General features: G+C 63.8%; 56 protein-coding genes (2 of these 56 cut by a window edge). 22 read left to right on the top strand and 34 right to left on the bottom strand.

Annotated elements, in window-relative coordinates:
- The 5 genes from DEM25_RS17360 to DEM25_RS17340 form a co-directional block, all read right to left on the bottom strand.
- On the bottom strand, positions 1-1,060 hold the 5' portion of the coding sequence (locus DEM25_RS17360) for a histone deacetylase family protein (protein ID WP_109767596.1). The gene continues 2 nt to the left of window position 1, outside the view; 1,060 of the gene's 1,062 nt are visible here — the first part of the coding sequence; its start codon is at positions 1,058-1,060; its stop codon straddles the left edge of the window (only 1 of its three bases is visible, at position 1).
- Between the two features lie 6 nt (positions 1,061-1,066).
- Complete coding sequence (locus DEM25_RS17355) at positions 1,067-2,497, bottom strand: NAD-dependent succinate-semialdehyde dehydrogenase (protein WP_109767597.1); 1,431 nt, start codon at positions 2,495-2,497, stop codon at positions 1,067-1,069.
- A 10-nt stretch (positions 2,498-2,507) separates the two neighbouring features.
- Positions 2,508-3,896: a sulfatase family protein gene (locus DEM25_RS17350; protein ID WP_109767598.1), complete on the bottom strand. Its 1,389-nt coding sequence runs from the start codon at positions 3,894-3,896 to the stop codon at positions 2,508-2,510.
- Positions 3,897-3,900: 4 nt separating this feature from the next.
- Positions 3,901-5,295, bottom strand: coding sequence for an aminotransferase (locus DEM25_RS17345; RefSeq protein WP_109767599.1), 1,395 nt, complete (start codon positions 5,293-5,295; stop codon positions 3,901-3,903).
- A gap of 270 nt (positions 5,296-5,565) precedes the next feature.
- The gene (locus tag DEM25_RS17340; protein ID WP_109767600.1) at positions 5,566-6,333 is read right to left on the bottom strand and encodes a GntR family transcriptional regulator; all 768 of its coding nucleotides are present in this window, start codon (positions 6,331-6,333) and stop codon (positions 5,566-5,568) included.
- 319 nt (positions 6,334-6,652) lie between these two features.
- On the opposite strand from DEM25_RS17340, the gene DEM25_RS18000 reads away from it, so the two are divergent.
- A complete protein-coding gene (locus DEM25_RS18000) occupies positions 6,653-6,796 on the top strand; it encodes a hypothetical protein (protein WP_196780436.1) in 144 nt (47 codons plus the stop codon).
- Positions 6,797-6,951: 155 nt separating this feature from the next.
- On the opposite strand, the gene DEM25_RS17335 is transcribed toward DEM25_RS18000, so the two are convergent.
- The 11 genes from DEM25_RS17335 to DEM25_RS17285 form a co-directional block, all read right to left on the bottom strand.
- Positions 6,952-8,217: an NAD(P)/FAD-dependent oxidoreductase gene (locus DEM25_RS17335; protein ID WP_196780435.1), complete on the bottom strand. Its 1,266-nt coding sequence runs from the start codon at positions 8,215-8,217 to the stop codon at positions 6,952-6,954.
- Positions 8,218-8,545: 328 nt separating this feature from the next.
- Positions 8,546-8,779: a type 2 periplasmic-binding domain-containing protein gene (locus DEM25_RS17995; protein WP_196780447.1), complete on the bottom strand. Its 234-nt coding sequence runs from the start codon at positions 8,777-8,779 to the stop codon at positions 8,546-8,548.
- On the bottom strand, positions 8,704-9,105 hold the full coding sequence (locus DEM25_RS17325; RefSeq protein WP_196780446.1) for a LysR family transcriptional regulator: 402 nt from the start codon (positions 9,103-9,105) through the stop codon (positions 8,704-8,706). The genes DEM25_RS17995 and DEM25_RS17325 overlap by 76 nt, the downstream gene beginning before the upstream one ends.
- Positions 9,106-9,260: 155 nt before the next feature.
- A complete protein-coding gene (gene deoC / locus DEM25_RS17320; RefSeq protein ID WP_196780434.1) occupies positions 9,261-9,935 on the bottom strand; it encodes a deoxyribose-phosphate aldolase in 675 nt (224 codons plus the stop codon).
- Between the two features lie 74 nt (positions 9,936-10,009).
- Positions 10,010-10,831, bottom strand: coding sequence for a 3-methyl-2-oxobutanoate hydroxymethyltransferase (locus DEM25_RS17315; RefSeq protein ID WP_109767603.1), 822 nt, complete (start codon positions 10,829-10,831; stop codon positions 10,010-10,012).
- Positions 10,832-10,835: 4 nt separating this feature from the next.
- Positions 10,836-11,297, bottom strand: a complete 462-nt coding sequence (gene rbsD, locus DEM25_RS17310; RefSeq protein WP_109767604.1) for a D-ribose pyranase — start codon at positions 11,295-11,297, stop codon at positions 10,836-10,838.
- 22 nt (positions 11,298-11,319) lie between these two features.
- Positions 11,320-12,234 carry a ribokinase gene (locus DEM25_RS17305; protein ID WP_109767605.1) on the bottom strand — a complete coding sequence of 305 codons (915 nt, stop codon included), beginning with the start codon at positions 12,232-12,234 and terminating at the stop codon, positions 11,320-11,322.
- Between the two features lie 28 nt (positions 12,235-12,262).
- Positions 12,263-13,792, bottom strand: coding sequence for a sugar ABC transporter ATP-binding protein (locus DEM25_RS17300; protein WP_109767606.1), 1,530 nt, complete (start codon positions 13,790-13,792; stop codon positions 12,263-12,265).
- 60 nt (positions 13,793-13,852) lie between these two features.
- Complete coding sequence (locus DEM25_RS17295) at positions 13,853-14,827, bottom strand: sugar ABC transporter substrate-binding protein (protein WP_109767607.1); 975 nt, start codon at positions 14,825-14,827, stop codon at positions 13,853-13,855.
- A gap of 39 nt (positions 14,828-14,866) precedes the next feature.
- Positions 14,867-15,910 carry an ABC transporter permease gene (locus tag DEM25_RS17290; protein ID WP_245412965.1) on the bottom strand — a complete coding sequence of 348 codons (1,044 nt, stop codon included), beginning with the start codon at positions 15,908-15,910 and terminating at the stop codon, positions 14,867-14,869.
- Positions 15,907-16,671, bottom strand: a complete 765-nt coding sequence (locus DEM25_RS17285; protein WP_109767608.1) for a phytanoyl-CoA dioxygenase family protein — start codon at positions 16,669-16,671, stop codon at positions 15,907-15,909. Before DEM25_RS17285 ends, DEM25_RS17290 begins: the two co-directional genes overlap by 4 nt.
- A gap of 139 nt (positions 16,672-16,810) precedes the next feature.
- Between DEM25_RS17285 and DEM25_RS17280 the strand changes: the two genes are divergently transcribed.
- The gene (locus DEM25_RS17280; protein WP_158585297.1) at positions 16,811-17,662 is read left to right on the top strand and encodes an AraC family transcriptional regulator; all 852 of its coding nucleotides are present in this window, start codon (positions 16,811-16,813) and stop codon (positions 17,660-17,662) included.
- A 99-nt stretch (positions 17,663-17,761) separates the two neighbouring features.
- Here DEM25_RS17280 and DEM25_RS17275 read toward each other — a convergent pair whose 3' ends face one another.
- The 4 genes from DEM25_RS17275 to DEM25_RS17260 all read right to left on the bottom strand — a co-directional run bounded on the left by DEM25_RS17275 (position 17,762) and on the right by DEM25_RS17260 (position 22,104).
- Positions 17,762-18,898 carry a Gfo/Idh/MocA family protein gene (locus tag DEM25_RS17275; protein ID WP_109767610.1) on the bottom strand — a complete coding sequence of 379 codons (1,137 nt, stop codon included), beginning with the start codon at positions 18,896-18,898 and terminating at the stop codon, positions 17,762-17,764.
- A 25-nt stretch (positions 18,899-18,923) separates the two neighbouring features.
- On the bottom strand, positions 18,924-19,679 hold the full coding sequence (locus DEM25_RS17270; protein ID WP_109767611.1) for a sugar phosphate isomerase/epimerase family protein: 756 nt from the start codon (positions 19,677-19,679) through the stop codon (positions 18,924-18,926).
- A gap of 277 nt (positions 19,680-19,956) precedes the next feature.
- The gene (locus DEM25_RS17265) at positions 19,957-20,961 is read right to left on the bottom strand and encodes a SagB/ThcOx family dehydrogenase (RefSeq protein WP_245412964.1); all 1,005 of its coding nucleotides are present in this window, start codon (positions 20,959-20,961) and stop codon (positions 19,957-19,959) included.
- 372 nt (positions 20,962-21,333) lie between these two features.
- The gene (locus tag DEM25_RS17260) at positions 21,334-22,104 is read right to left on the bottom strand and encodes a hypothetical protein (RefSeq protein WP_109767614.1); all 771 of its coding nucleotides are present in this window, start codon (positions 22,102-22,104) and stop codon (positions 21,334-21,336) included.
- Between the two features lie 583 nt (positions 22,105-22,687).
- Here DEM25_RS17260 and DEM25_RS17255 point away from each other — a divergent pair.
- The 8 genes from DEM25_RS17255 (at position 22,688) to DEM25_RS17220 (ending at position 32,812) form a co-directional block, all read left to right on the top strand.
- A complete protein-coding gene (locus DEM25_RS17255; RefSeq protein ID WP_109767615.1) occupies positions 22,688-23,137 on the top strand; it encodes a Ros/MucR family transcriptional regulator in 450 nt (149 codons plus the stop codon).
- A gap of 486 nt (positions 23,138-23,623) precedes the next feature.
- Positions 23,624-25,081, top strand: a complete 1,458-nt coding sequence (gene xdhA, locus DEM25_RS17250; RefSeq protein ID WP_109767617.1) for a xanthine dehydrogenase small subunit — start codon at positions 23,624-23,626, stop codon at positions 25,079-25,081.
- Between the two features lie 16 nt (positions 25,082-25,097).
- Complete coding sequence (xdhB, locus tag DEM25_RS17245) at positions 25,098-27,500, top strand: xanthine dehydrogenase molybdopterin binding subunit (protein WP_109767618.1); 2,403 nt, start codon at positions 25,098-25,100, stop codon at positions 27,498-27,500.
- 4 nt (positions 27,501-27,504) lie between these two features.
- The gene (gene xdhC, locus DEM25_RS17240; RefSeq protein WP_109767619.1) at positions 27,505-28,335 is read left to right on the top strand and encodes a xanthine dehydrogenase accessory protein XdhC; all 831 of its coding nucleotides are present in this window, start codon (positions 27,505-27,507) and stop codon (positions 28,333-28,335) included.
- Between the two features lie 82 nt (positions 28,336-28,417).
- On the top strand, positions 28,418-30,019 hold the full coding sequence (locus DEM25_RS17235; protein WP_109767620.1) for a xanthine/uracil/vitamin C permease: 1,602 nt from the start codon (positions 28,418-28,420) through the stop codon (positions 30,017-30,019).
- A 63-nt stretch (positions 30,020-30,082) separates the two neighbouring features.
- Positions 30,083-31,384, top strand: a complete 1,302-nt coding sequence (gene guaD, locus DEM25_RS17230; RefSeq protein ID WP_109767715.1) for a guanine deaminase — start codon at positions 30,083-30,085, stop codon at positions 31,382-31,384.
- Complete coding sequence (locus DEM25_RS17225) at positions 31,384-31,821, top strand: GlcG/HbpS family heme-binding protein (protein WP_342633492.1); 438 nt, start codon at positions 31,384-31,386, stop codon at positions 31,819-31,821. The genes guaD and DEM25_RS17225 overlap by 1 nt, the downstream gene beginning before the upstream one ends.
- A 118-nt stretch (positions 31,822-31,939) precedes the next feature.
- Positions 31,940-32,812, top strand: coding sequence for a bifunctional allantoicase/(S)-ureidoglycine aminohydrolase (locus tag DEM25_RS17220; RefSeq protein ID WP_109767622.1), 873 nt, complete (start codon positions 31,940-31,942; stop codon positions 32,810-32,812).
- On the opposite strand, the gene bhcR is transcribed toward DEM25_RS17220, so the two are convergent.
- Positions 32,793-33,617, bottom strand: a complete 825-nt coding sequence (gene bhcR, locus DEM25_RS17215) for an HTH-type transcriptional regulator BhcR (protein ID WP_196780433.1) — start codon at positions 33,615-33,617, stop codon at positions 32,793-32,795. The genes DEM25_RS17220 and bhcR overlap by 20 nt on opposite strands.
- A gap of 187 nt (positions 33,618-33,804) precedes the next feature.
- Here bhcR and bhcA point away from each other — a divergent pair, with 187 nt between their 5' ends.
- The 4 genes from bhcA (at position 33,805) to bhcD (ending at position 38,215) form a co-directional block, all read left to right on the top strand.
- On the top strand, positions 33,805-34,995 hold the full coding sequence (bhcA, locus tag DEM25_RS17210) for an L-aspartate--glyoxylate aminotransferase BhcA (RefSeq protein WP_109767624.1): 1,191 nt from the start codon (positions 33,805-33,807) through the stop codon (positions 34,993-34,995).
- Between the two features lie 14 nt (positions 34,996-35,009).
- Positions 35,010-35,960 (top strand): beta-hydroxyaspartate dehydratase BhcB, encoded by a 951-nt coding sequence (gene bhcB, locus DEM25_RS17205; protein WP_196780445.1) that lies wholly within the window; start codon positions 35,010-35,012, stop codon positions 35,958-35,960.
- Between the two features lie 14 nt (positions 35,961-35,974).
- Positions 35,975-37,138: a 3-hydroxy-D-aspartate aldolase BhcC gene (gene bhcC / locus DEM25_RS17200; protein WP_109767626.1), complete on the top strand. Its 1,164-nt coding sequence runs from the start codon at positions 35,975-35,977 to the stop codon at positions 37,136-37,138.
- A 111-nt stretch (positions 37,139-37,249) separates the two neighbouring features.
- Positions 37,250-38,215, top strand: a complete 966-nt coding sequence (gene bhcD / locus DEM25_RS17195) for an iminosuccinate reductase BhcD (RefSeq protein ID WP_109767716.1) — start codon at positions 37,250-37,252, stop codon at positions 38,213-38,215.
- 134 nt (positions 38,216-38,349) lie between these two features.
- On the opposite strand, the gene DEM25_RS17190 is transcribed toward bhcD, so the two are convergent.
- The 3 genes from DEM25_RS17190 to puuE are packed head-to-tail and all read right to left on the bottom strand — an operon-like array spanning position 38,350 to position 41,732.
- A complete protein-coding gene (locus tag DEM25_RS17190; protein ID WP_109767627.1) occupies positions 38,350-39,786 on the bottom strand; it encodes a uracil-xanthine permease family protein in 1,437 nt (478 codons plus the stop codon).
- Between the two features lie 48 nt (positions 39,787-39,834).
- A complete protein-coding gene (locus DEM25_RS17185) occupies positions 39,835-40,323 on the bottom strand; it encodes an ureidoglycolate lyase (RefSeq protein ID WP_109767628.1) in 489 nt (162 codons plus the stop codon).
- Complete coding sequence (puuE, locus tag DEM25_RS17180; RefSeq protein WP_109767629.1) at positions 40,320-41,732, bottom strand: allantoinase PuuE; 1,413 nt, start codon at positions 41,730-41,732, stop codon at positions 40,320-40,322. Before puuE ends, DEM25_RS17185 begins: the two co-directional genes overlap by 4 nt.
- A 145-nt stretch (positions 41,733-41,877) precedes the next feature.
- Between puuE and uraH the strand changes: the two genes are divergently transcribed.
- Positions 41,878-42,231, top strand: a complete 354-nt coding sequence (uraH, locus tag DEM25_RS17175; RefSeq protein WP_109767630.1) for a hydroxyisourate hydrolase — start codon at positions 41,878-41,880, stop codon at positions 42,229-42,231.
- Position 42,232: 1 nt separating this feature from the next.
- On the opposite strand, the gene DEM25_RS17170 is transcribed toward uraH, so the two are convergent.
- Positions 42,233-43,135, bottom strand: coding sequence for a LysR family transcriptional regulator (locus DEM25_RS17170; protein WP_109767631.1), 903 nt, complete (start codon positions 43,133-43,135; stop codon positions 42,233-42,235).
- A 100-nt stretch (positions 43,136-43,235) separates the two neighbouring features.
- Between DEM25_RS17170 and DEM25_RS17165 the strand changes: the two genes are divergently transcribed.
- From DEM25_RS17165 to DEM25_RS17140, 6 genes are all read left to right on the top strand, one after another.
- Positions 43,236-44,477, top strand: a complete 1,242-nt coding sequence (locus DEM25_RS17165) for a urate hydroxylase PuuD (RefSeq protein WP_109767632.1) — start codon at positions 43,236-43,238, stop codon at positions 44,475-44,477.
- Between the two features lie 88 nt (positions 44,478-44,565).
- Positions 44,566-45,108 carry a sigma-70 family RNA polymerase sigma factor gene (locus DEM25_RS17160; protein WP_109767633.1) on the top strand — a complete coding sequence of 181 codons (543 nt, stop codon included), beginning with the start codon at positions 44,566-44,568 and terminating at the stop codon, positions 45,106-45,108.
- Positions 45,105-45,800, top strand: a complete 696-nt coding sequence (locus DEM25_RS17155) for an anti-sigma factor (RefSeq protein ID WP_109767634.1) — start codon at positions 45,105-45,107, stop codon at positions 45,798-45,800. Before DEM25_RS17160 ends, DEM25_RS17155 begins: the two co-directional genes overlap by 4 nt.
- A 112-nt stretch (positions 45,801-45,912) precedes the next feature.
- Complete coding sequence (locus DEM25_RS17150; protein ID WP_109767635.1) at positions 45,913-46,473, top strand: fasciclin domain-containing protein; 561 nt, start codon at positions 45,913-45,915, stop codon at positions 46,471-46,473.
- A 59-nt stretch (positions 46,474-46,532) separates the two neighbouring features.
- Positions 46,533-47,057, top strand: a complete 525-nt coding sequence (gene msrB / locus DEM25_RS17145) for a peptide-methionine (R)-S-oxide reductase MsrB (RefSeq protein WP_109767636.1) — start codon at positions 46,533-46,535, stop codon at positions 47,055-47,057.
- Complete coding sequence (locus tag DEM25_RS17140; protein ID WP_109767717.1) at positions 47,050-47,445, top strand: DUF4345 domain-containing protein; 396 nt, start codon at positions 47,050-47,052, stop codon at positions 47,443-47,445. The genes msrB and DEM25_RS17140 overlap by 8 nt, the downstream gene beginning before the upstream one ends.
- 25 nt (positions 47,446-47,470) lie before the next feature.
- Here the strand turns inward: DEM25_RS17140 and ispD are convergent, their stop codons facing one another.
- The 9 genes from ispD to DEM25_RS18255 all read right to left on the bottom strand — a co-directional run bounded on the left by ispD (position 47,471) and on the right by DEM25_RS18255 (position 55,020).
- Positions 47,471-48,223, bottom strand: a complete 753-nt coding sequence (gene ispD, locus DEM25_RS17135; protein WP_109767637.1) for a 2-C-methyl-D-erythritol 4-phosphate cytidylyltransferase — start codon at positions 48,221-48,223, stop codon at positions 47,471-47,473.
- A 60-nt stretch (positions 48,224-48,283) separates the two neighbouring features.
- Positions 48,284-48,898: a hypothetical protein gene (locus DEM25_RS17130; RefSeq protein ID WP_109767638.1), complete on the bottom strand. Its 615-nt coding sequence runs from the start codon at positions 48,896-48,898 to the stop codon at positions 48,284-48,286.
- Between the two features lie 11 nt (positions 48,899-48,909).
- On the bottom strand, positions 48,910-49,608 hold the full coding sequence (locus DEM25_RS17125) for a hypothetical protein (RefSeq protein WP_109767639.1): 699 nt from the start codon (positions 49,606-49,608) through the stop codon (positions 48,910-48,912).
- Complete coding sequence (locus DEM25_RS17120) at positions 49,601-50,494, bottom strand: carbohydrate kinase family protein (protein ID WP_439650709.1); 894 nt, start codon at positions 50,492-50,494, stop codon at positions 49,601-49,603. The genes DEM25_RS17125 and DEM25_RS17120 overlap by 8 nt, the downstream gene beginning before the upstream one ends.
- A gap of 23 nt (positions 50,495-50,517) precedes the next feature.
- Complete coding sequence (locus tag DEM25_RS17115) at positions 50,518-51,573, bottom strand: ABC transporter ATP-binding protein (protein ID WP_109767640.1); 1,056 nt, start codon at positions 51,571-51,573, stop codon at positions 50,518-50,520.
- 50 nt (positions 51,574-51,623) lie between these two features.
- On the bottom strand, positions 51,624-52,469 hold the full coding sequence (locus DEM25_RS17110; protein ID WP_109767641.1) for a carbohydrate ABC transporter permease: 846 nt from the start codon (positions 52,467-52,469) through the stop codon (positions 51,624-51,626).
- 3 nt (positions 52,470-52,472) lie between these two features.
- On the bottom strand, positions 52,473-53,420 hold the full coding sequence (locus DEM25_RS17105; RefSeq protein ID WP_109767642.1) for a carbohydrate ABC transporter permease: 948 nt from the start codon (positions 53,418-53,420) through the stop codon (positions 52,473-52,475).
- 39 nt (positions 53,421-53,459) lie between these two features.
- Positions 53,460-53,990 carry a type 2 periplasmic-binding domain-containing protein gene (locus DEM25_RS18260; RefSeq protein WP_245412963.1) on the bottom strand — a complete coding sequence of 177 codons (531 nt, stop codon included), beginning with the start codon at positions 53,988-53,990 and terminating at the stop codon, positions 53,460-53,462.
- 97 nt (positions 53,991-54,087) lie between these two features.
- Positions 54,088-55,020, bottom strand: coding sequence for an ABC transporter substrate-binding protein (locus DEM25_RS18255; protein WP_245412962.1), 933 nt, complete (start codon positions 55,018-55,020; stop codon positions 54,088-54,090).
- 264 nt (positions 55,021-55,284) lie between these two features.
- On the opposite strand from DEM25_RS18255, the gene DEM25_RS17095 reads away from it, so the two are divergent.
- Positions 55,285-56,579 carry the 5' portion of an NAD(P)H-dependent oxidoreductase gene (locus DEM25_RS17095; protein ID WP_109767644.1) on the top strand. The gene runs 37 nt beyond the window's last position, so the window shows 1,295 of its 1,332 coding nt (coding positions 1-1,295); the start codon lies at positions 55,285-55,287; its stop codon lies beyond the right edge, outside the window.

The following is a 56,579-nucleotide window of genomic DNA, read 5'->3' as shown; positions in this document are numbered from 1 at the left end:
AGTGCTGGGCAGTCGATATGCGCGCTTCTCCCGAAACGTTCGTTGTTGCGAAGGGCCTCAGGAAAGACCTGAGATTTTCGCCGAGATGAGGTCCGTCGTACCCGCCCTCCTGCACCAGCAGCACCGGCATTTCGCAATGCTGAAATGCACGCGCCATGTCCTCGAAGGCGGGCGTGGTGACGCGGAACTTGCCCATTGGGTCCAATTCGAAGGCGTCCAGACCCAGGGCGACGACGATCACCTGGCAGTCCAGCTCTCGGGCGCGGGCGCACAAACGCTGCACCGCGCCTACGACCTTCTCGTCGCCGGAGCCGTGCGGCAGCGGCAGGTTCATGTTCCAGCCGAACCCCTCGCCCTCTCCCTCCTCATCGGCGTAACCCTGATAGAAAGGATAAAAGTCGCTCGGGTCGGCGTGGACGGAACCGCAAAAGACATCGTCTCTGGAGTAAAATATCTCCTGCGTTCCGTTGCCGTGGTGCACATCGACATCGATGATCGCAACGCGCTCGTAGCGGTCGAGCAGCCGTTGCGCGGCGATGGCGGCGTTGTTGAGAAAGCAGAAGCCGCCTGCCAGATCGCTGTGCGCATGGTGCCCGGGAGGACGGCAGAGCGCATAACAAAGCGCTTCTCCGGCGATGATCTGATCAGCACCGGCGAGTGCGGCTTGCGCGCTCCAGTAGGCGGCTTCAACCGTGTGAGGACCGATAGGGCAATTGGTGCCGTTCATGTAGTAACCGGCAAGCCCGAGAATTCCCCTGGGCCGTGTTCTGCCATAGCGAACAGGATGAATATGGGGAACGCACTCCGGCCCGGCATCGTCCAGTTTGCTCCAAAGCAAGGACGCTGCTTTGAGAAAGGCGATGTAGCCGGCATCGTGGATTTTCAAGATCGGATCCCAGCCGAGGTCCGCCGGCTGGGCTTGAACGAAGCCGCTTTCGAGCGCGGCGTTCAGCAATCTTCGTGTGCGCGAAGGATGCTCCGGCGCCAACTGCAGCTTGCCGGCAAAAAACTGAATTTGCGGATCGTGTAGTCGCTGCCTCTCGTCGTAAAACACCTTCATCGCGGTTCACCAAGCCAACTGAGAAACGAGCTTCGGGGTGAGATAGGCCTCCAGACCCTCGATGCCCCCCTCACTTCCATAACCGCTTTCCTTCACCCCGCCGAACGGGGTTTCTGGAGTGAAAACAACGGTATGATTGATGCCGAGCATTCCCGTCTCGATGCGCGACGAAATCTCGGCGGCTGTCTTTTGCGATGACGTATAGGCGTAGGCGGCCAATCCGTATGGCAATGCGTTTGCCTTCTCGATCACCCCGTCCAGCGTATCGAACCGTTGTATGGGAACGACCGGACCGAATATCTCCTCGGTCATCGCGCTGGCCGTATCGGGAACGTCGCTCAGAACCGTGGGAGGAAAGAAAAAGCCCAGATTGCCGAGGCGGCGTCCGCCGCATTCGATAGTCGCACCCTTGGACGTCGCATCCTCGACAAACGCTTCCATGGCATCGAGACGGCGCTTGTTCGCCAATGCGCCGATGTCGCTGTCTTCGTCGATCCCGGGCTTGACCTGCAGAGCCGCCGAAATTTCGGTGAAATGCCGGACGAAACTGTCATGCACCCGGTCGTGCACGAAGAACCGGCTCGGAGAGATGCAGATTTGGCCGGCGTTGCGATATTTGTTCGTTGCAACCGATTTCGCCGCTTTTTCCACGTCAGCGTCTTCCGCGACAATGACAGGCGCGTGACCGCCCAATTCCAGCGTTATCCGCAACACCCGATCGGCGGCGAGACGTGCGAGGTGTTTGCCCACCTCGGTAGACCCGGTGAACGACACCTTCCTGATCTCCGCGGTGGCGATTAGCTGGCTCGAAATCTCGGCAGGAACGCCAAATACGATGTTCAGAACACCTGCCGGCAAACCGGCGTCTTCAAAAGCCTTGGCGATCGCCAGTGCGGTGGCTGGCGTTTCCTCGGATGGTTTCAAGACCAGAGTACAGCCGGCGGCAAGCGCGCCGCCAATCTTGCGACATGGCGTTGTGGCGGGCACATTCCATGCCGCGAAGGAAGCGCAGGGGCCAACCGGCTCCTTCAAGACGACCTGCATGGCGCCGGGCAGTCGGGACGGGATTTGCCGCCCGTAAGCCCGCTTGCCCTCCTCCGCATACCAATCGAGTATATCGGCGGCGAACATTACCTCGGTGCGGGCTTCGCGGATGGGTTTGCCCGATTCCAGCGTCAGGTTCCAGGCGATTGCGTCAAGGCGTGCGCGCATGAGAGCCGCCGCGCCGCTGATGATCCGGGCACGTTCGAGCGCCGATACATTCTTCCAGGTCAGGAATGCCCGGTGAGCTGCCTTCGCCGCGCGATCGAGATCCTCGGCGGTCGCGTGAGGAACCTGCCCGAGAACTGCCTCGGTCGCCGGATCGATCAGGTCCTCCGTGCGGCGACCTTCCTTGATCCACTCACCATCGATAAAAAGGGACAGGTTGTCGAACATCAACGGGTCCTCACGCAAACGCCGGATAGGGGTTCACGACCAGATTGCGGAGTACGCCGCGCTCGTCCACCTGAACGCCAAAACGCCTGTAGTATTCTTCCTTGGGCAGAAACTCGTCGCCAATCGCCTTCATGTGCGCGCGCGTGGCCGCTGCCAGGCTCTTGCGGACGGCATTATGATCCGGATCGTCGATCAGGTTGGTCAGTTGGTACGGGTCGACCAGGTTGTCATAAAGCAGCCACGGCCCGTCGATCGTCTCGATGTAGGTATGCCGCATTGTCCGCACCCCGCGATATTCCATGCGCCGCCCCCGGAACGTGGGAAGCATGTCTTCGCCCCTGGAATCGAGCACTGTGGTCGGGCATGGATTGGTTATGAATGCCGATTGCGGACCGAACGCCGCCGTGCCCACAAGCGCGCCGGAGCAGTCGACGCCCTGGACCTCTTTGGGAATGCCGATGCCGCAAAACCCCAGCAGCGTGGGCATGATATCGACGGTGCTGATTGTAAATCCCGCAGCGCTGCCAGCGACGAGTCTGCCCGGTAAGCGCATGATCATGGGCACGCGGATGGATTCGTCCCACGGCCAGCCTTTCTTGTAGACGCCCTGGGATCCGTGCATGTCGCCATGATCGGATGTGAAAACCAAAAGCGTGTCCTGTTCCAGGCCAAGCCTGGAAAGTTCATCGAGAAGCCGCCCGAACTGCTCATCAAGAAAGGTGATCTGGGCGTAGTATCCCCATAGGTCGTCGCGCGGTATTTCGCTGCAGTTGGGACGCGCTTTGATCGAGACCGGGTCGTACATGTCCAGATAGCGCTGCGGGACCATCTTGTAGGGATTGTGCGGAGGCCCCCAGGAAAGGACAGCGATGAAGGGCTTCTCTTTCGGGCGGCCTTCCAGATAGTCCAGAAGCTCGTCCATCTGCGCTTCGGCGTCATAGCCTTTCCAGACGAGCTGTTCGGATTCCGAGCGATGGAATTTGGATTCAAGATAGTTGTGCTCGAAATTGGCGGCTGCCCAATGCCTGAACCCGCGACGGCGTTCGTTCGGAACAGGTGCCTTGCGGTCGGGGCCGTCCAGGTGCCACTTGCCGATGTACGCCGTGTCGTATCCCGCGTCGTGAAAGCATTCACCCAACGTCTTGTGAGACACCTCCAGGGCGACATCGTTGGCGATCACGCCGTTCGATAGCGGATTCTGACCGCTGATCAGGCATCCGCGATAGGGGCCGCAAACGGACGGAGACGCGACGCAGACGGGGAAGATCACACCTTCACGTGAGAACGCGTCAATTCGCGGTGTTATGACGTCTTCTTCTCCGTAACATCCCACCGACGAGGCGCGGAGTTGGTCGGCAAAGATGAAGATGACATTCGTATGGTTCGTACGCCGCTGCATCCGTTCAGCGCCCTGCCCGTGATGCGAACTCGGTCACGGCCTCGAGCGTGTCCGCGAATTTGTCGACGATTTCGTCCAGTTCGCTCTTCGTGCAGAACAGTGGAGGACAAAGACCAAGCGAATCGCTTGCAGGCAGCGCCCGGGTAATCAGGCCCCTTTCATAGGCAAGCTTCGCGAACCGTCCATTGACCTTGCCGAACGGATCGAACAGCTTCTTCGACCGTTTGTCCGCAACCAGTTCGACTGCCGCAATAAGTCCGACACCGCGAACCTCTCCAACCAGCGGGTGGCTTTCGAACTCGCGCAGCCGCTGCTGAAAATACGCGCCCGATTGTGCAACATGGCCCACAACATCGCGCTCCTGATATATTGTGAGCGCTTCCAGGGCGACAGCGCAGGCGACCGGATGGCCGCTATAGGTGTAACCGTGACCGAACACACCTCTCGTATTGCTGGCCGACGCAATCTTCTCGTACAGCTCTTCGGTCACGGTCACGGCACCGATCGGCATGTAAGCCGATGACAATTGCTTGGCGAAGGTCATGATGTCGGGACGAATGCCGAATGTCTCGCTCCCGAACATCTTTCCGGTGCGCCCGAAGCCGCATATCACCTCGTCCGAGATGAACAGGATGCCATAACGGTCCAGCACAGCCTGGATTTTCTCGAAATAGCCTTCGGGCGGAACGATCACCCCCCCGGCGCCCATGACGGGTTCCGCGATGAAGGCCGCAATCGTCGTCGGCCCGGCTTCGAGGATGAGCTTCTCGAGTTCGTCGGCCTTGCGCTGCGAGAATTCCTCTTCCGTCTCGCCTTTCTCTCCATAGCGCCAAAAATGCGGACACTCCGCATGCAAGATCTGGCTGAAAGGCAGATTGAACCCCCCATGCATGACGGTAAGGCCTGTCGCGCTTCCGGAAGCAACGTTCGAACCGTGATAGGCACGCTTGCGCGATATGATCTTGACACGCTCCGGCTCGCCTGCGGCGTTCCAGTAGTACCAGGCGAGCTTGATCGCGGTATCGACCGCCTCAGAGCCCGAATTGGTGTAGATCACCTTGGACATCTCGACAGGCAGCATGGAAAGGAGAGCCTTCCCGAGCTTGATCGCTGCCGGGTTCGATTTATGTGCAAATGTATGATAATATGGAAGTTTCTTGAGCTGCTCGGTAGCGGCGTTGATCAAGCGCTCTTCCGAATAGCCGAGCCCGATCGCCCACAGCCCCGACATGGCGTCGATGTATTCGCGACCCGCGTCGTCATAGATCCGCGCGCCCTCACCTCGCACGACGACATCCGGTCCAATCTGGCCATGGGCCACCGCATTCGTGAAAGGATGAAGCAAGGAGGATACATCGTCTTCCCTCAGTGCGTCCAAATTCGAGTGAGCGTCGGCCATGAAAGCCCTCTTCGTTCTGGGTTGCGGAGACAGCAAACGGGATGGGTTTGCGTATCCTCCTATTGATCCTATTTATTAGGACCTTTAGTCACACAATCGCTCCTGATCGAGTGAGAGTCAAGCGTGTGATTTCGGAAGTTGCGACCTGCGTGCGCCGCTACGGTTTTTTGGGTGCGCGTGACTGACATCGCATGATGCGACGTCAGTGCCGTCCGGACACCTGAAGAGAATGGCTGGTGAGACGAAGGATTGGGCTGGCAGCGAGTTGCGCTACTTTTTCAGGTCCATCTCAAGCCTGAAGCTGTCGGCCCTGTAGGTCAAATGCCCAAAATAGATGACATCTTCATTCTTGGCTTGGATCGATCGCACGACTTCAACCGTGGCGGCGCCGACATCGATGTTGAGGTACCGGGATATCTCAGGATCCGCGACGGACACCGTTAGCGTCTGGTGAGCCTTGCCGATCTCGATTCCGTTCAACCGGCTCATAACCGGAATGATCGGCAGGGAGTCGAACTCCTCTTCGGCCATCTCATATACGCCCTTGTCGAGAAATATCTCCAAGACGAGATGAGGCGCGCCCTCATAGCTGTGAAGCTTTCTCAAGAAACGGTAGCTTCCGGTCGACCTGCCTTCTCCACCGGCCAAAGGAGGCATATTGGCACTGTCCCTGCTCTCCAGGAGTTTGGATTCTGTTCCTTCGATTAGACGGACCAATTCCTTCCAGTCGGTAGCGACGGTAAGCCAGTGCCGACTGCGAGCATGCGCCGTAACGAAGGTGCCTTTTCCCTGTCGCCGCCATATCAATCGCTCGGCTTCGAGCAAATCCATGGCCTGGCGGATCGTTACCCTGGCGACGTTCAGCTGCTGTGCCAGTTGCTCCAACGTTGGCAGTTGCATTCCGACAGGCCATTCGCCCGAACGCATTTTCCGTCTGAACACGCTGGCGATTTGGACGTATAGGGGGGCGCCACCGTCTTCCAGCACCGCAAAATGGTGTGTGACCTTTGTATTTTCAGGGCTGACCTTATTCTTCACGTCAAGCTTTGCCTCTGTTTCAATTTGCTTTCCCGATCTCGGGAGAACCGGCCTTCAAGTGCGTCGACGCCGCGTCCGGGTTGACCATTTGATACAATTTAAAAAACCAGATCAATCGTAACTATTGCCTTTGATCGGAAAACGCCAGACCGCCAGGTTTGCCCACCGCCACCTTGTTTCGGGTGTCTTCCCCGTAAAAAGGCCGAGAAAGCCAGCGCCGCATAAGCCCCGGGCACAAGCCGCGACATCGGTACCCGGTCCTGCGTCGGTCGAGGACACGGTGAACCGCGCCGGATTTGCCGGAGGGTCCAACTCAACAGTGGGAAGGACGATCCTGCGCAAGACCACGAACAACTTCTCCCCCGAAGTGTGCGAGCGTGCCGTCCGGCTTGTGATGGATCATGAACATGAACAGGCCTCGCGCCGCTCGGCCCGCGGGATCGAGGCGGCGCTGGAGCGCTAGGCCGGATGGCGCGCCTGCCGATCGAACCGCAAGGGGCGCCGCAACCGGAAAACGGCGGTTGAACCGTTCGATGGACCCAAAACCATCTCAACGGGCCGCCATGATGGCGCTCGACAAGGCCCATCCGGCGAGCATTTGTCGTCAGACAAAAGACTTCAGGATCCGCCGAGCCGCGCGCCGACCAAATGGGCGGCAAGACTGCCAAGGTCATAACAGGCTGCCTTCACCGGCGCCATAATGTCCGACCGGGTCCGTGAAAGGGGCAGCGGAAACGATTCGGGCGCGCCCGTCATGGCCCATTGTGCCGCGCATTTGCCGAACACCGTGCCCGGCCCGATGCCGCGGCCGCTATAGCCGAAGATCGAGATGCCGTCCTCGCCGAGCGCAACGATGCGCGGCAGATGATCGTCGGTCATGGCGATGCGGCCTCTCCAGCCGAACTCCAGATCGAGATCGGCGAGCGCCGGATAGATCGACCGGACCTTGCGTCGTGCCCAATGACGATGCGTGCTCGAGCGCCAGCCAGCCGGATTGCCCACGCCGCCGATGACCAGCCTTCCGGTGCGATCGAACCGGAACGACGACATCACCGTCGCCGTATCCCAGCAACCCTCCCCTCGCGGCAGCAAGCGCCCGCGCTGCGCTTCCGGGACAGGACTGGTAGCGAACTGGAGATAGAAGACCGGAGTGAAGGCCCGCGCCTGCGGCAGCACAGTGTCGTAGGCGTTGGTGGCGTGGATCAGCCGCTTTGCGCGCAGGCTGCCGGCCGGTGTCTCGATGCGCCATCCGCCAGCGTCGCGTGACCATCCGAGCGCCGGTGTGTGGGTGTGAAGGCGCGCGCCCGAATCGGCAGCCGCGCGGGCAAGCCCATGGACGTAGGCAAGCGGCTGAATGGTACCGGCGCGTGCGTCGTGTAACGCGCCGTGAAAGGCCTCAGAGCCGGTACGCTCGGCGCTTTGCGCAAGACCAAGCAGCGTCACCGGCGCGCCGCGCTGGATCTGCTGGCGGTGCCGGTTGCGCAGGTCGCCGAACCCCCTTGCCGAATGCGCCAGATGCAGCGTTCCGTTGCGCGTCGCCTCGCATGCGATGTGGAACCGCTCGATCAGCGAGAACACCAGATCCGGGCCCACGGCCAGCGCATCGTTGAGCCGCGTTCCAGCTTCGGCGCCAAGCATCGTCTCGATCTCGGCTGGCGGCGTCCAAAGCCCGGCATTGACGAGCCCGACATTCCGGCCCGAGCCGCCATGTCCGAAGCTCCTTGCCTCGATCAGCCTGATGTCTGCGCCTTCAAGCGCGAGATGCAGCGCGGCGCTGAGCCCGGTGAAGCCGCCGCCGATCACCGCGACATCGGCCGTTGCGTCGCCCTCTAGCGGCGGCGCCTGGATAGAAGGTGGCGCCGTAGCGCTCCAAAGATTTAGCATGGCGTCATTTTCTGTCATGATGCGGATATGGGCGGCATCCTTGGCCCACACTTCCCGTCATCGCCCGTGTCGTTTCCGACATCCAGTTCTTAAATTGCCGCACGGCCTTCCGCCGCACAAACACGGGGTGGACCCAAAAGCCACAATTCCGGTCGGTGCGCGCGGTGCACCGAATCCGGTGCGCAGGCGTCCGTCATCGATGAGATCACGCTGGACGCGCGATGGCGCCCGCGCCACGCCATGACCGCTGAGTGCCGCCTGAAGAACCAACGACATGCACTCATGGCCGTTGCCTTCGATTGGGCCGGCCGGGTGAACATCGAGCGCCTCAAACCAGTCGCGCCAAAAGGCCGTGGTACCCGTTTTGACGGATCGGCGGCGCATTCATCAGGGCCGTCGGTGCCGTGACACCTTGTCCGGCAAGAAACTCGGGCGTTGCCACCGGCACCATGTCCTCGGCGAGCAGCACCTTGCCGGACAGTTCGGTCAGCGCGCCGTCGGCGCAACGGATCGCGCATTCCAGCCCGAACGGCTGGGCGGGGTCTTCTGCCGGTTCCGGCAAGCCAGATTGACCGATATCTCGGGGTGTAGCGCATGAAACGGGCCAAGGGGCGTAATCGGCCAATAGCCGGTGACCTCCGGTGGGGCGGTTAGCGTGATGCCAAGAACGCCTTGGGGTTGGCGAACCCGTTTGCTCGCCGGACCCTGGGTCAGGGTCAGTTCACACGCGGCATGCGAAAAGCTCAATTGGCGGGCGGTCGCCTCGAAGGCGACAAGGCCGGAAATCGATGGCACGGCCCTGCCATCGGGGATCCGTTTGGCGCCAGGTTCCGTTTCCGCGCCATCAACCCGATCAGCTTGACCAGGCGGTCGAAAATTCGCGTTCATCGTGACGGTCCGCCAGATGTTTGGCGACTTGGCAGTCGATGTGACTGCCGCCGCCATTCCTCGTCATCGTGATCTCCTCGGCCGGCCGCCATTTCAATCACATTGATGGGTCCTGACCCCAGGCAACCGGCGGCGGTCACGGCATTGGCCGGCCGTCAGTAACCGCCAGCTCCGACCCGCCCCTCCATGATCGCCGGACCCGCGCTTGTTCCGATCAGCTCGGCGCCTGCCTTCAGGATGGCATCGGCATCATCGGCGCTGCGTATGCCGCCCGATGCCTTGACCTTTGCGCGCGTCACGCAACGCTTCATGAAGCCGATCGTCTCGACGCTGGCCTTGCCGCCAAGGCCCCAGCCGGACGAGTTCTTGACATAGGCCACGCCAGCCTTTTCCGCCTGTCCGATCGCCGTCTGCCAGAGATCGTCGGGCATGGCGCCCAACTCCAGCATGATCTTCAATGGTACGGCGCCGGCGGCGTCCACGAGCGCGGCGATCTCATCGTGAAACGCGTTGACATCGCCACTGGCGAGAAAACCGATATTGGCCATGAAATCAACTTCTTGCGCCCCCTCGCTGACGAGATCCCGCATCTCGGCGACCTTGCTGCGCGTCAAGCTGCCGCCGAGCGGATAGGCCATGGCCGAACAAACGCGCACATTGGTCCCGGCAAGCCGCGCCCTGCACAGTGAAATCCAGCACGGCTGCACCATCACGCCGTTGAACCCGAACGCGGCCGCCTCGTCGCAAAGGCCGGCGATCTCGTCGCGCGTCGTCGCCGGCGAGACGTTGGTATGCTGGATGTGGGCGGCAAGGCGTGAGACGTCTGACATGGCAATGCTCCTTGGTTGCCGCACGCCGAGCGCGCGGCTGGTCTGGTCGGGTTTCGGTTGGAAGACGATCCGGATCAGTTTCCGATGCGGCTGACGAACTCCTCGAGAGCGGTCTCCGCCATGTCCGCGGTCTCGGCCGCGGCAGGGAAGCCGTCATTGCGGACATCATCGCGAAAAGCAGTGAGCGCGGCGCGGCGCTCTTCATCGATCTGCCGGTGCAGCCGCACGAGGTCGCCATATCGACGTGCATGGCGGGGCACGCGATCGGTCTCACCGCAAATGTCCGAGGTAAACAGGAACATCACCTCCGCGCCCGGCCCCGAGCCCAGAGACACGGTCACGAGACCGGTGCGCTTGCTGATCTCGGCCATCAGCGGCGCGGGAACGAGTTCGGCCTCGACCGCGAAGGCGCCGGCTTCCTCAAGCCGCCGGAACCGGTGATAGAGTTCGACGGCTTCATCGGCCGTCTTGCCGAACGCGCGCACACTGCCGACCCACGTCGACTTGCGCGGCACAAAGCCCAGATGTCCCATCACCGGAATATCCTCGGACGCCAGCAGAGAGACGATCGGCAGCCGCCGCGCCGTGATCACCGCGTCGGCACCGTCCGTCAGCGCCTTGAAGGCCGTGCGCAAAATCTCTTCGTCGGTAACCGCCTCGGCAAAGCCGAGCGCAGCGGTGACGAACAGCCTTTGCGAACCCTGCCGCACCGCGGCGACGCTGCGCGCCCGGCAGACGATCATCTCGATCCCCGCCGCCTCCGCCGCCGCCGCCTCCGCAGCCGTGTCCGCGGTCACCTGGGCGAACGCGCCATGCCGGCCTTTCGAGCCCCGCAGACCGGCGACCGTGGTCAGCCGCTCGCTGTCCTGTGCAGCCCAGCTGAAGATGCGCGCCACGGGGTCAGCCCTTGAGCTTCTTGGCATATTCGGGCGGCGCCACCGTACCCGGCTTGGCAAACCACTTCGGCACGTCGACGCCCGAATAGAGCAGGATGTTGCCCCACGGATCGAAGGCGCCGGTCCGCACGATCACCTTGGCCTTGGCGGCCATGTCTCCCAGGATCGTCTCGTGCGCGATCATCTCGTGATCGGCGTCGCCGAAAAGCGCCTGAACGGTCTCCAGCAGAACCGGATTGTGAGCCGGCAGCGTGTCGGCATAGGAGACCTTTTCGGCGATGAAGTCCTCGCCGATGGCCGAAAGCACCGTCTTCAGGTCGGGAACGTCCTGGGTGATCGACAGATCGATGCGCCAGGCGTCCGACGGGATCGGAAACCCCGCATCGCAAACGATCATCAGGTCGCCATGGCCCATTTCGCCGATGGCATGGTTGAGTTCGGAATTGAGCAGCTTGCCGCGTTTCATGGGGTGCCTCCGGTCGGTTCCATCAAATGTCGATCAGCGCGTCCAGCTCGGCGCGCGTTGCCAGCGAGGGAATGACGCCGAGACGGGTGCAGGCATGGGCGCCGGCAGCCGTTCCGTGCGCGACCGCCTCGGCAAGCGGCCTGCCCTCGCCAAGCGCGGCGGCCAGCCCCGCATTGAACGCGTCGCCCGCTCCGGTGGTGTCGACAACCGGGACAGCGGGTGTGGGAACGACCATCTCCTGATCGTCGCCGAGCACCAGCGCGCCCTTTTGGCCCATGGTCACGATCACGGTGTCCACACCGCGCCGGCGCAGCTCGACCGCCAGATCGCGCGTGCCGGTCGGATCATCGGGCGCCAGGCCGAGCAGGATGCGCAGCTCGCTTTCGTTCGGCGTCAGATAATCCACATGGGCGAAGATGGTCCCGGGCAGTGCCGTGGCCGGCGCCGGATTGAGGATCGTGCGCGCTCCGGCCGCCTTGCCACGCTCCATCGCTCGGTGCGCGGCGGCGACCGGGATTTCGAGAACGCTCATGACGATGTCGCTTTGCGCGATGCGGTCGGCGGCCCGGTCGACAAAGGCCGCATCCATCAGTTCGTTCGCGCCCATGTCGAGTATGATAAAGTTTTCGCCTTCGGCATTGAGAATGATCATGCCGGCGCCGGTGGCCCGCTCGGCGCTGCGTTCGATGTAGTCCGTTCCGACCCCTTCGGCCGCATAGAGTTCGTCCGCGACGCCGGCCAACTGGTCTTGGCCGAGGCACGTGACGAGCGCGGCGTCGGCGCCAAGGCGCGCCACGCCGACAGCCTGGTTGGAGCCCTTGCCGCCCGGCCCGAAGTCGAAATCGGAGCCGATGATCGTCTGACCGAAAACCGGCATCGTTTCGGTCCGGATCGTCAGGCCGACGGCGAAGCTGCCGACCACCGTGATGCGCGTCATGGCGCCGCCCCCATCGCTTCTTTCCGGGTCATGCCGCCAGCGCCCGGTCTTTTCGTGTCGCGAGCGCCATGATCGCCTCTTCTGTGATGTCCGAGCCTGTCAACTGGCCCGCAATCGTGCGATCTGCCATCACGATCACGCGGCTTGCGTGCAGCATGACTTCCGGCAATTCCGACGAGATCATCAGGATTGCCAGCCCCTGACCGGCCAGCTCTTTGAGGATGGCATAGATTTCCGCCTTGGCGCCGACATCGATGCCGCGCGTCGGTTCGTGCAGGATCAGGATGCGCGGACCGGTGACAAGGCCGCGGGCCAGTATGATCTTCTGCTGGTTGCCGCCGCTGAGCGTTGCGATCTTCTGGCCGAGACTGGCGACGCGCGCGTCCAGCTTTCTGACATAGTCGGCGGTCGTGTCGCGCATCGTCCGGCGCCGCAGGAACCCGCGCGACGTGAAGCGTTTCAGTGCCGCCGAGACCGTGTTCTCAGCCACCGTCATGGACAGCAAGGCCCCGGCCGCGCGGCGGTCGGCCGGAATCAGAGACATGCCAGCCGCAATGGCGTGGGATGGCCGCCCGGGAGGGAGGCGGATGCCGCCGACTTCGACCGCGCCACCGCGCGGCGCGAGCCCGAATATGGCGTCGGCAAGAATGTCCTTGCCGCTGTCCGGCAATCCGGCGACGCCTACGATTTCGCCCTGTGACAAGGTGAAGGTCGCTTCCCGGATATGGCCGGGAACGCTGAGCGCGCGAACTTCCAGAACGGGTTCGCCGATCCGCGCATGGGCTTCGGGCCGCAATGCATACTGTTCGGCCGCATCGACCTGCCGTCCGACCATATGAGCGACCAGCCTGTCCACCGTGACATCGGCGCCGTTATCGAGCGTGGTGATCATGCGCCCGTCGCGCATCACGCTGATGCGGTCGGCAAGCGCCAGTACCTCTTCGAGATGATGCGACACATAGATGATCGTAACGCCCTGCGCTTTCAGCAGGCGGACCACATCGAACAGCCGCGCGCTTTCACGCGGCGAGAGCGCCGAATTGGGCTCGTCAAGCACCAGGATTCGCACATGCTGGGAAATCGCGCGGGCGATCTCGACCAGTTGCTGCTGTGCAACGGAAAGGGTGGACAGCGGCGTGCTGGTTTCAACATCGGTGAGCCCCAGCCGGGCCAATGTCTCGGCGGCCGCCCCGGCCGCGCGATTTCGGGTGAGAAACGACAGGGGCGGCCTATCGGCGAATGCGCTGAGCAGCACATTTTCGCCGACCGTGAGGTTCTGGCAGAGCGAAAGCTCCTGAAACACGATGCGGATACCCAGTTGCTGGCTGGCAAGGGCGCTCGGAATGTCCCGGCTCTGGCCATCGACCAGGATCGAGCCCTTGTCGGGCTGCAACTCGCCGGCCAGAAGGTTCATCATCGTGCTTTTGCCTGCCCCGTTCTCGCCGATCACCGCATGAACCTCGCCGGCGCGAAATCCGATGGAGACATCGTCCATCGCAATCACGCCAGGAAAGGTTCGGGTGACGTTGCGCAGTTCAAGGATGGGCTCTTCGGTCATCGGTGTACCGTCAGGCATGTGAAGCGGGCACGCCCGGAACCCGGGCGTGCCCGACGATCATTATTGCATCACTTCGGCGATGTTGTCGGGCGTATAGACGCCGACGCCGGTGTCCAGATCGTCGATTGCATCGCCGCCCAGGAACGTCACGAGCAGGTTCACGGCTTCATAGCCCTGACGCTCGGGCGCCTGGTCGATGGTCGCCTGGATCACGCCTTCGGCGACCAGTTCGACGGTCTGATCGAGCAGGTCGAAGCCGACCACCTTGACCTCGCCGGTGCGATTGTTGCGTTCGACCCATTCGCCGGCCGCCGGTGTCGAGCAACACTCGAGCGACAGGATGCCGTCAATGTTCGGATCGGCCAGCATGGCGTTCTCGATCGCTGCGAAGATCTCCTGGGGGTCGGTGCCGGTGTTCAGAGTGCGCACCACTTCGATGCCGTCATGTTCGCCCAGCGCCTCGCGGGCGCCGTTCTCCCGGTCGAGCGACCATTGCGCGGCAGCATCGAGCGTGGTGATCATCACGCGCCCCTCGCCGCCGAGTATGTCGGCCATCAGCTTGCCCGCTTCGCGTCCGGACTGGACGAGATCCTGACCGGCAAAGACCAGCCGATTGCTGTCGGGATTGTCCGTATTGTAGCTGATCACCGGGATGCCCGCCTCGACGACCCGGTTGATCAGCGGCGCGAGCGCATCGGTGCTGACCGACGAGATAGCCAGCCCGTCCATCTGGTCGAGAAGCGTCTCGATTTCCGAGATCTGGGCATCGGCGTCCGCGCCGACCGGGCCGATGAATCGCGCATTGACATTGTCGGCTTCGTCGGCGCGCTCAACGCCGGCCCGCACGAACGGCGCGAACTCGTTGGAAACGTCGTGATAGGACACGAAGATATCGAGGGGCTCGCCTGCCGCGATGCTTTCGGCAATTCGCGGTGCAAGCTCGAAATCGCCAAGGCTGATCGGCTCGGCCTGCGCCACAAGAGGCGTCAAGCCAATGCCTGCCGCAAGAACGGTTGTCGTCAAGAGCTTCTTCATCTGGTTTCCTCCCTTGATGATTGCCGGCACGACGCCGGTTCAGCCCGGCCTCGAACGCATGCTCCACTTGTCGATCGCGACCGCGATGATGATGACGAGGCCGATCATGACCTCCTGCATGAAGGGCGAGACGCCCATCAAAACCAGTCCGTTGCGCAAGACACCGATGATCAGAACGCCAAGCACGGTACCGGGTATCGTGCCGATCCCGCCGGCCAGCGACGCGCCGCCGACGACCACGGCTGCGATCACGTCCAGTTCCAGCCCCAGACCCGTGCGTCCGGCTTGTCCGCTCGGCAGAAACGCCATCGACAGGATGCCGGCCAGAGCCGCCATGACACCCATGATCACGAACGCCCATATCTTCACGCCGTTGACATGAATGCCGGACACGCGGGCAGCCTTGGTGCTGCCGCCGACGGCAAAGACGCGAAAACCGAACGCCGTTCGGGCCAGCACCAGCCAGCCCAGGGCGGCCACGGCGGCGAAAAAGACCAGTTGCATCGGCACGATGCCGAACAGATAGCCCTGACCGAGAAACTCGAACGTGGCCAGAACCTCGGCATCGGCGCCGTTGCGCTCGTTGACGGTGACCGGCTGGCCGCCCGTGATCAGCAGCGCCGTGCCCCGCACGATGGAGAGCATGCCCAGCGTCGCGATCAGCGATGGCAGCCGGCCATACGTGGACAGGAACCCGTTGACCAGTCCGATCGCGGCGCCGATCAGCAATCCGGCGACCAGCGCCGGCGCGAGCGCCCAACCCGCAACGATCAGCATCCCGGTACCAAGGCCGGCCAGCGCATAGGTAGAACCGACCGAAAGGTCGATCTCGCCGGCAACCAGCACGAAAGTCATGCCGACGGCCATGATCCCCAAAAGCGAGACTTGCCGCCCGACATTGAGCAGGTTTGTCGTTGTCAGGAAGCTCTCGGTCGCCAGGGCCAGAAAGGCGCACATGACGATGAGCGCCAGCAGCACGCCCGTTTCCTTGGCCGTCAAGATGCGGGTAGCGACCGACACTTTCGGATGCGGCGCCCTGCCTTCGGCCTTGAAACCGCCGCTCATGCCGGCCTCGTCGCTCATTGCACGCTCATGAAGCTGCCAGCCGGAACGGTCTTCAACTCTTCATAGTTGCCATAGTCGCGGGCACGCATGAAGGGCGCGTTGTGGACCGCATTGTACGAGCAGATATAGCCCCAACGATAGGTGTCGCTCTTGTTCGCATCGGAACGGTGCAGGAGATTGCAGTGGAAGACCAGCGCGTCGCCAGGATCCATTTCCACATAGACATGTTCAAAACGCTTAACGGCGGCGTTCAGGTAAGGCTTCTCGACATTGGTTTGTCCATCCTCGCGAATATGGTTGAGGCGGCCCAGAATGTGCGACCCGGTGAGAACCTGAAGGCAGCCATTGGCCTTGTTGGAGGGATCGAGCGCGATCCAGATCGACAGCATCTCCGGCGCCAGGCAGCCATTGTTGTACCAGTAGCCGAAGTCCTGATGCCACTCCCAAGCGCCGCCCTCGCGGGGCTGCTTCATGGTCATCTTGTGGCTGTACAGATAGACCTCGTCGCCGATCAGTGCCTCCGACATGCGCACCAGGCGCTCGTCTCGCGCCAGCATCCCGTATTTGTCGTCGCCGGCATTGTTCCAAAGCTTGAGAAGCGTCTTGTTGCCGGCCTTGTCGCCTTTTTCCATGACGGAACCGGACTGGCTCTCCGCTTCAAGCTGACGCCGCGCCGCATCACGAAAATCGGCAACTTCGCCGTCGCTGAGGAACCCCTTGCGGACGAAAAAACCGTCCACGTCATATGCCCGGGCTTCCGCCCTGGTTGGCACAAGCATGCCATCCTCCCAATGTCTTCGCGGCTCTGTGCGGCCGCCGTTTCCGGAGCCCGGTCTGGGCCGAACTCCTGCACGCAGTTTATGTCCGGCCCGGGCAAACAAAATGGACAGTCCCGGCAATTAGATGTACAAAACACGCATGCAGCGATCCTATCATCCGCAAACAGTGAGGATCAGCCACTACTACCTGCCCGACGCGGAGCTGGGCGGCGGGCTGACGACCGTGCTGCGCGCCGGCTGGCTCGATGCAGCGCCGGGCGGGACGATCCGCCGCGCCGCGTGCCCCGGCGACGACATACTCTACTGCCTGTCCGGCCGCGGACAGGTCGAAGTCGGCGAAAGGCGTTTCGATCTCGGCGCGGGGCAACTCGCCTGGATCGCCGGCGACGCGCCGCATGGACACTCCGCAGACCGGCGCGATCCCTGGTCGGTGATGTGGTTCCGGCTGGACGGGCCGCATCTGGCGGCGTTGCGGCGCCGCATCTTTGGCAAGGCACCTCCGCGCCTGACGATTGCAGAGGGGCCCGAGCTCATTGGCTGGTTCCAGAACCTGTTCGCAATTCTCGACGCCGGCGGCGCCGACATGGACTTGCGCCTGCACGCCGCAACGGCAGAGTTCTTCAAGCTCGTCAGCAGTCAGCGTGACCCGCGAGCCAGAACCGGGCTCCCATCACGGCTTGACCGGCTTCGGCAGATGATCGTCGCCAACCCCGAACAGCCATGGTCAGCGGAGGTAATGACGCAGATCGCCGGGGTCAGCGCATCGCAGCTGCGCCGGCTGTTCCGTCAGCATCTCAAAGCCACGCCGCGCGCCTATCTGCGTCACCAGAGGCTGGCCATGGCGCAAAGGATGATGCTCGAAAGCACCCTGCCGCTGCAAGATATCGCGGTCCGATGCGGCTTTTGCGACGGATACCATTTCAGCCGAGATTTCAAGCGTGTCGTCGGGCGCGCGCCAACAGAATGGCGTCGGATGGAACTGGGGCGTTGAGCATTGCAGGGCGTCACTGCACCGAACTCGCGTTCGATGCGGCAAACGCGCGACGGCCCGCGGGCCAGGACACCTCGCCGTGCATTCGGAGTTCGCACCTCAGTCCTTCAACAGCGCGCGCGCCTGATCGGGACCCAGCGGGTCGGGACGCGTGCAGCGCGTCTGCATGACAACGAACGTGCCCGCCTCGGCGGACCTGAGAATGCCGGTCATGACGTCGACCGCATGCAGCGCCCGGTCGAGCGAACAGCGCGCGCCGCCGCCCTCGCGGATCGCCTTCGCCATGTCGGCAAGCCCGGCACCGCGATAGTTCGCAAGCGCCGTGCCGCCATGATCCTGATTGGGCACGCCGAACGGATGGTCGAAAGGCTGCGGCACCGAAAGCCCGCCGTCCCGCCCTGACAGTTCGACCGTGCCGCCGAAGAAGTTCGGATCGGGCACGAACAGCGAGCCCTCGGTTCCGTACAGCTCCATGTTGCGGTGCCGGTGCGCCCAGACGTCCCAGCTTGCGCCCAGCGTGACCGTCGCGCCGCTTTCGAATTCCAGGAGCGCATGGATGTTGGTCGGCGTCTCCACCGCGATCTTCTCCCCGCGCCGCGGCTCGGAGCCGATGGTGCGGACCGCCTCGGCGCTGTTGGCGAGCGCCGCCACCCGGCGCACCGGCCCGATCAGATGGATCAGGTTGGCGATGTAGTAGGGCCCGATATCGAGCACCGGCCCGGCGCCGGGCTTGAAGAAGAAGTCCGGGTTCGGATGCCAGTGCTCCATCCCGTGCGACATCACATGCGCCGTGCCGGCCGTGATGGTGCCGAGACGCCCTTCGTCGATCAGCCGCCGTGCCCATTGATGCGCCCCGCCCAGGAACGTGTCCGGCGCCGAACAGACGCTCAACCCCTTCGCGTCGGCGAGCGCCTTGAGCGCCAGACCGTCGTCAAGCGACAGGGCCAGCGGCTTTTCCGTATAGACATGCTTGCCCGCTTCGAGCGCGGCCGCGGTCACGCCGGCATGGGCCTCGGGGACGGTCAGGTTGACGACGATGTCAACGGCTGAATTGGCCAAAAGATCGTCGACGCTTTGCGCGGCGACACCGTATTTGCCGGCGCTGGCGCGCGCCGCCTCCATGTTCAGATCGGCGCAGGCGCGCACCTCCATGCCACAGAACAGCGGCGCCAGCTCGAAATAGGTCGTCGAGATGTTGCCGCAGCCGATGATGCCGATGCCAAGCGGTGCGCTCATGGGGATGGTCCTCGACAAGGGATTTTCAGAAGGATCGGGCGGCTTCGATCGAGCGCCTTGCAAACCGTGTCGCGTCACCCGGATTGTCATGCTCCATGATGAAGTGCCTGCACGGCGTTTGGCGCAGGCGCACCATCAACCCGGCCCAGTCGACCGTGCCGTGGCCGACATCGGCCCAGCCATCTTCGTCCAGTGCCTCGCCGTGCGGCGCGATGTCCTTGATGTGGACGGCGCTGATCCGGCCGCCATGGGTGTCGATCAGCGCGAGCGGATCGGCACCGCCGACGATAACCCAGGCGATATCGGCTTCCCACTCGAGGTCCGGCCCGCCCGCGAAGATCGCATCCAGCGGCACTGCGCCATCGGACGTCGGGCGCACCTCGAAATCGTGATTGTGCCAGCCCAAACCCAGCCCGGCATCACGGTAGGGTTTGGCCGCTTCGGCAAGCCGCCGCCCGAACGCCTCATAGCCCGCGCCGCTGACCGGCCGTTCTTCCGTGGCCAGATGCGGACAGTAGATGCGCTGCATGCCGACATCGCGTGCGATCGACAGCACCGTGTCGATGTCGTTCTCCAGCATCTGCAAGCCGAAATGGCCGGTCGGCATGGTCAGACCGCTGGCCCCAAGATGCGTCCCGAGTTCGCCCACCAGCGCCGAGTCAGCGTAGAGCGCGCCATAACCCTCCACCTCCTCGTAGCCGAGGTCGGCCAGCATGGTCAGCGTGTCGGCGAGCGGCGGAAAGTTGCGCGACGAATAGAGCTGGTAGGAAAAGGCGGTCATGGCGGTCTCCCTGATGGTCAGCGCAGATCGTCAGCACACGGCACCAGCTATGGCATGTCGGAGACCGGCGGTCAGCAAGGGAGTTGAGGGCGTCTCCGTGCCCCGGACAGCCCGGTTCGCGGCCCAAGGCTGCGCGACGAGGCCGCGGACGCGGCGGGTACCGCATCAAGACGAAGCCACCGCTGAACAGCGCGGTACCGGCGTTCGCCGCACGGCTCCGGATAACGGTGGTTCGAGCGGACGGTCGCGGATTGGCCGGCTTCCGCGCAATTCGCCATCACGCCGCCAAGCGGGCATCCTTGGCTGGAACGCCGATCGTCAGCGCGTAGACGGGCGTATCCGTCAGACGCTCGAGACCGATCGCATCGCGGATGCGGCTGTGGCTCAGCGCTGCGGTCGGGCAAGCGGTCAGTCCCGCCGCCGTTGCCGCCAGCATGATGTTCTGGCCGATATGGCCGGCTTCGATCATGACGACGCGATAGGCGTTTGCATCGGGATATTTCCACATGGTCCGTTCCAGCGAGGCGCACAGGACGATCGCGCAGGACATCGTCTCTGCCCAATCCTGCCCGGCGACCAGGTCTGAAAGCTCGCATTCGGTTTCGCCGACGCGGCCGATACTGTGTTCCAGCGCCGAATAGTGGTAGATGCCCGGCGCCAGGCCCTCGACACGCTTGACGAACAGATAAGCCTCGAACGGATTGCGCGCACCGCCCGACGGCGTCATCCCGAGCGGCAGTTTGCCGACGCAGTTCGAAGTCCATCCGGTGATGCCGAGGCCGGCATAGAGGCAATCGGCGATCGACCCCTGCCCCACATAGGCGGTCGCGTCGCATTCGCGCACGGTGCGGCGACGCTCCATGACCGCGGTCAGCGCGCTGTTCTTCTGCACGTCGTCTTTCAGCGAGATCACCGGATGGAAACGCCCTTCATTGGGCAGATGCAGTCCGGGAGACCGGACCTCCGCAGACTTGGCCTCCTGCAACTGCTCGGCGGCTTCAAGCGGCAGGAAATCGGCATCCTGCAGACAAAAATGCAGCATCGCGGCGGGAACGCCCCAGTTCCATGACGACAGATATTCTTCCTCGCGCCTGGCCTCTTCGCTGTCGCGCTCGATGAGCAACGTCGCGTGAACGAGCGCGTCGAGCGCATCGGCCGTAACACCCTGAAAAGCGGCGATGATCTCGTCGACCCGCTGCCAGTCCTGCAAGTGTGAGAGAAATTCGACCAGATCCACGGAACAGGCCGTCACCTGCCGGGTCAGATAGTTGCAGGCGAGCATCTCGCCCTCATCCCAACTCAAGACGATGGAGCGCGAGGCTCGAAGGGCACGGGTCCCCTCTCGCCGGGCGGCCGAACGCCGCCGCGACGGGTCACGACGGCGCATCGTTGTCAGACCTTGTTGTAGAACATGCCCGGACGGACAAAGGCCGTCGACTTGGCAGGTTTCACAGTGATGTTGAGCGTCTTCTTGGCCATTTTCGGTCTCCAATGATCGGTGCGCATGATTGCGACACTACCAAAACCTAGAAACCGTAAACTATTGATTCAACAACTATTTTCGGAACTATTGCCGCTTCCATAGGGTCATGGTTACCCTCGGGAAGGGTTAACGAACCCTTTACATGGGGACAACTGTCCGCCACTTGGCCGATCAAACGGGATTGTCTTCCAGGATGAGCCTGACATCGTCCCCGATGAAGGCGGCATTGCGCGGGTAGGCCCTTGCCATCCTGACCGCATGGCGAAGGGAAAGATCGTCCGGCGCCCGCTTCAGAACGGCATCGATCACCACCGGTCCACGCTCGGTGGCGATGGACGCCTTTCCGGGAAGCACGTCTTCATCGCCCATGATCCAGCGGAACATGATCATCGACGGTTCATATTCGGGAACCATGTTGACCCCGGCGAAGTAGAGCCACTTGTGACGCTCGACGACAATGCCGCCATGCCGGCCCCGAAAAAAGGCGCCGTTGGAATATCGTCTTTTGGAATATCCGGTCAGACGGACAAAGCCGAGATCGTCACCGCGCGGCTTGACGATCACGATGCTGCACATCACCCGGTTTGAGTCCGACATCAATTGGTAGAAGAGGTAATATATGCCTCCCTGAAACCGCGGCGCGGGAAGATGCGTCAAGTTTCGAATGGCTTCCTCATACTCCGCTGGTATGTTGACCTGTGCACGAAAGCCGATCTGGAACAGATCCACCTCGGCAATACGGAAGAAATTGGCAATCGTCTTGGCCGTACCCTCGGTCGGAAGATTTTCGGCAGCCAGGTATCTGTCGAATTGAGATCGGGAAATACGCATTGCCCTGCAAATATACGCAATCGACCGGCCGTCGTTTTCGCACAGGCGGTGCAGATTGTCCGCAACCACCTCTTTGAGGGTAACATTGGTGCGCTCTCCGAACCGGCGCATTACTATCCTCCCGACCGATCAATTGAGCGACACTAGATTTTGGCCCAATGCCATTCAACTCCCGAAAACAAGGGTTTCGCGTGTACCGGCCTGCCCGACGAAACGGAACGGCTCAATCTCGCGCACAAGACAATACATCGGCCGCCATTGCCGGCCTCCATTTCAGCCAAAACACTTTTCGTGACAATGATGCCAATTTCGAATCGCACAGCATCCTTGCGGAGGGCAAACGGGGCCCGCTTCGGCTGCCGGCAGGACAAACGAGTGTCCTGACCTGTTGATTTACTCGGATGATAGAAGCAATAATACAAATTTTCTCTGATCGGCTTAATTAAATTGGACCTGAATTTTTTTAGGCACTGCGCGAATCGTATTGTAAACAGTGAGAATAGTCAAAATTATGAGCCATTTTTACCCATAAATATGCACTTTTATACGTTCAAAGCAATCAATGATTACCAAGATGTGTATATTGATCTTGAGCCCACTCGTGGCAAAAATACGCATATTTAGTGTATTCCCATGATTCTTTTTCGCATGAAGATGTCGGCCTCATACAGATTAGCTTTGCAGGGCTCATGTAATGAACGCCATAAATCTCGACGAACAGAACGATAACCGGGACCTTCTGACGCAAATGACGGCTGAAGTTGTTTCTGCCTATGTCGGCGGAAACGCCGTCCAATCTTCGGATTTGCCAACTTTGATCGCTGATGTACACGCTGCGCTTTCAAAGCTCAGCAGCGCTTCTTCGATGGCGGAAGCGGAGAAGCCCGAGCCGGCCGTCAATCCCAAGCGCTCGGTCACCCGCGAGTACATCATTTGCCTTGAGGACGGCAAGAAATTCAAGTCGCTCAAGCGTCATCTCATGAGCCATTACGGCATGACGCCGGAAGAGTATCGGGAAAAATGGGGGCTCCGCCCGGACTACCCCATGGTCGCTCCCGAATATGCCGAAAGACGCTCCCAATTGGCTCGCGATATGGGCCTCGGCCGCCGGCCGGATCAGAAAGCGTCGAAACGGAGAAAGTGACCCAAGGGTCCGCGCGGTCGGCGGCTGCTGCCCGGATTCCGGCGAATTGCCTGCCGGCGGTCGCGCGGTTCCGTCACGTTCGGTGGCGGACGCTCCGCCGCCCTTGACCCGGCCAGGTTCGGCATAAGCCGCCACGTCGATCTCGAAGCAGCCCCCCCCCGCCCGGCCTGTCGGCCGTTGCAAGGCCAGCCGGCATCCAGCGCCTGCATGGTGATCAAAGGCCGCATTGCCGGCCCGGGACCCCGATCCCTCACTCGCCCTTGGGGCTGTTTCCCGCTCAAAGCGCCCGCATCGATGCCTTGCCCATTCGAAGGCTCGGCATGACGGCCCCGTCGCCGGGCGCATTCCTCGTCGATCAAGTCCTCACACGGAGTTTGTTCCGATTTTTTTGAGAGTGCTTTCCCATATTATGCATTTTCTTGATCAATCGGTTTTGACACCATCCGTCGATCTCAGGCGCCGGCGACTTCGGGGAGGAGCGACGGGATGGACATACGCGCAAACATCCGTTTCCTGTTGAATGGAAACACGGTGCGGCTCGATCAGGCCGCCGCCACGGACACGCTTCTTGATTTTCTCAGGATCGAACGGCGCCTGACCGGCACCAAGGAAGGCTGTGCGGAAGGCGACTGCGGTGCCTGCACCGTTCTGGCCGGACGGCTCGATGGCGGTCAATTGCGGTACGAACCGGTCAATGCCTGCATCCGGCTTTTGGCCTCGCTCGACGGCTGCCACATCGTCACGGTCGAGCATCTCTCCGGTCCCGAAGGCCGGCTTCATCCGGTTCAGCAGGCGATGGTCGACCATCACGGCAGCCAGTGCGGCTTCTGCACGCCGGGCTTCGTCATGTCGCTCTACGCGTTGTGGATGGAAAGCCCCGATCCGACCGACACCGAGATCGAAACCGCGATCCAGGGCAATCTGTGCCGCTGCACGGGCTATGAGCCGATCATCCGGGCCGCGCGGGCGGCAACCCGGCTCGGTAGCCCTGCCCTGGATGCTCTCAACCGGGAGCGGCAATCGATCGCCGAAAGGCTGGCGGCCTTGCGGGACGGCCGCCGGGTGGAAATCGGCAAGGACGGAAGCCGCTGCATCCTGCCGGCCTCGGTCGACGATCTCGCCGATGTGCTGTCCGAAACGCCGGACGCGACGATCGTTGCCGGCGCCACCGATGTCGGGCTGTGGGTGACGAAGTTCCTGCGTGACATCTCGCCGGCGGTCCTTGTCGGTCATCTGGAAGAACTGCGCCGGCTTGAAGTCACCGACACGGCCATCGAGATCGGCGCCGGGGCCAGCTACACCGACAGCCGCGCGGCGATGGCCGCCGACTATCCGCATCTCGCCGAGTTCTGGGACAGGATCGCCGGCTGGCAGATCCGCAACATGGGTACCATTGGCGGCAATATCGCCAACGGCTCGCCCATCGGCGACACGCCGCCGGTGCTGATCGCGCTGGGCGCGACGATCACGCTGCGCCGCGGCGGCAAGCGCCGCACCCTGCCGGTGGAGGATTTCTTTATCGACTATGGCGAGCAGGATCGCAGGCCGGGCGAGTTTCTGGAAAGCGTGACAGTTCCGCGCCCCGCCGGGGGCGCGCTGCACGCCGCCTACAAGATTTCCAAACGCCGCGACGAGGACATCTCGTCAGTCTGCGCCGCCTTCAACGTCACAGTGGACGATGGCAAGGTCGCCGCTGCGCGCATCGCCTTGGGCGGCATGGCCGCAACGCCCAAGCGGGCGCATCACGCCGAGGCGGCGCTCGTCGGACGACCCTGGAGCCTTGAGACCGTGACCGCCGCCGCCGACCGGCTCGGCGACGATTTCACGCCGCTGACCGATTGGCGCGCGTCTGCGGACTACCGCCTGCGCGTGTCCCAGAACCTTTTCCGCCGCTTCTGGCTCGAGCAGCAGGACAGCCAGACGCCGGTGCGTCTGAACGCGTGAGCGAGGAACACGACCGATGAGCGATCTTGGGACCTCCGGCGAACCGGCCGGCACGGAACAGCGCCGCGATCCGCCCGCGCCGCGACAGCTCGCGCGCGGCGGCGGCGGCGCGACGGCCATCCGCGGCGGCGTCCACACCGATCTGCACCACGATTCAGCGATCAAGCATGTCACCGGCCGCGCAGAATATTGCGACGACATCGTCGAGCCCGTCGGTACGCTGCACGCCTATCTGGGCCTTTCGACCCGCGCCCACGCAAAGATCATCGATCTCGACCTGAGCGCCGTCCGCGCCGCCCCCGGCGTGGTCGGCGTGCTGACCGCCGACGACGTTCCCGGCGTCAACGATGTCAGCCCGACCGGGCGCGACGACGAGCCGGTTTTCGCCGAAGGCAAGGTCGAGTTCTGGGGTCAGCCGGTTTTCGCCGTCGTCGCCGAGAGCCGCGATGCGGCGCGCCGGGCCGCCAGGCTGGCCGAGATCGCCTATGAGGACCTGCCGCACGTGCTGGACCCGCAATCGGCGCGCGACGCGGGCATGCCCTATGTCACGCCGCCCCTGACGCTGAAGCGCGGAGAAGCGGCCGAGGCGATGGCCAGGGCAAAACACCGGATCAAGGGCCGGTTCAATGTCGGCGGCCAGGATCACCTCTATCTGGAAGGCCACATCGCCTTTGCCATGCCGGGCGAGGACGACGATGTGATCGTGCATTCCTCGACCCAGCATCCCACGGAAGCGCAGCACATGGTGGCCCATGTCCTGGGCGTCGCGTCCAATGCCGTCACCGTCAATGTGCGCCGTATGGGCGGCGGGTTCGGCGGCAAGGAAACGCAGATGAACCTGTTCTGCGCGGTCGCCGCACTGGCCGCCAAGAGGTGGAACCGGGCCGTCAAGATTCGGCCCGACCGCGACGACGACATGTCGGCCACCGGCAAGCGGCACGATTTCGTCGTCGACTATGAGGTCGGCTTTGACGATGAAGGGCGCATCGCCGCCGTCACCGGCGATTTTGCGGCGCGTTGCGGCTTTTCCTCGGACCTGTCCGGACCGGTCACCGACCGCGCTCTGTTTCACGCCGACAATGCCTATTACTATCCCGACGTTCTCCTGAACTCGCATCCGATGAAGACCAACACGGTGTCGAACACCGCTTTTCGCGGCTTCGGCGGACCGCAGGGCGTGATCGCCGCCGAACGGATCATCGAGGAGATCGCCTATCATCGCGGCCTCGACAGCCTGGAAGTGCGCAAGCGCAATTTCTATGGCGATGCGGAGGACGGGCGTAACGTGACGCCCTATCACCAGAGGGTCGAGGACAATATCGCCCCGCGCATCGTCGCCGAGCTGGAGCAGAGCGCGGACTATCGGGCGCGCCGGCGGGCGGTGCTCGACTGGAACGCCAAGGGCGGCATCGTCCGCAAGGGCATCGCGCTGACGCCGGTCAAGTTCGGCATCTCGTTCACCGCCACCTGGTACAATCAGGCCGGCGCGCTGCTGCACATCTATTCGGACGGCTCGATCCATCTCAACCATGGCGGCACCGAGATGGGCCAGGGGCTCAACACCAAGGTCGCCCAGGTGGTCGCCGAGGAACTGCAGGTCGATGTCGACCACATCAAGATCACCAGAACGACCACCGAAAAGGTGCCCAACACCTCGGCGACGGCGGCATCGTCCGGCTCGGACCTCAACGGCATGGCCGCGCTCGACGCCGCGCGGCAAATCAAGGAACGGCTGACCGCCTTTGCCGCCGAACGCTGGCAGACCGATGAAAGCCAGGTCCGCTTCATCGCCAACAATGTCCGGATCGGCGGTGAGACGGTCCCCTTCGCCGACCTTGTGCGCGAAGCCTATATGGCGCGCATCCACCTGTCGGCGGCCGGTTTCTACAAGACGCCGAAAATCCACTGGGACCGCGCGAGCGGCAAGGGCCGCCCTTTCTATTACTACGCCTATGGCGCGGCCTGTTCGGAGGTCTCGGTCGACACGCTGACCGGCGAGTACCGCGTGGAGCGCACCGACATCCTGCACGATGTCGGCCGGTCTCTGAATCCGATCATCGACAAGGGCCAGGTCGAAGGCGCCTTCATCCAGGGCATGGGCTGGCTGACCACCGAGGAATTGTGGTGGGACGACAAGGGCCGGTTGCGCACCCATGCGCCGTCCACCTACAAGATCCCGCTCGCCTCTGACCGGCCGCGCATCTTCAATGTCGAGCTCGCCTCCTGGTCGGAGAACCGCGAGCGCACCATCAAGCGCTCCAAGGCCGTGGGCGAACCGCCCTTCATGCTCGGCATCTCGGTGTTCGAGGCGCTCTCCCATGCGGTTGCGAGCATTGCCGACTACCAGACCTGCCCGCGTCTCGACGCGCCGGCAACGCCCGAGCGCGTGCTGATGGCGATCGAGCGGCTGAGGGAGTGATCCGGTGACGCTTCGCGCCTTCTTCGACGCCGGCGAACCGGCGATCCATGTCCGGCTGACCGGCGTCCGCGGCTCTTCGCCGCGCGAAGCCGGGGCTGAGATGTTCGTCTCGGCGTCCGGGCTTTGCGACACGATCGGCGGCGGACAGCTTGAATACATGGCGATCGACAAGGCGCGCGCGATGCTGCGCTGCGGCGAAACGACCGCCGAAATGGACGTGCCGCTGGGGCCGGAGATCGGCCAGTGCTGCGGCGGACGGGTCACGCTTTCGCTGACCCGCATGACCAAGGCGGACCGTGACGCCGCGCTGGCCGCCGACGCCGAACGCCGCGCCGCCCTGCCCCATGTCTATGTGCTGGGTGCCGGCCATGTCGGACGCGCGCTGGCCGCCTTCTTCCAGTCCCTGCCGGTGCGCTGCATTCTCGTCGACAGCCGCGCCGACGAACTCGCCCAATCGCGCGCCGACGTCGAAAAGCGCGAGGCGGCGGTGCCGGAGACGGTGATCCGCGCCGCGCCGCCCGGCAGCGCCTTCATCGTGCTGACCCACGATCATGCGCTGGATTTTCTTTTGACGGCCGAAGCGCTCGCCCGCGGCGATGCATCCTATGTCGGGCTGATCGGCTCGGCGACCAAGCGCGCCAGGTTCGAGCGCTATTGCGCTTCCGAAACGCCGGCGGCGGCGATGGCGCAACTGACCTGCCCGATCGGCGCGGCGGGCAGCGCCGACAAGCGCCCCGAAGTCATCGCCGCGTTCGTCGTGGCCGAAGTCATGGCGCAGATCACCGGACCGGCGCCTGCAGCCAAAGGGGCCGCGAACACAGCGGCCGGGAACTGACGAAACGACAACGCGTACCGGGCCAAAAAGAAGGGCACCGGCTCGCGCGCTCACCATTCTGAAACGGGGAGGGAGCCCTGCAATGTCACAGGACAGCTACAATTACCGATTGTTCGCCAGAAGCGATTTCAGCGCCTTTTGGGCGCTGTTCACGGACAACCTCGTCAATCTGATGGTGCTTTCGGCCATCTGCCAGTTTGTCTTCCAGATGCCCGCCGAGATCGTCTACGGGCGGATCGTGCCCGGCGCGGCGATCGCCATTCTGGCGGGCGTGGCCGTCTACGCGCTGATGGCCAGATGGGCTGCGCAAAAGCATGGGCGCGACGTCACCGCCCTGCCCTACGGCATCTCCACGCCGGTCATGTTCGTCTATCTGTTCGGCGTGATCGGGCCGATCTACTGGGCCACACAGGATGCCATGCTCGCCTGGCAGGTCGGCATCGGCGCCGGCTTCATGGGCGGCATCGTCGCCGCGCTCGGTGCGCTCATCGGTCCGTTTCTCAAACGCATCACGCCGCGAGCAGGCATGCTCGGCACGCTGTGCGGCATCGCCCTTGTCTTCATCGGCTCGGTGCCGTTGACGCAGATCTTCGAAAACCCGATCGTCGGATTCACCGCGCTGGTGATCATCCTGTGGGGTCTGGTCGGCCGTTTCCAACTGCCCGGCAACCTGCCGGCGGGCCTCGTCGCCATCGCCGCCGGAACGGTGATCGCCATCGTTCTGGGCCAATCCAGGCTGGAGCTCGACAGCGTCGGCTTCTATCCGCCGCTGCCCTATGTCGGCGACCTGATCGCCGGCATCCAATATCTGTTCGCCAATCCGGAACTGTTCCTCGTGCTGGTGCCGGTACAGATCTACAATTTCATCGAGACGATGAACAATGTGGAGAGCGCCGAGGCCGCCGGCGACGAATATCCCGTCGCGGTCTGCCAGGTGACGGACGGCGCCGGCACAATGATCGGCGCGGTGTTCGGATCGCCCTTTCCGACCACCGTCTATATCGGTCATCCCGCCTACAAGCGGCTGGAGGCCCATGCCGGCTACATCATCGGTGTCGGCGGCGTGATCGCCTTTGCGGCCTTCTTCGGCTTCCTTGCCTTCCTGAACGGTCTGATCCCGATCGCCGCAGCGGCACCGATCCTCGTCTTCGTTGCGATCAGCCTGATCACCAACACGGCCATGGCGATCAAGCCGGCGCACATGGCGGCCGTGACGATCGCCATCCTGCCGCACATATCCAGCTTCCTGGTCACCAAATGGGGCTCGCTCGCCAATGCGCTCAGAAGCAGCGGCGTGGAGGGAATGCCCGCGCTCGGCAGCCCGGAACTGACCGCCGCACTCCTGATGGAAGGCGCCCACTATGAAGGCCACCTGGCGCTGTCGCAGGGCGCGATCATCACCGGGCTGGTCTGGGGCGCGATCGTCGCCTCGATCATCGACGGACGGTTCCGCACCGCCGGGGGCTTCGCGATCGCCGCCGCCATCATGTCGTCGATCGGGATCGTCCATGCGGCCAGCCTGCAGATGCCGCAGCTCGACGGGATCACCATCGGCTATCTGATAACCGGCGCCTTCCTGCTGCTTTATCCGGCCATCGCGCCAAAAGAGGATCTGGATCACCGGATCATCGTCCCCGACGAGCCCGATTTCCTCGACACCGACGCCCCGTCGGGCAGGGCCTGAAGAGGATCGGGGCGGCGGCGCCGCCCCGGCCACCCCTCTCGAGCCATGAAAGATACCCCGACCATGACAGACAGGCTCCTGCGCGGCCGCCTCCTGACCTTTCACCGCGCGCCGGCGGATCAAAACGACACCGACGCCTTCACCTATCATGAGGACGGTGCCATCCTAGTCCGCGAAGGGGTGATCGCCGCGTCGGGAACCTTCGACGCAGTCGCGCCGACCGCGCCCTGCGCCGATATCGTCGATCACCGGCCGCACCTGATGACGGCCGGCTTCATCGACGCGCATATCCATTTCCCACAGGCGCAGATCGTTGCCTCCTGGGGCGCGCAGCTTCTGGACTGGCTGAACGGCTATGTGTTTCCCGAAGAGGCGCGGTTTGGCGATGAGAGCCATGCGCAGGCGATCGCGACCCGGTTTTTCGACGTGCTGACCGAGCACGGCACGACCACCGCCGCGGCCTTCTGCTCCGTTCATGCCGCCTCCGCCGACGCCTATTTCGCCGAGGCCGAGCGCCGCAACATGCGCATGATCGGCGGCAAGGTGATGATGGACCGCAACGCGCCGGACACTCTGCGCGATACGCCGCAATCGGGCTATGACGACACCAAGGCGCTGATCGAGCGCTGGCATGGCAGGGGCCGTGCCGGCTATGCCATCTCACCGCGCTTCGCGATCACTTCGTCGCCGCAGCAGCTCGAAATGGCCGGTGCGCTCGCAACCGAACATCCCGATTGTCACATCCAGACGCACCTGTCGGAGAACCGCGAAGAGATCGCCTTCGCCGCCTCGCTTTATCCCGAAGCCTCGGACTATCTGAACATCTATGAGCGTTACGGCCTTCTGGGCGGCAAGATGCTGCTCGGCCACTGCATTCATCTTGAAGAGCGCGAGGTCCAATGCCTTGCCGAGACAGGCGCACATCCGGTCTTCTGCCCCACCTCCAACCTGTTCCTGGGGTCGGGCTGCTTCGATCACGCACGGCTGGACAAAGCAGGCATCCAAAGCGCCATCGCCACCGACATCGGCGCCGGTACCAGCTATTCGATGCTCCAGACGCTGAACGAGGGCTACAAGGTCCTCCAGCTCCAGTCGCAGAGCCTGCACGCCATGCGCGGCTTCCACTGGATGACGCGCGGCAATGCCGAAGTGCTCGGCCTCGCCGACAGGATCGGAACACTCGATGAAGGCACCGAGGCCGACATCGTCGTGCTCGACGCCCGCGCGACGCCCGCCATGGCGCTGCGCATGGATCGCGTCGAGACCCTGGCCGAGGAGCTTTTCGTTCTGCTCGTGATGGGCGATGACCGCGCAGTGGCACAGACATACATAGCGGGCGAACCGCACAAGGAGACCAGACGATGATGACGATCCGGCGCCTCGATTCGCGCGATGCCGACATCTTGATCGAGGGCGCTCAGGCGCGCGCCGAGACCATAGGCGTGCCCATGTGCATAGCCGTCACCGACGAAGCCGGACAGTTGATCGCCTTCCGGCGCATGGATGGCGGCAAGGTCACCTCGACGACGATCGCGATCGACAAGGCCTTCACGGCGGCCGGCGCCCGAAAGGCAACCCATGAATATGGGCAGGCGAGCCAGCCCGGCGCACCGGCCTACGGCATCGCCTCGGCGATCGGCGGCCGGCTGATGGTGGTCGGCGGCGGCCTGCCCGTCATGCTCGACGACGAACCCCTCGGCGGGATCGGCGTCAGTTCGGGAACACCGGACCAGGATCGCGATGTGGCGCAGGCGGGGCTCGATGCGTTCAACGCGCACCTCACGCGCCTTTCGTCCGGTTGACGAAATGGGTCCCGACGCACATGACGGACACGAGCGGCGCTGGCCGTACCGAAGCCCGGCATGTGCAGAACGGTGAAGATGCCTTGCAAGACCCTTTGAGCAGCAGTGAGACACATTCATGAGCGGCAATTACTTCGCGCCATCGGGCGGCCATCCGCCGCAAACGCAATTGCTGACCGATCGCGCCGTGTTCACCGAGGCCTATGCGGTCATTCCCAAGGGCACGATGCGCGACATCGTCACCAGCTTCCTGCCCTTCTGGGACAAGACGCGCCTGTGGGTGCTGTCGCGTCCGCTGACCGGCTTTGCCGAGACATTCTCGCAATACATCATGGAGGTCGCGCCCGGCGGCGGCTCCGACCGGCCGGAAACCGATCCGGGCGCCGAAGGCGTGATCTTCGTCGTCGAGGGCGAAGGCGCCATCACGATCGAGGACGCCACGCACGATCTGCGGCCGGGCAGCTATGTCTACATCCCGCCTGCGGCGAAGTGGACGCTGCGGAACCAGAGCGACGCGCTGTTCAAGTTCCACTGGATTCGCAAGGCATATGAGGCGGTGGACGGCCTGCCTCTGCCCGAGGCCATTATCGCCCATGAAGCCGATATCGTTCCGGCGCCGATGCCCGGTACCGATGGCAAGTGGACGACGACCCGGTTCGTCGATCCGGCCGATATGCGGCACGACATGCATGTCACCATCGTCACCTTCGAGCCCGGCGCCGTCATTCCGTTTGCCGAAACCCATGTCATGGAGCACGGGCTCTACGTGCTGGAGGGCAAGGCCGTCTACCGGCTCAATCAGGACTGGGTCGAGGTCGAGGCGGGCGACTATATGTGGCTGCGCGCCTTTTGCCCGCAGGCCTGCTACGCCGGCGGGCCGGGCCGGTTCCGCTATCTGCTCTACAAGGACGTCAACCGCCACATGGCGCTCAGGCCCGCATCGGCGACCGGCGCGGCGCCCTCGGCAGACTTCAGGAACGCGGCCGAATAGTCCCGCCGATCGCCATCGTCAGTTCCGCCGCCGCCGCGATCACCGGCGCGGCAAACCGCTCCACGTCGTCGGCGCCGATCCGGGCCGTCGGTCCTGATACGGACAGGCCGGCGACCGCTTCGCCGTGAATGTCGAACACCGGGGCCGCAATGCACCGCATGCCGGGATTTTTCTCCTCATCGTCAAAGGAATAGCCGCGCTCCCGTATCCGGCCGAGATCCGCACGCAGTTCATCGGGTGCCGACAGAGTCTTTGCCGTGAACGCTTCGAGCGCCCCGTCCAATATCGCTTCGAGGCGCTCGGGCGCCATTTCCGCGAGCAGCGCCTTGCCGATGCCGGACGCGTGAAGCGGCGACAGCGTGCCCGGCGGAAAGAACGCCCGGATGCTGGCGTGCGTCTCCACCTGGCTGACGAACAGCACCGACCGGTTTTGAACGATACCCAGATTGGCCGTTTCGCCCGTCGCTTCCATCAGCCGGCGCAGGATCGGCCGCGCCCTGTCGACCAGCTGCGTGCGTCGCAGAAAGCGCGCGCCTATGACGAACGCCCGCGCGCCCACATGCCATGACTGGTCGCCCGGATCGAATTCGGCAAGCCCCCGGCCCTCCAAGGTCACGAGCACGCGGTAGACGGTCGCCGGCGACTGCCCGGTTTCAGAGGCCAGTTCCGTCAGCGACAGGCCCTGGTTCTCGCTGAGAAACTCGAACACCTCCATTGCCCGGTCCAGCGACTTGATCGTGTTCTGGGCGGTCTTGTCGTTCCAGTCGCGCGGACGCCCCCGAGCCCGTCGCGATGGCGCTGACATCCCGCTATCCTGCGAATCCATGGCATGCCTCTTCCACGACGCGAATTATCACTTCACCATATGAAAAACATAACACTCTGACAACGCTAGAGATTTCCAGCTTCTCCATTTATGAAAAATATTTTCAAAAAAATTTCCTTCTCCCGAAGCATCCGGTAGATTGTCTGGACGCTGCAAGGAGGCCGCCATGAGCCTGCAAAATCCGGTTTTCATTCCGGGGCCTACAAACATCCCCGAAAGCCTGCGCAAGGCATGCGACATGCCGACGATCGACCACCGATCGCCGCTGTTCGGCGAGATTCTGAATCCCGCGCGCGATGGCGTCCGGAAGATCCTGAAGTCGGCCGACGCCGACATCTTCATCTTCCCATCGACGGGAACGGGCGGCTGGGAGACCGCTCTGACCAACACGCTCAGCCCCGGCGACACGGTGCTGGCGGCCCGCAACGGCATGTTCAGCCACCGCTGGATCGACATGTGCCAGCGCCACGGTCTCAAAGTCGAGATCGTCGAGACGGCCTGGGGCGAAGGCCTGCCCGCCGAGCGCTATGCCGACATCCTCAAGCGCGACAAGAGCCATTCCATCAAGGCGGTCCTTGCGACCCACAATGAGACCGCCACCGGCGTCCGCTCGGACATCGCCGCGGTCCGCCGGGCGCTCGACGATGCGGGACATCCCGCGATCCTGTTCGTCGATGGCGTCAGTTCGATCGCCTCGATGGACTTCCGGTTCGACGAATGGGGCGTCGATGTTGCCGTCGCCGGATCGCAGAAAGGCTTCATGCTGCCCGCCGGCCTCGCCATCGTCGGCTTCAGCGAAAAGGCCATGGCCGCCACCAAGACGGCCACCCTGCCGCGCACCTTCTTCGACGTCCATGACATGGCCCTGAGCTATGAGAAGAGCGCCTATCCCTATACGCCGGCCGTCGGCCTCCTGAACGGCCTGAACCAGGCCTGCGGCATGCTACTGGCCGAGGGTCTGGACAGCGTCTTTGCGCGCCATCACCGCATCGCCGAGGGCGTGCGCGCCGCTATTGCCGCCTGGGGGCTGAAGCTGTGCGCCGCGACGCCGGACGTCTATTCGGACACGGTCTCGGCGATCCGCACGCCGGAGGGTTTCAACGCGACCGACATCGTCACCCATGCCGCGCAGACCTACGGGGTCGCGTTCGGCGTCGGCCTTGGCGAGGTCGCCGGCGAGGTGTTCCGGATCGGCCATCTCGGCAGCCTGACCGACGTCATGACGCTGTCAGGCATTGCCACGGCCGAAATGTGCATGGCCGATCTGGGCCTCGACATTGAGCTTGGCTCGGGCGTTGCCGCCGCGCAGGACTATTATCGCGCCCACCCCCCCGTCACACGAAAGGCCGCCGCCTGATGAAGGACAATTCGATGCAGGTTCCAGCCTATGAAGACATGCTGGCCGCCCATGAGCGGATCAAGCCGCACATTCGCCGGACGCCGGTCCGGACATCGGACTATCTGAACGAGTTGACGGGCGCCGAACTGTTCTTCAAGTGCGAGAACTTCCAGGAGCCCGGCGCCTTCAAGGTGCGTGGCGCCACCAATGCCGTGTTCGGCCTTGACGACGAACAGGCCCAAAAGGGCGTCGCCACCCATTCGTCCGGCAACCATGCCTCGTGCCTGAGCTATGCGGCGATGCTGCGCGGCATTCCGTGTAACGTGGTCATGCCGCGCACGGCACCGCAGGCCAAGAAGGACACGGTGCGCCGCTATGGCGGCAAGATCACCGAATGCGAGCCGTCCACCACGTCGCGCGAGGAAACGTTCGCCACGGTGCAGGCACAAACCGGCGGCGATTTCGTGCATCCCTACAACGACCCGCGCGTGATCGCCGGCCAGGGCACCTGTTCGAAGGAATTCATGGAGCAGACCGACGGCCTCGATATCGTCGTTGCGCCGATCGGCGGCGGCGGCATGATCTCCGGCACCTGCCTGACGCTGTCGACGCTTGCGCCCGAAACGCAGATCATCGCGGCCGAACCCGAGCAGGCCGATGACGCCTATCGCAGCTTCAAGGCCGGCCACATCATCGCCGACGACGCACCCGTGACCATCGCCGACGGCCTCAAAGTGCCGCTCAAGGAACTGACCTGGCATTTCGTCTCCAACCATGTCTCGGACATACTGACGGCATCCGAGCAGGAGATCGTCGACGCCATGAAGATCACCTGGAAGCATCTGCGGATCGTCATGGAGCCCAGCTCAGCGGTGCCGCTCGCCACAATCCTGAAGAACCGCGACCGGTTCGCCGGCAAGCGGGTCGGCATCATCGTCACCGGCGGCAATGTCGATCTCGACACGCTGCCCTGGATCAATTGAAGGGAGAGACTGTCATGAACGCGCCTGTCAACATCAACGAGCTCGATGTGGGCTTCGACGTGCCCGCGGTTCCCGGCATGGATGAGGCCGACATCCAGACGCCGTGTCTCGTGCTCGACCTCGACGCCCTGGAACGCAACATCAGGAAGATGGGCGATTACGCCAAGGCGCATGGCATGCGCCATCGCGTGCACGGCAAGATGCACAAATCCGTCGACGTGGCCAAGCTGCAGGAAGAACTCGGCGGCGCCGTGGGCGTGTGCTGCCAGAAGGTCTCCGAAGCCGAAGTCTTCGCGCGCGGCGGCATCAAGGACGTGCTCGTCTCCAACCAGGTGCGTGATCCAAGGAAGATCGATCGTCTGGCGCAACTGCCCAAACTCGGCGCGCGGACCATTGTCTGCGTCGACGACATTGGCAATGTCGCCGATCTGTCGGCGGCGGCCCAAAAGCACGGCACGACCATCGAGTGTCTGGTCGAGATCGACTGCGGCGCCGGCCGCTGCGGCGTGACGACGACGCCGGAAGTGGTCGCGATCGCCAAGGCGATCGATGCCGCGCCGAACCTCAAATTCGCGGGCATCCAGGCCTATCAGGGCGCCATGCAGCACATTGACGGCTATGAGGACCGCAAGGCCAAGACCGACATCGCCATCGACATGGTCCGGGATGCGGTCGCCGGGCTGAAGACCGAGGGCCTTGAGTGCGACATCGTCGGCGGTGGCGGTACGGGATCGTACTATTTCGAGAGCAATTCGGGCGTCTACAACGAGTTGCAGTGCGGCTCCTACGCCTTCATGGACGCTGATTATGGCCGCATCCTCGACAAGGACGGCAAGCGCATCGACGATGGCGAATGGGAAAATGCGCTGTTCCTATTGACCTCGGTCATGAGTCACGCCAAGGCCGAAAAGGCGATCTGCGACGCCGGCCTGAAAGCGCAATCGGTCGATAGCGGACTGCCCTTCATCTACGGCCGCGACGATGTCGAATACGTCAAATGCTCCGATGAGCATGGCGTGATTTCGGACCCGGGCGGCGTTCTTGCGATCAACGAAAAGCTCAAGCTGGTCCCCGGCCATTGCGATCCGACCTGTAACGTCCATGACTGGTATGTCGGCGTCCGCAACGGCAAGGTCGAAGCGCTCTGGCCGGTCTCGGCACGCGGCAAGGCATACTGACCCCGAAAGACCAAAGCCCGGCCCGGAGGAGGGCCGGTTACAGCGCCCGTGTGCCCGCCGCGCAGCCGGCCAATGCACACGGGCGTATCCGACACCGACCAGGAGAGACCGATGCTGATCGTCCCCGAACGCGAAATCGCCGACCTGATGACGCGGCAGGCCGCCTTTGACGCCGTCGAAAAGGTCTTCGCCGCCATGGCGACGGGCGATGCCTACAATTTCCCTGTCGTGCGCGAGGCCATTGGCCATGTCGACGCGCTCTACGGTTTCAAGGGCGGTTTCGACCGTGCCGGCATGACGCTGGGCCTGAAGGCCGGCGGATACTGGCCGCAAAACCTCGAGCGCCACGGCATCATCAACCACCAGTCGACGGTGTTCCTGTTCGATCCCGATACGGGCCGCGTTTCGGCGATGGTCGGCGGCAATCTCCTGACCGCGTTGCGCACCGCTGCCGCCTCGTCCGTGTCGATCAAGCATCTCGCCCGCGACGATGCCAAGGTGATCGGCATGATCGGCGCCGGCCACCAGGCCACTTTCCAGCTTCGCGCCGCGCTTGAGCAGCGCGCCTTCGAAAAGGTCATTGGCTGGAACCTTCACCCCGAAATGCTGCCCAACATCGAAAAGGTCGCCGGTGAAGCCGGTCTGCCGTTCGAGGCGGTCGAACTGGACGGCATGGCGCAAGCCGACGTGATCATTTCAATCACCTCGTCCTTCGATGCGATCCTGAAGGCCGACCAGGTTTCCGCCGGCTGTCATCTGGCCTGCATGGGCACCGACACCAAGGGCAAACAGGAGGTCGAACCGCAGCTTCTGGCCCGCGCCAGCGTTTATACCGACGAGGTGGCGCAATCGGTTTCCATCGGAGAGGCACAGCACGCGGTCGCCGAGGGCCTGATATCGGAAAGCGATGTCGGCCAGATCGGCGCGGTGATCAACGGCACCGATCCGGGCCGTTCGTCCGACGACCAGATCACGCTGTTCGACGGCACCGGCGTCGGACTTCAGGACCTTGCCGTGGCCGCCGCCGTCGTGGAACTGGCGGTCGAAAAAGGCATCGCCATCGAGGTCGATTTCTAGGTCACGATCACACTGCTCATATCGCGCCTGCCGCGATCGCAAAAAAGAGAAGCGCTCCCCGGACTGTCCGGGGAGCGCCTGTCATTCGGGGTCGAGGCCCGCCGCCGGTTTGGCGGGACCTCGGGTCGGCGCCCTCAGCCGCCATCCCGGCGCAAAGAGCCCTGGCCGTTCCCGGACAGGCCCCCGGACACTTCCTCGGTTGCCTCGTCCGACAATTCCTCCGGCAGAACCAGGTTCAGGACGATTGCGATCGAGGCGGCCGGCAAGAGACCGGAGACCATCAGGACCCGCAGCCAGTCGGGCAGGTACTGCACGGCGCCCGGTTCGAGTTGAAGGCCAAGGCCGATCGACAGCGCCACGGCGAAGATCACCATGTTGCGCCGGTTCCAGGTCACGTCGGACAGCATCGAGATGCCGGCGGCCACGACCATGCCGAACATCACGATCACGCCGCCGCCCAGAACCTCGATCGGGATGGTGCGGATCAACCCGCCCACCTTCGGCACCAGCCCGCAGACAATCAGGAAAAGCGCGCCGAACGTCACGACATGGCGGCTCATCACCCCGGTCATCGCGATCAGGCCCACATTCTGGCTGAACGAGGTGTTCGGAAACCCGCCGAAGACGCCGGCGATGGCCGTGCCGAAACCGTCGGCATAGGTCGCGCCCTCGATTTCGCGGTCGGTCGCTTCGCGGCCCGCGCCGCCCTTGGTGATCCCCGAGACGTCGCCCACGGTCTCCACGGCCGAAACGAACGCCATCAGGCAAAAGCCGACGATCGCGGCAACCGAGAATTCGAACCCGTATTTGAACGGCTGCGGCAGGGCGAAGGCGGCCGCGCTCGACCAGGAACTGGAAATCGCCGCAAGGCTCAGCATGTCGGTGAAGACCAGCGCGTACACATAGCCGGCGATCAGGCCGATCAGGACGGCGGAAACCGACAGCATGCCGCGCGCGAAGAATTTCAGCGCCAGCGTCACCACGATGACGATCAGCGCAACGATCCAGTTGCCCAGGCTGCCATATTCCGGTGTGCCGATCGCCGGGACGCCGCCCGCGGCATATTGAATGCCGACGCGCACCAGCGCCAGGCCGATCATGGTGACGACGAGGCCGGTGACGAGCGGCGGCAGCGCAAAGCGGATCTTGCCGATGAACGCGCCGAGAAACGCGTGGAAAAGACCGCCGACAATCACCCCGGTGAAGAGCGCGGCCAAGGCATCGACGCCCTGCCCCGCGACCAGCGGGATCATGATCGGCAGAAAGGCAAACGAGGTGCCCTGAACGATCGGCAGCGCTGCGCCGACCGGACCGATGGTGATCGTCTGCAACAGCGTTGCGAGGCCGGCGAACAGCATCGACATCTGAATGAGATAGAGCAACTCCGGAAAGTCCGGGCTGTCGGAGCCGAAACCGAAGCCGGCAGCCCCCGCAACGATGATCGCCGGCGTCACATTGGAAACGAACATCGCCAGCACATGCTGGATTCCGAGCGGAACGGCTTGATACAGCGCCGGTGTGTAGTTGGGATCGCGGAGCTGCTCCGGGGTCCCGATCGTTGCGTCTGCCATTTTGGTCCTCTCCCTCCTCCAGACCAAGCGCCGCCGCTTGCCGCGCGGCTACCCGGCCAACACCCGATAGGGCGTTTCGAACCGGTGTTCCTCCAGATTGGAGCCCTCGCCGATCCTGTCGATGACAGCGAAGAGCCCGGGTTCGGCCAATGGCGTCAGCACGCCATGCCATGTGCCACGGTGAAAATTGATCCCCTGCCCGGGCGCCGTCAGGAAGGCACGTGGCCGTCCGGGCTTTCCCGCTTCGTCCGGCGCGACGATGACAAGGAACGGATCGAGGCTCATCGGCACGAATGCCTGGCTGCCGAGCGGATGCCGCTCCACCATGTCCAGCATCAGCGGCAGCGACCGCGGCTCGGCCTGAAACAGGCTGACGCCGGCGCGCCCGTCGGCGAAATCGAGCCGGGCACGGTCATGAAAGCGGCCGCAGAGCCCCTGATTGATCATCCGGTCGGGCGCACCCTCGGTGTCCAACACGTCGCCGAAGGGCGCAAAGGCGGCCCTGGAGAGCGGCTCGACCCTGATCGCGCGAGTCATGCCGCGAACCTGTCCTTCAAACGCAGTTCGGCGATCCGCTCAACCTGGCGGCAGGCCTCGGCGAGTTCCGTTCGGCGGTCATTGCTGATCCGGCGGCGGAATGCGTCCATGATCGATGCCTTGCTGTTGTCCCGCACCGCGATGATGAACGGAAAGCCGAACCTGGCCGTATAGGCGTCGTTGAGTTCGGTGAATGTAGCGCGCTCCGCGTCGGTCAGGCAATCGAGCCCGACCGAAGCCTGCTCGGCCGTCGATTCGGTGGTCAATCGCCTGGCCTGTGCCAGTTTGCCGGCGAGGTCGGGATGTGCGGTCAGGACACCGAGACGGGCGTCCTCTGGCGCCGAGCGGAAAATGCGCGCCAGCGCCGCGTGAACGCCAGCGGCAGTGTCGTGCGTGGGGCCGAGTTCAAGCGCGTGCGCGGCTTCGGCGATCCATGGCGAATGCTCGAAGACCCCGCCGAATTCGGAAACGAATGTGTCGCGATCCATGTCCGACGGACGAACCCGCGCAACCGGCGGATGGGTTCTGGCCCAGTGCTCGGCGATCTGCAGCCGCGTTGCGAACCACACACCGTCATGGCTGCGGAAATGGGCGAGCGCCCGCTGAAGGGCGGCGGCACGGCTGGGCCGCCCGATCAGTCGGCAATGCAGGCCGATCGACAGCATTTTGGGTGCACCCGCCCGGCCTTCTTCATACAGCGTGTCGAACGCGTCCTTCAGCATCGTCTCGAAATCGGCGCCCGTGGCGAAGCCCGCCTGGATCGCAAAGCGCATATCGTTGCAGTCCATCGTGTAGGGCACGATCAGCTGGTCTTTCTCGCCAACGCGAACCCAATATGGAAGATCGTCGGCATAACTGTCTGCGATGTAGGCGAAACCGCCCTTCTCCGAGACGAGTTCGACCGTGTTGGCGGAGCAGCGGCCCGTATACCAGCCGCGCGGCGGCGTACCGGTCACCTCGGTATGAAGGCGGATCGCCTCGCCGATCTGCGCGCGCTCCTCGTCGGCCGGCATGTCCCTGTGCTCGACCCATTTGAGCCCGTGGCTGGCAATCTCCCAGCCCGCCTCCTTCATCGCCGCAACCTGCTCGGGCGCGCGGGCCAGCGCGCTGGCCACGCCGAAGACGGTCACCGGCACATCCTTCAGCAGTCGATGGACCCGCCAGAACCCGGCGCGGGCGCCATATTCATAGAGCGATTCCATGTTCCAGTGCCGCTGGCCGGGCCAGGGCTCGGCGCCCGTGATCTCCGACAGGAACGCCTCGGACGCCGGATCGCCATGCAGGACGCAGTTCTCGCCGCCCTCTTCATAATTGAGCACGATCTGCACGGCGATCCTTGCGCCGTTCGGCCAGTTGGCCGCTGGCGGCATCGCGCCGTAACCGGTCATGTCACGCGGATAACGTCGCATGATGGGCCCTCCCAAGCGATGCAACCATACAGCAAGACAATCGCCCGATTATTCAAATAAATCTTGAAACTGCCTCTGCCCGGCGGCGCGTTACGGCAGGCCATCCGCCGACGCTATAAGGCGCCTTGTTCGCGGAGGACCGATCATGGCCGGATTTCTGACAACCCATGTGCTGGACACTGCGCGCGGCTGCCCGGCGCAAGGGCTGCGCATCGATCTCTACAGGATCGACGGCGAGACGCGCACCCATCTGAAAACGCTGGTGACGAACGATGACGGGCGCACGGACGAACAGATCCTGCCCGAAAACGCGTTCGCGACCGGCGTTTACGAGCTGGTCTTCCACGCCGGCGCCTATCTCGATGCGGCCGGCACGCCGCCGGAAGAGCCGCGCTTTCTCGATGTCGTGCCGCTGCGCTTCGGCATGTCGGACGCCGCGCACTATCATGTGCCGCTGCTGCTTTCGCCGTTCGGCTACTCCACCTATCGCGGAAGCTGAGCTACCGGACCGACGCGCCGATCCGCTCGATCATGAATTCCATGAACAGCCGCGTCTTGGGGTCCTGCCGGCGGCGGTGGGTGAAAAGACACGCCATCTGGATCGGTTCGGGCGGCGTTTCGGTGGCGACCGGCACCAGCCGCCCGTCCCTGAGATGGTCCGCCACCTCGAAGATCGGCTTGAGTGCGATCCCATGGCCGGCCAGCGCCCAGTCGGTCAGCACGTCGCCATCGTCGGACTCGTAGCGCCCGGCGACGCGGAACCGCTTCACCCCGTCCGGCGTCACCAGTGGCCACTGGAATTCCGTTGCGCCCGGAAAACGAAGATTGAGGCACTCATGGCCATCGGCAACGAGTTGGTCGCCGCGCGCCGGCAGCCCTCGCGCCGCGATGTAGTCCGGTGACGCGCACAGCACGCGCTCCACATCGGCGATCTTGCGGATGCGCAGATTGCTGTCCTCCGGCTGGCCGAGGAAGAAGGCCAGATCCAGCCCTTCCGTCGTCAGGTCGACCTTTCGGTCGGTCAGGCGCAGACGGACGCTGACCTCCGGATAGGCTTTCAGGAACTCGGGCACCCGCGGCGCGATCAGCCGCCGCCCGACACCGAGCGGCGCGGCGACGAACAGCGATCCCTTGGGATTGTCCGTTATCGAGACAACCTGCGCCTCGGCGCTCTCCACCGCCTCCAAAATCGCACAAGCACCGCCGTAAAACGCCCTGCCCTGCTCGGTCGGGGTCAGGCTGCGCGTTGTGCGCTGGAACAGGCGGACGCTCAGATGGTCCTCGAGCTGCGATATGCGCGACGAAGTGACGGCCGGCGAAATCCGCAGATCCCGCCCCGCTGCCGACATGCTGCCCAATTCATAGACACGCACGAAGGTCCGGATTGTGTCGAGATAGGACATTGTTCGGCAATTTTTGATGCAGCTTGGATTTTGCCATCGATACCAGAACAATGCCGTTCCGCATAGTCTGCCGCCGTTTCGGGCTTGCGGGAGGCATGCAATGTACGACTTCGCCGTCATGTGGGAATGGGTGGGCTTCGCCGTGCGCTGGCTGCACGTCATCACGGCGATCGCGTGGATCGGCTCGTCCTTCTATTTCATCGCGCTCGATCTGGGCCTGCGCAAGGCGCCGCACCTGCCCCGGGGCGCCCATGGCGAGGAATGGCAGGTCCATGGCGGCGGTTTCTACCACATCCAGAAATATCTGGTCGCGCCCGAACAGATGCCCGACCATCTGACCTGGTTCAAATGGGAGAGCTATGCGACCTGGCTGTCCGGCGCGGCGCTGCTGATGATCATCTACTGGGTCGGCGGAGAGCTTTACCTTCTCGATCCGACCAGGGCCGAACTGTCGCTGTGGCAGGGCATCGCCATTTCCGCCGCCTCGATCGGCATCGGCTGGCTGCTCTACGACCAGCTCTGCAAGTCCAAACTGGGCGACTATCCGACCGCGATGATGCTGGTTTTGTTCGTCATCATCGTGGCGATGAGCTGGGGGCTGAACCAGGTCTTCACCGGCCGCGCCGCGCTTCTGCATCTGGGCGCCTTCACCGCGACCATCATGACCGCCAATGTCTTCTTCATCATCATGCCGAACCAGCACATCGTGGTGAACGATTTGAAGGAAGGCCGCACGCCGGACCCCAAATACGGCAAGATCGCCAAGCTGCGCTCGACCCACAACAACTATCTGACCCTGCCGGTCATCTTCCTGATGCTCTCCAATCATTATCCGCTGGCCTTCGCCACCGATTTTGCATGGATCATCGCGAGCCTGGTCTTCCTGATGGGCGTGCTGATCCGGCACTTCTTCAACACGATGCACGCCCGGCAGGGTCATCCGCACTGGACGCTTGCCGCCTCGCTGATCCTGTTCGTGATCATCGCCTGGCTGTCGACCGCGCCGATGCTCGACACATGGGAGGAGGCCGAAGCGCGCGCCCTGACGCCCCATGAACAACAGTTCGCCGATGCCGAAGGCTTCCGGAACGCCTATGACATCGTGCTCGGCAATTGCGCCATGTGCCACGCACGCGAGCCGGTCTGGCAGGGCATTTTGTGGCCGCCCAAGGGTGTGGTCCTTGAAACCGAGGCCGATGTCGCCCGCCACGCGCAGCAGGTCTTTCTTCAGGCCGGCGTCACCCACGCCATGCCGCCGCCAAACGCCATTGCGACGATGGACGACGAAAGCCGCGCCGCGCTGGCGGCATGGTATCGCAACGCCACCGCCGGCGACAGGTAACCGGCACGCACTGCCGCTCAGCGGCATTGCCCACTCGATCTGGCGCGCAACTTGCGCTAGCAATCTGGACCGACAAAGGGCCAGGGCGTTGAGCGGAACCGAGCACATCGAAAAACTGATCGCCGCCATCGCCCTGCGCGACCGCAAGGCGCTGACGCACCTCTACGCTCTGACGTCGGCGAAACTGTTCGGGGTCTGCCTTCGTGTCTTGAAAGACAGACAGGATGCCGAGGATGCGCTGCAGGAAGCCTACATCAAGATATGGAACGGCGCCGGCCGCTACGGCGCCGGAGGCTACAGTCCCATGTCGTGGCTGATCGCGATCGCGCGCAACACCGCCATCGACAAGGTGCGCGCCCGGCGGCCCGACCCTGTCGACATTGACGAGGCGGTAGACCTTTCGGACGACGCGCCGGGTCCGGAAGCGACAGCCATCGCAGCCTCCGAGGGCCGGCGGATCGATCTGTGTCTCGACGAGTTGGATGCGCGCCGCGCCGATGCGGTACGCGCCGCCTATGTCGAGGGATATTCCTATCAGGAACTGGCCGACCGCCACGCTGTGCCGCTCAACACGATGCGGACCTGGCTGCGCCGGAGCCTTGCCAGACTCAAGGAGTGCCTTGAGCGATGAGCGCCAACGAAACCGCCCGTCCCGACGATGCAACCGTCGCCGAATATGTGCTGGGTACGCTGCCCCATGCCGAGCGCGTCGCGTTCGAGAAGCTGTTGCGCGACGATGCGGCGCTGCGCCGCGATGTCGCCGACTGGAGCAACCGTCTTGCCCCACTGGCCGACGAGATCGAAGCGATCGAGCCGCCGGCGGCCGTTCTCGCCAACATCGAGGCGGCGCTGTTCGAACCGGCTGCCGGCCCCGCTCCCTTCTGGCAGCGGCTCGGCGTCTGGCGCGGGCTTGCCGTCGCTTCGCTCGCCGGCATGATCGTCTTTGCCGGCCTTTATGCGCAAACGCTGCAGCCGGACGATCCGGCAACCCGCCTGATCGCCACCGTCTCGGGCGCCCAGAGCGACGTGCGACTGGCGGCGCTTTACGAGCCGGAGACGCGCACCTTGCGGTTGAACCGGCGCGCCGGCACGCCCGAACCGGACCGGGCATTCGAACTCTGGCTGATCGCCGGCGATGCGGCGCCCGTTTCGCTCGGCGTGCTGCCGCAGAGCGCCGCCTTCCTCGTCGACGTGCCGGAAGCGCTGGCCGGCCGCATCGGCGATGGCGCGGTCCTGGCCGTCAGCGACGAGCCGGGCGGCGGCTCGCCGACAGGACAGCCCACCGGGGCGGTGCTCGCGACCGGCGAGATCACCGCACTCTGACCGGCCGATCGTGCGGTGCATTTTTTTGCCCGACCCTGAAACTTTCTCCCCGGCATCCTCGTGACTGCTGTCACCCCGCCCGCAACGGGCCGGGAAAACGAGGAGATCATCCATGCCCATCAAACGCACGCTCACCGCCATCGCCGCCGCAACTGCGCTCACTGTCGCCGCCGGCGCCGCCTTTGCCGAAAACCCCATGGTCGGCGGTGCCGCCATGTACGATGACAAGAACATCATCGAGAACGCGGTCAACTCCGCTGACCACACGACGCTGGTTGCGGCCGTCAAGGCCGCAGGTCTCGTCGACACGCTGCAGGGCGATGGCCCGTTCACGGTCTTTGCGCCGACCAACGCGGCATTCGATGCGCTGCCCGAGGGCACGGTCGAAAGCCTGCTCCAGCCGGAAAACAAGGATCAGCTCACCAAGATCCTGACCTGCCATGTGCTGGGCGCCGAAGCCATGTCGGACGCCATCTCGCAGATGGTGATGGACGATGGCGGCATGCACCCGGTGACGACCGTCGGCGGCTGTGAGTTCACCGTCATGACCGAGGGCGACGCCATCATGATCAAGGACGGCCAGGGCCGTGTCGCCACCGTCACGATCGCCGATGTCGACCAGTCCAACGGCGTCATCCACGTCATCGACACGGTGCTGCTGCCCGCATCGTAAGACAACGCATCGGCGCGGGCGCCCGTCCGGGCGCCCGCCACCACGAACGGGAGGCACACATGAACCGTCGAATCTTCCTACTGTCCGGCGCGGCCGCTCTTGGCGCCGCCGGCACGATCTACGGCACGTGGCAGCTGCTCGATTCCGGCCGCCGGAACATCACCGGCAACGCCCGCGCGGGCGCTTTCGAGATCACCCGGACGGAGGCGCAATGGCGCGCCATGCTCACCGAGGCGCAATTCGCGGTCCTGCGGCAGGAAGCCACCGAACAGCCCGGGTCCAGCCCGCTCAACGATGAAAAGCGCGCCGGCATCTATCATTGCGCCGGATGCGACCTGCCGGTCTATGCATCGGACGCCAAGTTCGACAGCGGCACCGGCTGGCCGAGCTTCACCGAGGCACTGCCGGACGCCGTCCGCACGAAACCGGACAATTCCCTGTTCGCGACCCGCACCGAGGTCCATTGCCGGCGCTGCGGCGGCCATTTCGGCCACATTTTCGACGACGGTCCCGAGCCGACCGGCAAGCGCCATTGCCTGAACGGCCTGGCGCTGACGTTCCGGCCCGACAATGCCGATGCCTGACGGCGCTGCGGGCCGCGAGCGGACCGTTTTCCGTCTCGCCGTCTTCGTGCTGGCTTTCGTGCCGGTTTCGGCGGGCCTTGCCGGCACCCTTTTGGGCGCGGGGCTTCCGGGCCTTGAGGCGGCGACCGAAGCGGTCAATCTGGACAGCCATATTCGTTACCTGTCCGGGCTACTGCTCGGCATCGGACTTGGGTTCTGGAGCACGGTCATGCGTCCGGCGATCAGGCTCGACCGCTTCCGCCTCCTTGCCGTGATCGTCATCGCCGGCGGCGCCGCGCGGCTCTTGTCTCTGCTGCTCGCCGGCTGGCCGGATGCGCCTCACGTCGCCGCCTTGGCCATGGAACTGGTGGTCACGCCGGCGCTGCTCGCCTGGAGCATGCGCCTGTGAAGGCAGCCGTCCGGCCGCGCATGCTTCAACCCCTTTGGGATCGCCCGCCGGGCAATATGATGACGGTATCGTCTTCGGGCGAAGCATCGGCCCTGTGCGCATCGAACCCATGGACATCGGCCAGCGCGCGGTCGAGATCGTCGGCGGTCGTGATCTTGTAGTTTTGTTCCGAACCCGGAACCAGCCGAACCGCAATGCCGGCCTCACGCGCAACGGCGACATCGTCGGCGCCCGTGCCGTCATGGGCTCGATGGGCGGCAAGGATCTTGGCGAAATCGAACCCCTGCGGCGTCTGAGCCCGCCAAAGACCCGTGCGCGCGACCGGTTCGCCCGCACCGCCGCCCTCCTCCTTCCAGAGCGCATCGACGACCGGCAAGGCGGCCAGTGCGCCGTCGCTGAAGCCGAGGGCGGCAATCACATCCTCGATCACGGATACTGGCACGAACGGGCGCGCCGCATCGTGAATGAGCACCAGGTCCGGGTTGTGTGCCTCGAGCGCTTCAAGGCCGCGCCGGACGGACTGCGCGCGCGTTTCACCGCCATCGACCGCCGGCAACAGGCGTGCATCGTCCAATCCCGCCAGCGCCGCAGCGCAAAACTCCGCGTCTCCGGGATGGATGACCGGCACGATGAAACTGGTCCGCTCCAGGCCAAGGAACGTCTCGGCCACCCGCCGGAGCGAACAGGCGCCGGCCAGTTCGATATACTGCTTGGGCATCTCGGCGCCCAGCCGGCGACCGCGCCCCGCGGCGACAATGACGATGCCGACCGAACTCATGACGCAAGCACCTCGGCCAAGGGCATGGCGGAGGGGCGAACCGGCATATGGGCCAGGCGATCAGTCAACGGCCTTCAGCGTCTCTTGCTTGTAGAACCGGTCGGCAAGGCCGCGAATGCGCCCCGTCCGAAACAGGTGCGGGACGGACCATTGCGGCTCATCCCCGGCGAAAAGGTCGAGAAAGGCCATCGCCAGCGACGGATCGTCAGCCACATTCTCCTTGAAGCTCCACCATGTGCGTGTCTCGTTCAAAAGGGCGCTCGTGTGCTGCTCGCCGTGATAGTCGCCTTCCAGCACCAATCCGCGCACATTGAGGCAGAAGACCACGTAGAGATAGCCTTCCGGCCAGAAATAGGCCGGGTTGGTGGTGTCGGCCCCGCCCGGCAGCGCGGCGACGGAAACGGGCTTCATCTCGATCAGCGTGCGCAACATCAGACCCGCCGCAAAACCCACATAGGCCGGCTTGTCCTCGTCGCGTTCGGGTTTCTGTGCCTGAAAATCCTTGAGCCACTGGGCGAAAACGGCCGCAAGGCGCCCGTGATCGACGGTGTAGCGCGTTCCCGTCTCGCGCGATGTCTGTTCGGCCTGTTCCTCGAATGCCTGGACGAACCAGCGCAGCCGCTGCGCCGATTTGCGGATCGGCTGGTCGCTGTCGGTCGAGGCGGGAAGCGTCATGTCCGTTAGCCCTAAAGATGCGCTGCGAGCGATTCCATGTGCCCGGCCAGCAGCGCCCGGTCAACCAGAGCCGCGCGGGTCTCCTCGCCCATGGCTGTCACCAGCGCCGAGGCAAGATCGAGCAGCTTTTCCTCCTCCTCCATGGTCTCGGCCCGCATGGCCAGGAGCCACACCATGATGGAAACGAGACCGGTATCGATCGCCGCGCGATCCGCATCGCTGCCCACGGCCGGCATCCCCGGCGGCCGGCCGATCACCGCCGATCCCGCAATGTCGGCAACGAGACTGGCCGCGCGCTCCGGCGCGGTGCTTCCGGCCAGCGACGAACCGGACGCCAGATGGCCCGCCAGCATGGTCTCGCTGATCATCAGATGATGCTCGTGGCCGGCATCGCGCAAATGCTCCCACGCATAGGCGATCACGACCGCCATCGTCGCCAGCGCGTCGCGATCACCGGCCCCTTGCGACAGGACGCGGGACGAAGCACGCACGCTGTCGAGCGTGATCGGCGCGGTCATCAGCCGCTTGCCGGCGCCCTCGATCGCATGCACCGCCGAGCGGAAGCCGTCGCGCACCGTGCCGGGCAGCAGCGCCGCCGCCGGCTCCAGCAGTTCCTCGGTCACTTCGGCCAGCGTCGCCACGCCGCGCAGCGCATCGCGCAGCGGCAATTGCAGGGCTGTCAGCCGGGGTATGGGCGGCTGTTCACGCATGTCCCGTTCCTCTTCGTCGGCACGGCCGGCNGCCCAATCCCATCGCGTTCTGCGCCGAAGCCGCCTGCCCCATGCGCAGGCAATCCTCCATCGGCAGGCCGAGATGCAGCCCGGTGGCAAATCCCGCATTGAAGCAATCGCCACACCCGCACGTGCACACCACGTCGATCGAAAACGCGGGCAGATCGATCTTGTTTCCCTGCTGGTCGCGATACATCGCCCCCTTGTCGCCAAGCGTCAGGATCACCGCGCCGGTGCCCTGATCGAGCAGGAACCGCGCGATCTCCTCGAAATCGGTCAGCCCGGACAGCGCCATCGCTTCCTCTTCCGACGGCATGAAGAAATCGGTGTGCGCGAGCAGCGGGCGAACCAGCGGCAGATCGTCGGGCGTCGAGGCGAAGACATCGAGCGTCGTCCGGCAGCCGCGCTTTCTTGCTTCGGCCAGCACGTCCGCCGTGCGCCCCTTGTCCATCCTGTCCATCAGCCCGACGCCGCCGACATGCAAGATCGCGGTGTCCAGCACCCGGTCGATCTGGTCGTCGCTGACGAAAAAGCCCGCCGTTGCCCCGCGCTTGTGCAGGGCCGGACGGGCGCCGTCGGGCCGCGTCGTCACGACGCTCGACGATGTCGTATGATCCGGGCAGCGCTGCATGTTGGCCGTGTCGATGTCGAAGTCGGCAAGCCTGCGCAGCACCCAGTCGCCCATCAGGTCCTCGCCGACGCCGCCCACCGCCTGCACCGACAGCCCGTGCTTGGCCGCCACGATCGCCGCCGAGCCGGCGGCCCCGGAAACCGCGATGGTGAACTCGTCGACGAAATAGGTCCCGCCGCCCGGCGGAATGTCCGTCACAGGCCGGCACAGAGCGTCGAACGTGTAGAATCCCATCGATGTGTAATCGAACGTCATGATCACTCCCGGCGCAGGCGTTCGCCGCTTTCCCCGTCGAACAGATAGATCCTGTCGGCGTCGAACCGCACATTTTCGGTCGCGCCCAGCGGCGCACGGTAGGTGCGATCGGCCTTGATTTCAAACAGCTTTTCGCCAGCCTGCAGGGTCAGATAGGTCAGATCGCCGGTGGGTTCGACGCCATAGACCTCGCCGGTCAGGTCGATGTCCTCGTCGGTGACATGGCAATCCTCTGGCCGGACGCCAAGCGTCACCTTGCCGCTGACCCCTGCGGGAAGACCGGGAACCTTCACGCCCGGCGCGGTGAACACGCCATCGGCGACCTCGCCCTCGACCAGGTTCATCGGCGGCGAGCCGATGAAGTTGGCAACGAACGTGTTGGCCGGGTCGTTGTAGATCTCGTCCGGCGTGCCGATCTGCTGGATCAGGCCCGACTGCATGATCACGATCCGGTCGGCGAGCGTCATCGCCTCGATCTGGTCGTGCGTCACATAGACGGTCGTGATCCGCAACTCGCGCTGGATGTGCTTGATCTGCACGCGCATCGCCTGGCGTAGCTTGGCGTCGAGGTTCGACAGCGGCTCGTCCATCAGGAACACTTGCGGCTCGCGCACGATCGCCCGCGCCAAGGCTGCACGCTGGCGCTGGCCGCCGGACAGCGCGCCCGGCTTGCGGTCGAGATAATCGGTCATCTCGACCAGCCCGGCGGCGCGCCGCACCAGTCCGTCATGTTCGGTGCGCGGCACGCCGCGCATGCGGAGCGGAAAGCGGATGTTCTCGTAGATCGTCATGTTCGGATAAAGCGCATAGCCCTGGAACACCATCGCCACATCGCGGTCGCGCGGATCGATGTCGTTCATCGTCTCGCCGTCCATGACGATCTCGCCCTCGGTCGGCTCTTCAAGGCCCGCGATCATGCGCATGGTCGTCGTCTTGCCGCAGCCCGACGGACCGAGAAAGACGATGAACTCCTCGTCGGCAATGTCGATATTGACATCGCGCACGCCCCAGGCTTCGCCCCACCGCTTCTGGATGCCGTTGAGTTCGATACGCGCCATGTTTCAGCTTTCTTTCATTGTGCGGGTTTCAAACCCGATACTCGTCGCCATCATCCGCCCTTGACCGCGCCCATCGTCAGCCCGCGGCTCAGATGCTTCTGAATCGCGACGACCACGAGGAAAACCGGCACGAAGGCGAGGAAGGCAACAAGCGCGATCGCGTTGTAGATGACGCCGTCCGACCCGCCGGTGAAATTGGCGAGCGCCACCGACATCGTATAGGCATTCGGCGTCGAGGCGATCAGCAGGGTGAACAGGAATTCGTTGATCGCAAAGATCATCGCGATGACTGACGCCGTGATGATGCCCGGCAGGATTGCCGGAATGATGATCTCCCACAGGATGCGCATGTCGGACGCGCCATCCGTGCGCGCCGCATCCTCCAATTCCTTGGGGATGTCGAGCATGTAGGAGCGGATGATCCATGTCACGAACGACAGGTTGATCGCCGCATAGATCAGCATCAGCGCCCAGATTGTGTCCAGAAGTCCCGCATTGCGGAACAAAAAGAAGATCGGGATCGCCACGATCGCCGGCGCCATCATGCGGGTCGACAATATGTAGAAGGCGATGTCGTCACGGCCGCGATACTCGTAGCGGGCCAGCGAATAGGCCGCCGGAATTCCGAGCACCAGATCGATCAGCACCGAGCCGAAGATCGCCAGGATCGAGTTGCGGAGATACTTGGCCATCGGCCAGTCCTCCCAGATCATGTGCCAGGCATCGAGGCTGAAGGTCGGCCAGTAGATCGGCTGCGGCGTGATGATCTCGACGCGCGGTCTGAGCCCGATCGACAGGAACCAGAGCACCGGCATCAGGCAGAACAGCGCCCATGCGCCCAGGATCAGGTAGCGGACGAACAGGTTCTCACCGCGTTTTCTGCGTTGCGAAGCCATGGCCTACGTCCTCACCGACACGAAGGCGCGCTTCACGACGAGCTGCGCGATGATGATGGTAATGATCAGCATGACGACGGACGCCGCCGACGCGTATCCGAAATTGAAGAACTTGAAGCCGGTCCGGTAGATGAAATAGCTGATCGTCTCGGTACCGAAGGCCGGCCCGCCCTTGGTGATGATGAAGACGTTGGTGAACATGGTCGTGATGTCGATACCGCGCAGGATCAGCGCCACGGCGATCACCGGCTTCATCAGCGGCAGCGAGATGTTCCAGAAGATGGCCGCCCAGGACGCGCCGTCGAGCCGCGCGGCCTCTTCCACCTCTTCATCCTGCCCCTGAAGGGCGGCGACGAAAATGATGAACAGGAATGGCGTCCATTGCCAGACATCGGCGATGATCAGAAGGCCGCGGCTCATCCAGATCGACGACTGGATCGCCAGATTGCCGTCGATCAGCCCGATGCGGATCAAAAGGTCGGAGACGACGCGGGCATCGAGAAAGGCCAGCTTGAAGATGAAAGCGACCGCGGAAGGCATGAACAGCATCGGCACCAGAAAGATGATGCGCCAGCCCTGCACCCACGGGTCGCGATAGGCGTAAAACGCCAGCGTCAACGCGATCAGGCATTGCAGCGTCAGCGATATCGAGCCGATGACGAACGTGTTCCAGAGCGCGCCCCAGAACTGGTGGTCGTTGAAAAGCTTGACGTAATTGGCGAAACCGACCGGCTGCCACGGCCCGAACTTGACCGCGTGGAAGCTCTGGATGATCGCATAGACGCCCGGATAGAGCGTGATCAGAAACAGGTAGATGACGGCAGGCGCCACCAGCAGATAGGGAAACCAGGCCTTGAGCCGCTTGTTGCGCCGTCTTGGCCTTGGCCTTTGTGTTGCCATGGCCGGGGCGACCGCAGTCGCCCCGGCATCAGGCAGGGAGGGATTGCTCATCAAGAGCTCCAGGTGCCGTCGATTGATCGTGCCTGCCGATCAGAATGGCAGATCGCGACCCTCTCCGACATAGAGACCCGGCGCGGCGGCTGCGTAATCGACAGGATCGTTGCCCTGGTAGAAGCCGTTTTGCGTCATGATCTCGCGTACGGCGGTGGCCGCGTTGTCGAGCGCTTCCTTGGCGGTGATCTGTCCGACCACGGCACGGTTGATCTCGTTGCCGATCGCCTGTTCGATCGGGAACGCTCCGGGCAGACGCGGCGAGCACCACGCATGCTCCAGGCTGTCGCCCCAGACCTTGGCCGGCTGCGAGACCTTCTGCAGATTGTCGTTGCGCAGGACCGATTTGTAGCCCGGCGCCACGCCGTTCGCATTGGCCTCGTTCATCGCCATGATCGACGAGGTCGTCAGGAAGGCGAGCATCAGAAACGCACCTTCCGGGTTCTGGCTGGACGCCGCAACGCATGAGGTCGAGCCGGCAATGTTGGGCGGCGCGAAACGGCCGCCTTCGATTCGCGGCTCGTAAATCGTCACGAAATCGTCGACGATTTGCGACTGGTCGGGCCGCATCGCCTGGGTGCCCGAATCCTGCCAGCTGATGTTGGTGGCGACCTGACCGCCGAGCCACGCGGCCCGGTTCTCCGGCCAGCCGGCGCCGGCATGGCCTTCATTGGCGTTCTTGGCCAGTTCGAGAATGATCTCCNAGACCCTTCATGCCGGCATCGCCGTTGAAGATCGGCTCCCAGTTCTCGTCAAACAGCATCATGCCGGCCTGCGCGGCGATGTGTTCCCACGTATAGGTCGACCAGAAGCCCGGCGCAGCCATCAGGCCGACCCCGGAAACGCCCGGCTCGATATTGTTGAGTTCCTTGGAAACCCGGATGAGCTCGTCATAGGTCGGGATGGAATTGACCTTGTCGACCTCGCCGCCCAGAAGCTGCTCCATGTAACCTTTGCGGACATGGACCATCTGGATGTCGCAGTCGAACGGAATGCCGTACATCTTGCCGTTGAAGAAGCCGTAATTGAGCCGGTAGGTGTCGTAGAAGTCGTCCAGCGGCAGGCCCCATTTGTCGGCGAACTCGTCGAGCGGCGCGAGGAAGCCGGGCGCCGCGAAGTCGCCCATCCAGGGCGAGAAGAACTGCAGCGCATCGAACGAGGCGTTGCCCGAGATGAATTCGGCCAGCGCCTTGTCGTAAAAGCTGTCGTCCGGGATCGGCACCAGTTCGACCTTGATGCCGGACAGGGCTTCGAACGGCGCCAGGCCTTCCGCCGCCGATTCCTGGTCCGCCGCGCCGATGGCAAAGCGCACGGTCGTGCCCGAAAGCTCGCTGCGCACCGCCTCCCAGTCCACCGTGCGAATCCAGTCGGTCGCCGGATCCCACATCGTGTCGGCATTGGTCAGGCTGTAGAGGTCGCGATAGTCCTCGCGCACATACTGCTCGATCGAGATCTGGTCGAGCACGGTCTGCGGGTCCGGCAGGTCCGTACTGGCGAAGGCACGGCCCACGAGGCCCGTCCCCGCGCCGGCGGCGACCAGACCGGCCGCCGAGCTTGTCTGCAAGAACGAGCGCCGTGACAGGTTTCCAGCGAATTTCATGGTTGGTTCCTCCCTTCGGGTGCCAGATCGCCTGACTGCCATCGCACCCGAACTCGATGACAGCAGATTGAACATTTGACTTCTTGTGCAGACTTTTGTGCAAGTCACACTCTCTGTCAAGCGTTCATTTCTCCCCAATCGGTGCACCGAAGCGGCGTGACCGACGCGGTGGCTTGATGTCAAATTGGACTTTGCGAACATTTGCATTGACACTTGGACGTAAGTTCACAATGCTTTGGCGACTGGTCAACTCATAGGTGTTTCATGACATCCAACATAGCGCTCACCGGTCTCGCCCGCGACCTGGCCGAGCGCGCCGCATCGGGCAAACCTGTCCGCATCGGCCTTGTCGGCTCGGGCGAAATGGGCACGGACATTGTCACGCGTGCTGGCATGATGGACGGTGTCGACGTGGCGGCCATTGCGGACATCAACCCGTCGGCTGCGCACAAGGCCGTGGAAATTGCCCATCGCGCGCCCGGACACAGCGCCGATGCGGCCAATTCCGACGCGATCAATGCCGCCATCGAGGCCGGCAAGACCGCGATCACCTCCGCCGACGCGATGCTCGAATCAGGGCTGATCGATGTGGTGGTCGATGCGACCGGCGTTCCCGCTGTCGGCGCCGAGATCGGACTGTCGGCGATGGAACGCGGCAAGCATCTGGTCATGATGAATGTGGAGGCCGATGTCACGATCGGCGCCTATCTGCGCCGCGAGGCCGAGCGGCTCGGCGTGGTCTACAGCCTGGGCGCAGGCGACGAACCCTCCTCCTGCATGGAGATCATCGAGTTCGTCGCAGCAATGGGTCACAAGATCGTCTGCGCGGGCAAGGGCAAGAACAACCCGCTGAACTTCGATGCGGTCCCCGACCAGTACGCCGCCGAAGCTGCCGCGCGCCACATGAACCCCCGCATGCTCGTCGAGTTCATCGACGGCTCCAAGACCATGGTGGAGATGTCGGCGATCGCCAACGCGACGGGCCTGGTCCCCGATATTGACGGCATGCATGGCCCCGCCGCCGGGCCGAAGGACCTCGCCAAGACACTGATCCCCAAAAAGGATGGCGGCGTCCTGTCCGACATTGGCCGGGTCGACTATTCGGTCGGCCAGGGACTTGCACCGGGCGTCTTCGTCGTCTGCGAAGCCGAGCATCCGCGCGTCTGGGAGCGCATGTCGGACCTGAAGATGGGCGAAGGCCCCTATTTCGCGTTCATCCGCCCCTATCACCTGACCTCGCTCGAAGTGCCGCTGACCTGCGCCCGCGCAGTGCTGCACGGCAAGGCCGACATGATTCCGCTGGATAAGCCCGTGGCCGAGGTGGCTGCCGTCGCCAAGCGCGATCTTGAGCCCGGCGAAACGCTCGATCTGCTCGGCGAATACACCTATCGCGCCTGGGCGCTGGAAGCCGGCCGCGCCCGAACCTTGAAGGCGCGACCCGCCGGCGTGCTGCCGGACGCCACAGTCACCCGCCCCATTCGCAAGGGCGAACTGATCACCACCGAGAACAGCCGCCTGCCCGAGGGATCGAAGATCGCCGAACTGCGTGCCCGCCAGGA

The organism is Oceaniradius stylonematis, from assembly GCF_003149475.2.
Lineage (GTDB): Bacteria > Pseudomonadota > Alphaproteobacteria > Rhizobiales > Rhizobiaceae > Roseitalea > Roseitalea stylonematis.
Note: the sequence above shows the minus strand (reverse complement) of the source record. Positions and strands in the feature narration are given on the sequence as shown.

Excerpts from the sequence above, each read along its gene's own strand:
- DEM25_RS17355 (WP_109767597.1), bottom strand. The coding sequence starts at position 2,497 with ATGTTCGACAACCTGTCCCTTTTTATCGATGGTGAGTGGATCAAGGAA.
- DEM25_RS17350 (WP_109767598.1), bottom strand. The coding sequence starts at position 3,896 with ATGCAGCGGCGTACGAACCATACGAATGTCATCTTCATCTTTGCCGAC.
- DEM25_RS17345 (WP_109767599.1), bottom strand. The coding sequence starts at position 5,295 with ATGGCCGACGCTCACTCGAATTTGGACGCACTGAGGGAAGACGATGTA.
- DEM25_RS17335 (WP_196780435.1), bottom strand. The coding sequence starts at position 8,217 with ATGCTAAATCTTTGGAGCGCTACGGCGCCACCTTCTATCCAGGCGCCG.
- DEM25_RS17325 (WP_196780446.1), bottom strand. The coding sequence starts at position 9,105 with ATGAACGCGAATTTTCGACCGCCTGGTCAAGCTGATCGGGTTGATGGC.
- deoC (WP_196780434.1), bottom strand. The coding sequence starts at position 9,935 with ATGTCAGACGTCTCACGCCTTGCCGCCCACATCCAGCATACCAACGTC.
- rbsD (WP_109767604.1), bottom strand. The coding sequence starts at position 11,297 with ATGAAACGCGGCAAGCTGCTCAATTCCGAACTCAACCATGCCATCGGC.
- DEM25_RS17305 (WP_109767605.1), bottom strand. The coding sequence starts at position 12,234 with ATGACGCGCATCACGGTGGTCGGCAGCTTCGCCGTCGGCCTGACGATC.
- DEM25_RS17300 (WP_109767606.1), bottom strand. The coding sequence starts at position 13,792 with ATGACCGAAGAGCCCATCCTTGAACTGCGCAACGTCACCCGAACCTTT.
- DEM25_RS17295 (WP_109767607.1), bottom strand. The coding sequence starts at position 14,827 with ATGAAGAAGCTCTTGACGACAACCGTTCTTGCGGCAGGCATTGGCTTG.
- DEM25_RS17290 (WP_245412965.1), bottom strand. The coding sequence starts at position 15,910 with ATGAGCGACGAGGCCGGCATGAGCGGCGGTTTCAAGGCCGAAGGCAGG.
- DEM25_RS17285 (WP_109767608.1), bottom strand. The coding sequence starts at position 16,671 with ATGCTTGTGCCAACCAGGGCGGAAGCCCGGGCATATGACGTGGACGGT.
- DEM25_RS17280 (WP_158585297.1), top strand. The coding sequence starts at position 16,811 with ATGCAGCGATCCTATCATCCGCAAACAGTGAGGATCAGCCACTACTAC.
- DEM25_RS17275 (WP_109767610.1), bottom strand. The coding sequence starts at position 18,898 with ATGAGCGCACCGCTTGGCATCGGCATCATCGGCTGCGGCAACATCTCG.
- DEM25_RS17270 (WP_109767611.1), bottom strand. The coding sequence starts at position 19,679 with ATGACCGCCTTTTCCTACCAGCTCTATTCGTCGCGCAACTTTCCGCCG.
- DEM25_RS17265 (WP_245412964.1), bottom strand. The coding sequence starts at position 20,961 with ATGCTCGCCTGCAACTATCTGACCCGGCAGGTGACGGCCTGTTCCGTG.
- DEM25_RS17260 (WP_109767614.1), bottom strand. The coding sequence starts at position 22,104 with ATGCGCCGGTTCGGAGAGCGCACCAATGTTACCCTCAAAGAGGTGGTT.
- DEM25_RS17255 (WP_109767615.1), top strand. The coding sequence starts at position 22,688 with ATGAACGCCATAAATCTCGACGAACAGAACGATAACCGGGACCTTCTG.
- xdhA (WP_109767617.1), top strand. The coding sequence starts at position 23,624 with ATGGACATACGCGCAAACATCCGTTTCCTGTTGAATGGAAACACGGTG.
- xdhB (WP_109767618.1), top strand. The coding sequence starts at position 25,098 with ATGAGCGATCTTGGGACCTCCGGCGAACCGGCCGGCACGGAACAGCGC.
- DEM25_RS17235 (WP_109767620.1), top strand. The coding sequence starts at position 28,418 with ATGTCACAGGACAGCTACAATTACCGATTGTTCGCCAGAAGCGATTTC.
- guaD (WP_109767715.1), top strand. The coding sequence starts at position 30,083 with ATGACAGACAGGCTCCTGCGCGGCCGCCTCCTGACCTTTCACCGCGCG.
- DEM25_RS17225 (WP_342633492.1), top strand. The coding sequence starts at position 31,384 with ATGACGATCCGGCGCCTCGATTCGCGCGATGCCGACATCTTGATCGAG.
- DEM25_RS17220 (WP_109767622.1), top strand. The coding sequence starts at position 31,940 with ATGAGCGGCAATTACTTCGCGCCATCGGGCGGCCATCCGCCGCAAACG.
- bhcR (WP_196780433.1), bottom strand. The coding sequence starts at position 33,617 with ATGTCAGCGCCATCGCGACGGGCTCGGGGGCGTCCGCGCGACTGGAAC.
- bhcA (WP_109767624.1), top strand. The coding sequence starts at position 33,805 with ATGAGCCTGCAAAATCCGGTTTTCATTCCGGGGCCTACAAACATCCCC.
- bhcB (WP_196780445.1), top strand. The coding sequence starts at position 35,010 with ATGCAGGTTCCAGCCTATGAAGACATGCTGGCCGCCCATGAGCGGATC.
- bhcC (WP_109767626.1), top strand. The coding sequence starts at position 35,975 with ATGAACGCGCCTGTCAACATCAACGAGCTCGATGTGGGCTTCGACGTG.
- bhcD (WP_109767716.1), top strand. The coding sequence starts at position 37,250 with ATGCTGATCGTCCCCGAACGCGAAATCGCCGACCTGATGACGCGGCAG.
- DEM25_RS17190 (WP_109767627.1), bottom strand. The coding sequence starts at position 39,786 with ATGGCAGACGCAACGATCGGGACCCCGGAGCAGCTCCGCGATCCCAAC.
- DEM25_RS17185 (WP_109767628.1), bottom strand. The coding sequence starts at position 40,323 with ATGACTCGCGCGATCAGGGTCGAGCCGCTCTCCAGGGCCGCCTTTGCG.
- puuE (WP_109767629.1), bottom strand. The coding sequence starts at position 41,732 with ATGCGACGTTATCCGCGTGACATGACCGGTTACGGCGCGATGCCGCCA.
- uraH (WP_109767630.1), top strand. The coding sequence starts at position 41,878 with ATGGCCGGATTTCTGACAACCCATGTGCTGGACACTGCGCGCGGCTGC.
- DEM25_RS17170 (WP_109767631.1), bottom strand. The coding sequence starts at position 43,135 with ATGTCCTATCTCGACACAATCCGGACCTTCGTGCGTGTCTATGAATTG.
- DEM25_RS17165 (WP_109767632.1), top strand. The coding sequence starts at position 43,236 with ATGTACGACTTCGCCGTCATGTGGGAATGGGTGGGCTTCGCCGTGCGC.
- DEM25_RS17155 (WP_109767634.1), top strand. The coding sequence starts at position 45,105 with ATGAGCGCCAACGAAACCGCCCGTCCCGACGATGCAACCGTCGCCGAA.
- DEM25_RS17150 (WP_109767635.1), top strand. The coding sequence starts at position 45,913 with ATGCCCATCAAACGCACGCTCACCGCCATCGCCGCCGCAACTGCGCTC.
- msrB (WP_109767636.1), top strand. The coding sequence starts at position 46,533 with ATGAACCGTCGAATCTTCCTACTGTCCGGCGCGGCCGCTCTTGGCGCC.
- DEM25_RS17140 (WP_109767717.1), top strand. The coding sequence starts at position 47,050 with ATGCCTGACGGCGCTGCGGGCCGCGAGCGGACCGTTTTCCGTCTCGCC.
- ispD (WP_109767637.1), bottom strand. The coding sequence starts at position 48,223 with ATGAGTTCGGTCGGCATCGTCATTGTCGCCGCGGGGCGCGGTCGCCGG.
- DEM25_RS17130 (WP_109767638.1), bottom strand. The coding sequence starts at position 48,898 with ATGACGCTTCCCGCCTCGACCGACAGCGACCAGCCGATCCGCAAATCG.
- DEM25_RS17125 (WP_109767639.1), bottom strand. The coding sequence starts at position 49,608 with ATGCGTGAACAGCCGCCCATACCCCGGCTGACAGCCCTGCAATTGCCG.
- DEM25_RS17115 (WP_109767640.1), bottom strand. The coding sequence starts at position 51,573 with ATGGCGCGTATCGAACTCAACGGCATCCAGAAGCGGTGGGGCGAAGCC.
- DEM25_RS17110 (WP_109767641.1), bottom strand. The coding sequence starts at position 52,469 with ATGGCTTCGCAACGCAGAAAACGCGGTGAGAACCTGTTCGTCCGCTAC.
- DEM25_RS17105 (WP_109767642.1), bottom strand. The coding sequence starts at position 53,420 with ATGAGCAATCCCTCCCTGCCTGATGCCGGGGCGACTGCGGTCGCCCCG.
- DEM25_RS18260 (WP_245412963.1), bottom strand. The coding sequence starts at position 53,990 with ATGCGGCCCGACCAGTCGCAAATCGTCGACGATTTCGTGACGATTTAC.